Raw genomic sequence first — 54,507 nt, 5'->3', positions numbered from 1 at the left:
TGCAGAACTTTTCCTTGGCGCTCTCGTCAAGCGCCAGCGCGCGCAGGGTGGTGGCGGCCTGGTCTACCAGCGGCTGCCATTGGGCGGGGAAGGCGGGATGGTGCACGGCGTCTCCAGTAAGAATGAAAAAAAACAGCCCGGAGGCTGTTTCGATTTGACCTAGTTGCGGACCAGGTTGCCGTTGTCGTTGCGGACCCGGTCGCCGCTCATCATGCGCGGATCGTGGTCGAAGTTGAAGCTGACCTGCTTGCCGTCGTCGTATTGCACGTGCACGGTCCACTGCTTGCTGGACTTGGCTTTCTCTTCGATCTTGTTGCCGGCATAGGCGCCGCCTGCCGCGCCGGCCACGGTGGCCAGTTCGCGGCCGTGGCCGCTGCCGACCTGGTTGCCCAGCAGGGCGCCGGCCACGCCGCCGGCGATCACGCCCAGCGCGCTGCCTTCGCCGGCCTTTTCGCTGACCACCACCGAGGTGACCTTGCCGCACTCCATGCAGCTGCCTTGCTTGGCCGGGCTGGCTTTGAGCTGGGCCTTGGCCAGCGCCAGCGATTTGTCGTATTCGGATTTGGCGTCGCGCGTGCATTGCATGCGGGCGGCCGAGTTGCTTTCTTCCGCGCACAGCTTCTTGTCGTCCGCGTAGCGGGTGGCGAGGCGCTTGGATTCCGCATTGAATTGCTCTTTGGGTGTTTGGGCCTGGGTGGACGAGGCCAGGGTGGCCAGCACCAGTGCTGCCAGAATAGAACGGTTCATGCTTTTTTCTCCTTATTAACCGTAGGAGCCGCCAGTGTACAACAAGTCAAATAGGCGGGAAATGGTGGCGATCAGGCTGCCTGCGCCCAGCATCATGCTCGCCACCAGCACCACGGCCAGCGGCCAGTGGGTGTCGGACTGCTTGCCGGAGCCGGGGTTGAAGCGGGCGTCCCATTTTTCGTCGGACATCAGCCCCAGCACCAGCGCCTCGAGGAAACCGACCAGGCCGGAGACCATGATGGGCAGCAGCTTGTAGAAGCCGTCGGCGTCCGGCCAGGCGGCGGCGATGGCGGCCGACGCCGGCAGCGCGGCCAGGTGGGCCCACAGCCAGGGGTCGCGCGGGCCGCGCAGGTACAGCCGTTGCAGGCCGAGGCCGCCAACCAGGAAGGCCAGCAGGGTGGCGAAGGTCTTGTTTTTGTGCGATGTGTGGTGCGAAACAGTCATGTTTGTTCGGCAGTAGACGGAAAACATGCAGTATCGGTCATAATACGGCCCCCGGCGGACCTTTTTTATGGACAAGGCTATTGCCCCGCACGCCGGTTCGGGGGATAATCTTCGATTACCCCAATCTGCCCGATTATTTCATTAACGCTTGCTGCTTCGCGGCAAAGCGCGCTATAATTTGCGGCTTTTTCCGTCCTAGCACACTTTTTGGAAATATTATGGTCGTTATTCGTTTAGCTCGTGGAGGCGCCAAGAAGCGTCCGTTCTTCAACATCGTTGCAACCGACTCGCGCAATCGTCGCGATGGCCGTTTCATCGAGCGCATCGGTTTCTACAACCCGATGGCATCCGGTGGCGAAGTGCCACTGCGCATCACCGCTGACCGTCTGGCTCACTGGCAATCGGTTGGCGCACAATTGTCGCCTACCGTGGCTCGCCTGGTAGCTTCGAACAAAGCTGCTTAAGTCTGGTTGCTGGTTTGACCGATAAGAATGCATCCGGGGTGCAAGTCCCCGACGATCTGGCACAGGTAGGCTTTGTCTTTGGTGCCTACGGCGTCGCTGGCTGGGTAAGGGTACGCCCTTTCTCGGAAGATGCGGATGCACTCCTGTCGGTAAAAACCTGGTGGATCGACAAGCCTGGCTTGCGCGATGTCGAAGTCAAGCAGTGCAAACTGCATGGCGGCGACGTGGTCGCACAGCTGGCGGGAGTGACCGATCGGGACATGGCAGAAGCGCTCAAGGGCGCAGCTGTTTCGGTTCCGCGCAGTCGTTTCCCGGCCTTGTCCGACGATGAGTTTTACTGGACCGAGTTGATTGGTCTGGATGTAGAGAATTTGCAAGGTGAGCACCTCGGTACGGTGACTGACATGATGAGCAATGGTCCGCAGTCGATCTTGCGCATACAGCCAGCCGCTACGCCAGATGCCAATCCAGAAGTCGTGGCGCAAGAGCGCCTGATTCCATTTGTGGACGCGTTTGTCATCAAGGTAGACAAGGCCGCAAAGAAGATCACCGTCGACTGGGGACTTGATTATTAAAGAACATAAGGGCGGCCCGCCATGCAATTCGATGTCGTGACCCTGTTCCCTGAAATGTTCGCCGCACTGACGCAGTCGGGTGTGACCCGGCGCGCGTTTGAACAGAATAGATGTGGCTTGTCGTTGTGGAATCCGCGTGATTTCACGACCGACAATCACCGTACCGTGGATGACCGCCCCTATGGCGGCGGCCCCGGCATGGTGATGCTGGCCAAACCCCTGGAAGCGACGCTCAACGCGGCGAAGCAGCGCCAGACCGATGCCGGTCTGCCGACGCCCCGCGTGGTGTTCATGTCGCCCCAGGGCAAGCAGTTGACGCACGAGCGCGTGATGCAGCTGAAGCAGGAGCCCGGTCTGGTGATCCTGTGCGGCCGCTACGAAGCGGTGGACCAGCGTTTGCTGGACCGTTGCATCGACGAGGAAATCAGCCTTGGCGATTTCGTGCTGTCCGGCGGCGAGCTGCCGGCGATGGCCTTGATGGATGCCGTGATCCGCCAGATTCCCGGCGTGTTGAACACGGATGCGTCGGCGATCGAGGACAGCTTCGTCAACGGCCTGCTCGATTCGCCGCACTACACGCGGCCGGAAACGTACGAAGGGGTGGGCGTGCCGCCGGTACTGATGGGCGGCAACCACGCCGAGATCGAGAAATGGCGCCGTCAGCGCATGCTGGAGGCGACCGCGCGCAAGCGCCCGGATTTGCTGGTCAAGGCGCGTGAGGCAGGGCAGCTCACCAAGCTTGACGAAAAGTTTTTGGCAGGTTTGTAAACCTGTTGTTGTAGAAGCCGGCGGACATGTCGTCCGCATGGTTGTTTAACCCCATCCTCTACTGGGCATCGAGTTTCGACTCATAGCGCGCCAGCATGATGGTTTATGGAGTCATTAAATGAATCTGATTCAACAACTCGAGCAAGAAGAAATCGCTCGCCTGGGCAAAAGCATCCCTGACTTTGCACCTGGCGATACCGTGATCGTCAACGTTAACGTAGTCGAAGGCACCCGCAAGCGCGCCCAGGCATACGAAGGCGTGGTCATCTCCCGTCGCAACCGTGGCCTGAACTCGAACTTCATCGTTCGTAAGATCTCGTCCGGCGAAGGCGTCGAGCGTACCTTCCAGCTGTACTCCCCGCTGATCGCTTCGATCGAAGTGAAACGCCGCGGTGACGTACGTCGCGCTAAACTGTACTACCTGCGTGATCGTTCCGGTAAATCGGCACGTATCAAGGAAAAACTGCCAAACCGTCGCCCAGTGGCGAAAGCAACCGCCGCTTAATAGCTGCGTTTGTGTTTGGATAGAAGGGGCGCCATCGGTGCCCCTTTTTACATTCGTGGAGGTAGCGTTTGGCCCAGCCTTTGTTCGACCCGCAACAACTTCCCGTGGACGCCATCGCCGGCGAGCCCGCGCTCGCGCCGGAGCGCCTGACGCCCGCGTGGCTGCGCGGCCGCTTCATCGAGCAGCCGATCTGGACGCCCGAGGGCGCCGAGGAATCGTTGGGCAGCCTGTCCAAGCGGCCGACGCCGACGCCGGCCTCGGTGCTGATTCCGCTGGTGCTGCGCGAGGACGGCCTGACCATCCTGCTGACCCAGCGCACCGCCCACCTGACCGACCACGGCGGCCAGATCAGCTTTCCCGGCGGCCGCGCCGAGGACTACGACAGCGATGCGGTCGACACCGCGCTGCGCGAGTCGGAGGAGGAGATCGGCCTGGCGCGCCGCCATGTCGACGTGCTGGGCACCTTGCCCAAGTATCTGACCGGCACCGGTTATTGCGTCACGCCCGTGGTGGGCCTGATCGCGCCGCCGTTCGAGCTGACCGCCGATCCGTCCGAAGTGGCGGAAATCTTCGAAGTGCCGCTGGCCTTCCTGATGGATGGCCTGAACCACCAGCGGCTGTCGGTGCAGCTGCCGGGCGGGCGGCGCAGCTTCTACGCGATGCCGTACGGCGACTACTACATCTGGGGCGCGACGGCCGGCATGCTGCGCAATCTGTTCCATTTCTTGCGCGCATAGTCACACTACGCTATCGTAGCGGGCATCAAGGCATTGCCGACTCAAAGGATTCTTAATGACTTTTCTTTCCATTCTATGCGCGCTGTTGATCGAGCAAATGAAGCCGCTGCGCGCGGACAATCCGATCTACGCCGAAATCAAGCGCCTGGCGTTGCGGATGGAGATCTGGTTTAACGCCGGCGACTCGACCCACGGCCGCATGGGCTGGTTCCTGATGATGGCCATCCTGATGGTGCCGACGGCGCTAATCTACTGGGTGCTGAAGCACTACAACTGGTTCCTGGCGGCCTTTGCGTGGAACGTGCTGATCGTCTACCTGACCTTGGGCTTCCGCCATTACAGCCACTATTTCACCTCGATCCAGCTGGCCCTGAACGCCGGCGACGAAGCCGCGGCGCGCGCGCTGCTGGCCGAATGGACCCGGCAGGACACGGTGGGCATGGAAGCGACCGAGATCGCCCGCCTGGCCGTCGAGAAGTCGCTGATCACCACGCACCGCAATGTGTTCGGCGTGTTCTTCTGGTTCCTGATGCCGCTGGGCCCCGCCTGCGCCGTCATGTATCGCGTCTCCGAGCACCTGGCGCGCGCCTGGAACGAGCCTGAGCACATGCGCAACGAGGCCTTCGGCCAGTTCGCCGCGCGCGCCTTTTACTGGATCGACTGGATACCGGTGCGCCTGACGGCCGTAGCCTTCGCCGTGGTCGGCAACTTCGAGGACGCTATCTACGCCTGGCGCAACTTCGCCCACCGCTGGGCGGACGAGGCGATCGGCATCATCCTGTCGGCCGGCGGCGGCGCCATGGGCGTGCGCTTGGGCTCGCCGGTGGAGAACGCCGCCAAGGTGCTGCCGGCCGATGCCGCCACCGTCGATATCAGCGACGACGAGCCGGACATGCTGCCGGGCGAGGAGCCCAGCGTGCGCGCGCTGCAAAGCACGGTGGGCCTGGTGTGGCGCGCCTTGCTGCTGTGGATGATGTTGTTATTGCTGTTGTCGGGCGCAGTCTGGCTCGGAGCGACTCCGTAACGAGGTACGAACACGGGTACAATAGCGGCATTGCTGTGGTGCGGAATGATGATTATTCTGCACCAAAGTGGTTAATCGCGCAGGAATCCGGATTGAAATCAATGACTTACGTATTCAGGTCTTCTATAAGATATAATACGTAAGAATCTTACAGAATGATATCCGCCCGAGCCACCCGTCGGGATCTTCCACGCATTCTTGTTACCAACAAGTATCTACTCATAAGCAGCCGCCTATGGCAGAGTCAGTTCAAAAACCGTCAGAACAGCAGGATTCGTTCTTCATCCTCGGCCAGACCAGCAATGGCAGGCAGTTCCGTCCCAGCGACTGGGCCGAGCGCCTGTGCGGCGTGATGTCCTGCTTCAAGCCGGAAGGCTATGGCGGCGGTCGCGATTCCCATCTGCAGTTCTCGCCGTATGTCACGCCGACCGTCCTCAATGGCGTCAAGTCGGTGGTGGTCAACGGCAAGCTGCGCCAGCTCGAACCGCTGGCCTATCACTTCGTCATCTCCTTCGCCAAGGACAACGACCTGCAAATGGTCGACGCCTGCATCCTGCCTGAAAAAGCCTGACCCTGGCCTGATCCCCGTCTTTTAAAATTCGCTTAAGCGTCTACCCAGGAGGGCGGGGGAGGGCGTATGCTGCCTGTTCTTCAGTTTTTTTCGCGAGAGCTCATGAACAACAGCCGTTTGAAACACGCCGCCGCCGCCAGCCTGATGCTGTGCGGTTTGTCCTTTGTCGCCACCGGCACCGCGTGGGCGCAGGCCTTGCCGGCCGGCGTGGTCAAGGGGCCTTCGGTCGAAGGCATCAGCGAATACCGCCTGCCGAACGGCTTGAAGGTGCTGCTGTTTCCCGACGCTTCCAAGCCGACGGTGACGGTCAACGTGACCTACCTGGTCGGCTCGCGGCACGAGAACTACGGCGAGACCGGCATGGCCCACCTGCTCGAGCACATGATGTTCAAGGGCGCGCCGAAGAACCGCAGCATCCCGCAGGAATTCGCCAACCGCGGCATGGAATTCAACGGCACCACTTCCTACGACCGCACCAACTACTACGAGGTGTTCCAGGCCAGCCAGGACAACCTGAAGTGGGCGCTGGACATGGAGGCGGATCGCATGGTGCACTCCTTCATCGCGCGCAAGGATCTCGATTCCGAAATGACGGTGGTGCGCAACGAGTACGAGAGCGGCGAGAACGATCCGTTCTCGGTGCTGCTCAAGCGCATGCAGAGCGTGGCGTATGACTGGCATTCGTATGGCCGTTCCACCATCGGCAACCGCAGCGACATCGAGAATGTGCGCATCGAGAATCTGCAGGCCTTCTATCGCACCTACTACCAGCCGGACAACGCGGTGCTGCTGGTGGCCGGCAAGTTCGAGCCGTCGCAGACGCTGGCCTGGATCAGCAAATCGTTCGGCGTGATCCCGAAACCCAAGCGCAGCCTGCCGCCGTTCTGGACGGTCGAGCCGACGCAGGACGGCGAACGCAGCTTCGTGGTGCGGCGCAAGGGCGATATGCAGGTGATCGCGCTGGGTTACAAGATTCCGTCGGCCTTGCAGCAGGATAGTGATGCGCTGAGTTTCATGTCCGAGATCCTGGGCGACACGCCGACCGGCCGCCTGCACAAGGCGCTGGTGGAGAGCGGCAAGGCGGCGCAGGTGTTCAGCTTCGGCCAGACCGGCTATGCGCCGGGTTTGCAGATTATCGGCGCGGTGGTCAAGGCGGGCGAGCCGCTGGAGCCGGTGCGCGATGCGCTGATCGCGACGGTCGAGGGCTTTGCGGCGACGCCGCCGACGGCGGAAGAGATGGAACGCGCGCGGCGCAACTTCGCCAATGGTATCGAGAAGTCGCTCAACGATCCGCAGCGGGTGGGCGTGAGCTTGTCCGAGGAGATTGCGCTCGGTGATTGGCGCTTGCTGTTCGAGGGCCGCGACAAGCTGCCGAGCATCACGCCGGAGCAGGTGGCGGCGGCGGCGGGGCGCTATCTGAAGCGCGACAACCGCGTGGTCGGCAGCTTCGTGCCGGAGGATGCGCCGCTGCGCGCCGAGATCCCGCCCGCGCCCTCGGTGGCGGAGGTGATGAAGGACTTCAAGGGCAAGGACAGCGTGCTGACGTCGGAGGTGTTCGATCCGAGCCAGGCCAATATCAATGCGCGCACGGAGCTCAAGAACATCGGCGGCTTGAAGGTCGCGCTGCTGACCAAGAAGAACCGGGGCGAGTCGGTGTCGGTGGACTTGCAGCTGCATTGGGGCGATGAGAAGAACCTGTTCAACACCGCCATCGTTTCGAACGCGGCCAACGAGATGCTGATGCGCGGCACCAGCAAATACAGCCGCGAGCAGCTGGCCGACGCCTTCGCGAAGCTGAAGATTTCCGGCAGCCTGTATCGCTTCGATACCACGGGGCCGAACCTGGACGCGGCGCTGCGGCTGGTCGCGCACGTGCTGAAGGAGGCCAGCTTCCCGGCAGCGGAATTCGAGCAGCTGCGCCAGCAATGGCTGGTGGGGATCGAGGCCTCGCGCAACGAGCCGCAAGCGCTGGCGCGCACGGAGGTGGACCTGTATTTCAACCACTATCCGAAGGGCGATGTGCGTGCGCCGATGACGGTCGATGAGCAGTTGGCGGCGGTGAAGGCGCTGAAACTGGAGGACGTGATCGCCTTCCATCGCGACTACTATGGCGCCAACCACGGCGAGCTGGCGATCGTCGGCGATTTTGACAAGGCCGCGATCAGCAAGACCATCGCCGACAGCTTCGGCGGCTGGGACAGCAAGGTGGCCTATGCACCGATTACTTCGGCGAACGAGGACAAGGCGCCGCTGCACAAGACCATCAATGCGCCGGACAAGGAGAACGGCTTCTACACCGCGCGCATGAATCTCGATTTGAACGTCAACGATCCTGATTATCCGCTGCTGGACCTGGCCAACTATATCTTCGGCGAAGGCGGTTTGAAATCGCGCCTGATGGACCGCATCCGGCAGAAGGATGGCTTGTCCTACGGCGGCGGCTCGGGCCTGCAACCGGGCGAGATCGACCGCGCCGGCAGCTTCGGCATCGACGCCATCGCCGCGCCGCAAAACCTGAAGAAGCTGGAAGCGGCGATCAGGCAGGAACTGGAGCGGGCGGTGAAGGATGGCTACACGGCGGCCGAACTGGCGGGCGCCAAATCGGGCCTGTTGCAGCAGCGGGTGCAGAACCGTTCCAAGGACAGCGTGCTGGCCGCCGGCTGGACGCGCAACCTGTACATGAACCGCAGCTACAGCTGGAGCAAGGAATACGAGGACAAGCTCAAGGCGGCCACGCTGGCGCAGGTCAACGCCGCCTTCCGCAAGGCCATCGATCCGGCCAGGCTGACGGTGGTGACGGCGGGCGACGAGGCCAAGGCGAAAGGCGCGGCAGCTGCTGCGAGTGCAAAATAACCGGCTAGATGGGGTAGTTACGGCAACACGCCAAATGGCACAATGCCGGAACTGACCCCAACAGTTTTTCGACCCCAACAGCTTTTTTCAGTGGATATCATCCAGCTGGTCGTGCGTGCGGCGGTAGCGGGGCAGGCGGCGTTCCAGGGTGTTTTGCGACTGGTGGTTCGCGTGTTCGACCAGCGTCAGTGCCGTGTTCAGCGCGGCGCTCATGGCTTTGGCTGCGGCTGCCATGGCGTCGGCCGGCGTCAAGGGCGCCTTGGCGGCCAGCTGGTTCTGGCGGCTGCGCAGTTGGGCGGCTTTGGTCCAGTTCTTTTCGCCCGGGAAGCGTATCCACAGTTCGAGCCAGGCGTTGCGGGCGTCGCCGCAGGTTTGTTGTACCATCTGATTCGGCGAGACCGCCTCGCCGCGGAAGATGAGGTCGTCGCCGATTACTTCGGCGCCGTGCCAATTGTCGCCGCTGTGCACGCGCAGGCGTGTGCCTTCGGGCAGGAACAGCTGCTTCCATTGGTAGCCGCGCAACGGGGCCGCGTCTTCGCGGCTCTTCGCTATCCAGAGTTTGATCGCGCTGGCGATGGCTTCGGCGGGCGTCAACGCGCTGTCGCTCTGGCGCAGAAAATCGCAGAGCTCGTCATATGCGGCGGGAGGGACCTTGGGGGACGTTTTTTGAGACCTTGGGGTATTCATTGCTGATTCTCCTGTTTGGTTTTTTCTGGCGTCTTCTATTTCTCTCTGTTGGACCAGCGCCCAAAAAAAGAGTTCGGAAATGACGAAAATAGAGCAAAGCAGAAGGCCAAATCAGCATGGTCTGTCGAAGGGGCGCGCGGAGACAGCCCCACCCTGTATTCTGGCGGAAATTTGGGAGCGATCATGATGCGATTGACGATAGCGGGACGGGTGCAGGGTGTCGGTTACCGCGCTGCGTTTGCGGAACGGGCGCGGGCGCTGGGCCTGGCCGGCTGGGTGCGCAATCGGCGCGATGGGGCGGTGGAGGCCGAAGTGGCGGGCGAGGCGCATGCCCTTGAGGCCATCGTGGCGTGGGCCAAGCGGGGACCGCCCGCCGCCGAGGTGGCGAGTGTCGCCGTCGAAGACCTGGGAGCGCAGGCGGCCCCGGTCGGCGATTTTAAAATCCTGCCGACGCTGTAGTTCAGGATTCCAGCGGTCGCGGGCGAGCGTTGTGCAGCACGCCTTGCTTGTGCTCCGGTATATGCGCGGACGGGTCTTGCGCCGGATCGAACACATAATGCTGGAAGATCGCACCCCATGCGGCGCGCAGTTCCGGCGGCTGGTGCTTCATGCTTTGCAGCGTGGCCACCAGCGCTTCGAAGGTGGTGCCGGCGTCCGGCGCCGGCTGCTCGTTCTTCCACCAGTAGTTGACCATCATGTTCAGAATGCCGTTCGACTGCACGTGGTGCCACCACAGCGGCGGGATGAACAGCGCATCGCCCGGCAGCAGGTCGGCCACCAGCGCCGCGTCCAGCGCCTGCCGGAAGCGCGGGTGCCGCGCGTAATCCGGAGCGCGGAAATTGACCATGCTGATCGGCGTCGGCGTCGGCGCGAAATCCAGCGGACCGATATACAGATTGGCTACCTGCTCGGGCGGGAACAGCGTGAAGCGCCGCTCGCCGCTGACCACGCAGGCCAGGTTGTACGATTCGTCGAAGTGCGCCGGGGTGGTGATGGTGTTGCCCAGCCAGATGCGCGGCCGCACCGACGGCGGCAGCGCCGGCGCCACGTTGTGCTGCGCGAATTGCGGCAGGCAGTCGTCGATCAGCGCGCTCTGGATCGCCACCGACGGCGGCGCCTCGAACTGCGAGTAGCGCGCCAGCTGCTCGATCACCTTCGACACCGGCACCTTGTTGCGGACGAAGTTGAAGCCCTCCATGTCCGGCTGGTAGAACAGCCGCCCGCGCTGGTCCGGCGGCGTCATGACGGCGTCGACCTGGTGGCCGCTGTCGAACCCCATCAGGTACTGGCACAGCGCTTCCGGCGCTTGCCGCGCCTGCTGCACGGCCGGCCAGTGGCGCACGAAGCCGCGCAGCACGGCGGGCCGGTAGCTGCCGACGATCTCGCCGTCAAAGCGCGCCGGGTCGAGGTCCTGGTATTCGATGATCTGGTTCATGAATCGTATGATGGCATAAAAAAACCCGCCAGGGCCGGGAGCGGCCGTGGCGGGAACAGACTACACAATGAAGCGGTTACCGATCAGTACTTGATATGCAGGCCGGCGTAGTACTGCGCGCCGTTGGCATAGAAGCGTGCCGGTTGATCCTTGTTGAAGATGTAGTTCTTCAGGATCGGGTTGTTCAGGTTCTGGCCACTGAGCGTCAGCACGATGTTCTTGCTGATGTTGTAGTTGAACGAGGCCGACACGGTGCCCGACGCGTCCTGGTACAGCGGGGTGCCGCGGTCCTGGGCCGCCAGGAAGGCCGAGCGCCATGCGTAGCTCAGGCGGACGTTGAACTTGTCGTTCTCGTAGTAGGCGCCGGCGTTGGCCGTGGTCTTCGAAGCGCCCAGCATGTCGCATGGATCGCCGGAGGTGGCGGTCTGCATCGCCGGGCAGGCGCCGAAGTCCAGGTGCGAGTCAGCGAAGGTGGCGTTGGCGTCGAAGCCGTAGCCCATGCCGACCGGTACCTGCGCCGCCAGTTCCATGCCCTTGACCTTGGCGCCGACGTTGATCGGCGAGGTGATGCTGTAGGTCGCGAACACCGGCTTCTTCTGTTCCTGCGAAGCGCGGCTGTCGATGAAGGTGCCGGTGCTGACGCCGTAGCCGACGTAGTCATGCAGGTCCATGTAGAACACGCCGGCCGACAGCAGGGCGCGCGGTGCGAAGTACCATTGCAGGCTGGCGTCCAGGTTGTTCGACTTGACCGGCTTGAGCGCCGCGTTGCCGCCGTTGCCGGTGTGGGTCTCGTCGGTCAGCAGCACCGCGCCGCCCAGGGCGCCGTAGTCGGGACGGGTCATGGTGCGCGACAGGCCGACGCGGGCCACCAGGTCGGAGCGCAGGTCGAACTTCAGGTTCAGGCTAGGCAGCGGGATGGTGCTGTTGTTGTCGATCGCCGTCTTCTGCACGAAACCGCCCCATGGATAGGCTGGCAGCGTGCCGCCGGCCGGCTGGTTCTGCAGGATCTGGTAGCCGTTCGAGGTGCCTTCGGTGCGCACGATGCGCAGGCCGACGTTGCCGCTCCAGCCGTCGCCTTCCATCTCGGCCTGGGCGTAGATCGCCTTGGTGTTTTCCTTCAGGTCGAACATGTCCTGGTAGTAGGTGCGCGAGACATCGCGGTTCGAGTGCAGGTCGCCCCAGGCGTTGAGGACCGCCGGGTCCAGGATCCAGACGTTTTTAGGGAAGTCGCCGCCCAGGTCCTTGCCGAAGTTGCCAGGATAGGTGGTGCCGCTCCAGGCCGGGTTGGTGCTGCTGCCGCCGACGTCGGTGTTGGACCAGTTCGGGCCTTGCGCCACTTCGAAGTTGGCGCGGGTGTGGTGCGAGCCGCGCACGCCGAACTTGAGTTCGCGGAACACGCCGCTGTCGAGCGCGAAGGCGGCGTCGATCTGGCCATAGGTCTCCTTGTCGTCGGTGGTGGCCGGCGAAACGCCGAACACCCAGTCCAGCGGGGTGCCGGTGAACTTGGAGACGTCGATGTTGGGGAACTTGACGTTGGCCGGGCTGCCCAGGCCATTCAACTGGTAGCTGGCGCCGGAGTTGTTGACGTCGCCCTCGAACACGCCCTGGCTCGGGGTCACACCCTTGCCCTTGGTGGAGCCGGCCTTGGCGGTGAACACCAGCTTGTCGGTGGCGCGCCATTTGGCGTCCAGGTCGAAGAACTCGGTCTGGGCGTAGGCGCCTTCGCGGACGATGTCGTCGACGATGCCGTAGCGCAGCGGCTTGGCGGTCGTGCCCTTGTTGGCGAACGAGGCCGACACCAGGGTGCCGTTGCGGATCACGTAGCCGGCATCGGGCGCGACGCCCGAACCGAGCATGCCGGAACCGTTCATGTCGGTCATGTAGTTGGTGTTGAAGTTGGACGCGTCCATCTTCGAACGGAAGTAGGTCGCCTCCAGGCTCAGGTCGCGGCTAGGCTTGAATTGCAGGTCGATCAGGCCGCCCTTGCGCTTGCGCTCCTGCTGGAACAGCGAGGAGCCGATCAGGCGCGGGAACCAGACGTTGGCCAGGTCGGGATTGGTCTTGACGGCGGCGTTGGTCGGCGCGACCTGGGTCCACTGCAGCAGTTCCTGGCCGTCGCGGCGCAGGCTGCGTTTTTCCGAGAAGCCCTGCACCATCAGGCCCAGCGTGCCGGCGTCGTTTTTCCAGTTGAACAGCGCGCTCACCTGCGGATCGGTTTTTTCCGGCAGGGTGGCGTACACCGCCTGCACCGTCGCCTCCATCGAGATCGGCTGCTTGAAGTCCAGCGGATGACGGGTGCGGATGTCGATCGAGCCGCTCGAGCCGCCTTCGATCTGGTCGGCGGTCGGCGATTTGTAGACCACCACCTGGCCGACGATTTCCGACGGCAGCAGCGAGTACGAGGCGGAACGGCCGACGGCGCCGCCCACCTGGTCCAGCACGAACCAGTCGCCCGAGGCGACGGCGTGGCCGTTGATCAGGGTCTGGGTCAGCGACGGCGCGGTGCCGCGCATCGACACGCGGTCGTTTTCATCGAAGCCGCCCGAGCCGGCGCCCGAGGTGGAGATGTTCACGCCGGGGACGCGTTGCAGCGAGTCGGCGACGTTCTTGTCTGGCATCTTGCCGACGTCTTCGGCGGTGATCACGTCGACGTTGCTCGACGCGTTGCGCTTGACCGACAGCGATTGCTGCAGCGAGCCGCGGATGCCGCTGACGACGACCACTTCAGGCTCTTTTTCCGCCGCGGCCTGTTGTGCCTGAGCGGTCATCGAGACGCTCAGCGCCAGGATGGCAGCTGCGGTCGCGATAGGCGTCAGTTTGGACATTTTCGTGTTATTTGAATTGTGGTACATATTCCCTCCCGTTGATGAAGGCTCCGCCGAGCCCACTGATTGTTGATGCCGTTCTTTTTACTTCTTACAAACCACTTACAAAACCAATCCAACGCCAATATACCTGTCTTTTAATACCAGATCACTACCACTTTGAAATTCTTTTTCCTAATGTTGTATGCGGCATACAGAGTGTGTCTTCGGCAACTATGTAATACCGCTGCGGCGCTGGTATGGACCGCTGTTGTGATGATATGCAACAGCCTGAAACCCAGCATCCATGCGGGCTAGGTGGGTATTGCGAAAAATATTTGCGGATCCGGAAGGTGACGGCGCCTGTGCGCTGGTCTTTTTTTGGTATTATCAATTGACAACTACAAACAGAATGCCTGCAACGTTATGGACAGCGATGCTATGACCCCACTGGTACACATCCGGGCGCACCTCAATGAGACCAGTAACCTGCCGCTGTACCAGCGCCTGCAGCGGGCCTTGCGCTCGGCCATCGAGCAGCATTTGCTCAAGCCGGAGGACGCCTTGCCGGCCGAGCGCCAGCTGGCGGCGGACCTGGCGGTGTCGCGCATCACGGTGCGCAAGGCGATCGACGGCCTGGTCGCCGAGGGCGTGCTGGTGCGCCGTCCCGGCTCGGGCAATTTCATCAACACCCGCATCGAGAAGAACTTCGCCAAGCTGACCTCGTTTTCCGAGGACATGCGGGCGCGCGGGCGCACGCCGCGCAGCGTCTGGCTCAAGCGCTCGGAAGGCACGGTCACGCCGGACGAGGCGATGCGGCTGCGGCTCAGTCCCGGCGCGGCGGTCTACCGCTTCCACCGCATGCGCTACGCCGACGACGTGCCGATGTGCCTGGAGTACGCGACCATCGTGGCGTCCTGCCTGCCGTCGCTGGAGGCGGTCGACGTCTCGATGTACGACGCGCTGGAGCGGGCCGGCAACCGGCCGGTGCGCGCCTTGCAGCGGCTGTCGGCGCTGCTGCTCAACGCCGAACAGGCCGCGCTACTGCAGGCCAAAGAGGGCGACGCCGGCCTGTCGGTCGAGCGGCTCGGCTTCCTGCGCGACGGCCGCGCGGTGGAATTCTGCCGCTCCTACTTCCGCGGCGACATGTACGACTTCGTGGCGGAACTGAACGCTGGCTAACCTTGCAAGGATCTCCGCACATGCACCACCTGAAACGCTGGGCCATAGCGGCGGCGCTGGCCGCCGCGCTGCCCGCCACCGCCGCCACGCCGGAAATCGTCGGCTACTATCCCGGCTGGAAGTCGGACGCCTTCCCCGTCACCGCCGCCAACGTCGGCGCCGGCCAGCTGACGATGGCCTTGTACGCCTTCCTCGACGTCTGCTGGGACGGCCGGCACGGCAACCCCGAGCCCTCGGTCAACTACGTGGCCGCGTGCCAGGGCGCGGCCGGCGACACCGCCCCGGCCAACGGCGCGCTGGTGTTCCGCGACGCCGCCCGGGACGGCGCCAACCTGCGCGCGCTGGTGGCGCTGAAAAAACAGCATCCGCACTTCAAGGTGGTGGTGTCGGTCGGCGGGTGGGACTGGTCGAACCAGTTTTCCAACGTGGCCGACAGCGCGGCGGCGCGCGCCAGCTTCGTCGCCTCGTCGGTGAAGCTGATGCGGCGCTTCGGCCTGGACGGGGTCGACATCGACTGGGAATATCCGACCGAGGCCGGCGTGCCTTGCGTGGCGGGCGCGGTGTGCGCGCGGCCGGCCGACAAGCAGAACTTCATCCTGCTGGCGCGCGCGCTGCGCGCCGCCTTCGATGCCGCCGGCAAGGCCGACCGCAAGCATTACAGCATCACCATCGCGGCCGGCGGCAACGCCAACTACGTCAACGACGGCGCGGCCGGCGGCGGCTGGATCAAACAGCTGTCGCAGAGCCTGGACTGGATCAACATCATGGCCTACGACTACCACATGCCGTGGGAGAAGAGCAGCGGCCACCACGCGGCGCTGTCGGCCGATCCCGGCGATCCGGTGACCGCCAGCGGCTACTACGCGGCGGGCTCGGTGCAGCGCTACCTGCAGGCCGGCGTGGCGGCGGACCAACTGGTGCTGGGCGTGCCGTTCTATGGCTACGGCTGGAAGGGCTGCGCGCCGGGCGAGCATGGCGACGGCCAGTACCAGCCGTGCGACGGCGGCGCCACGGGCGGCGTGGGCGGCGGCAATTCGTATGGGTACAGCCATCTGCTCAAGCAGGGCTTCCTGACGGCGGGATATGAGGGCGCCCAGGGCTACCGGCGCTACTGGAATGAGGCGGCCAAGGCGCCGTACCTGTACCACGCGGAGGAGCGGGTCTGGATCAGCTACGAAGACCCGGCCTCGCTCAGGGAGAAAGCCCGCTACATCAAGGCCCATGGCCTGCGCGGGGCGATGTTCTGGGAGTTGAGCAACGACGGCGGACATCAGCTGCTCGACGCCTTGTCGGGCGCGATGCGGCGATAAAAACGTTGGGGGTCAGTTCCGGCATCGTGCCACGCGTGGCACGATGCCGGAACTGACCCCCAACAGGGATTACTTGGCTTCCGCCGGTGCTGCTTTTGGCGGGTTCTGGTACATGATCCAGTAGCGCGCCAGGTCGCTGCGGCCGTCGTTGCCGCTGAGGGTTTCCAGCAGCTTGACCGATTCGTCCTTCTTGCCGGCGATGGCCAGCGCGTAGGCCAGGCGCAGCTTGGCGTCCTCGGGATTCTTGGCCACGCCCTTGGCGATACCTTGCTTCATCAGCTCTATGCCCTTGTCGGCCTGGCCCAGGGTCACGAAGTTGTAGCCCAGGTTGACCATGCCGACGCCGTCCTTCGATTTGGTCGCAGATTCGATGCCCTTGTCGATGTTCTTCGCATCGTCGGCGGCGCCCTTGTTGGCGCTGTCGCGGATTTTTTGCAGCGCGGCCTTGTTCTTGTCGGCCGGGATGGCGCCTGGGTAGCCCTTGTCCATGGCGATCTTGGCTTCGGTGAAGAAGCCGCCCAGCACCGCCAGTTCGGCGATTTCTGCGTAGTCCTCAGGCTCCATCTTGCTTGGCGCGGCCAGCGCTTTCAGGCGGGCGATGTCCAGGTCCAGGCGCGGCGCGTAGGATTTCTTGCCACGGGTGCGGTTCAGCAGGTCGAACCAGTATTCTTCGCTCGGGTAGTAGCGGGTCAGCTCTTCCACCGCTTGCAGATACAGCTCGGTGTCCTTGGTCTTGATGCCGACGTTGCCCAGCAGGTTGAGCTCGTCCTTCGGCGGGATGGCGCCGGACTTCTTGGCCGCGGCCACGTCCTTCAGCGCTTCGGCCTTGGCGGTGGCGAAATCGTCCTTGAAGAAGTAGGAGCGCACGATGAACTGGCGCTGCTTGAGCGTGTCGCCCGACTCGGTGCCGTAACGGGTGAACCAGGCGATGGCCTGGTCGTAGTCCTTGATGTTGCTGTAGTAGATGCCGCCGACGGCGTCGATGAAGCGCAGCTTGTCGTCCGGCTTGAGGCGGCCCGAGTCGATCATGCCGGTCAGCGCCTTGACGGTGCCTGGATAGTCGCCGCTGGCCTGGCCCAGTTGCACGCGCATCTGGTTGAGGATGAAGTCTTCGTACGGCGTCACGTTCGGCATCGCGGCCGCGGTGTCGATGCGGTTCTTGAATTCGGCGTAGTTCTTCGCTGCCAGCAGTTCCTTGGTCTGGACCGGGTCGATCAGTTTGTAGATCTCCGGACGCACGGTGTCCTTGGGCGGCTCGGCCGGCTTGGCGGCTTCGGCGGCGTAGACAGGGGACATGCCCAGCATGGCCGGTGCGGCGTTCAGGCCGATGGCGGCCAGGATCAGGCTAATACGAGCGAGACGAATGTGGGACATGAATTATCCTTCTATCAAACAATTTAGAGAGCCGGCGGGTACGCCATGCCATCGCGACAGTGTGTAAACCCGCGTATTGTTACATAAAACCGGTTCGAATTACGAATTCAAGCGTGTGTCGGCCCGCGCACCAGCGCCCGGCCGCCGGCGTCAAACAGCAGGCAACGCGACGGCGGCAGGTGGATGCGGGTAAGGTCGCCGGCACGCAGCGGCGGCGCCTCGGCGGCCCGCTTGACGGCGATCATTTCGCCGACGCCGGCCAAGGTGGTGTAGACGATGGACAGGTCGCCCAGGTATTCCACGTGGCCGATGCCGACGTCGATGGTGTTGGCGCCATCGCCGGCGCCGTCGACGATGGACAGGTGCTCGGCGCGCACGCCCAGCGTGACGCGGTCGCCGCGCTGCGGGCCGCCATCGGAACCTTGCGCAGCCACTTCGACGATCGCGCCGCCGGGCAGCAGCACGCTGGCGTGCTCCTCGGACGTGGCGACGATCTCGCCGGCGATGAAGTTGATCTTCGGCGTGCCGAGGAAGCCGGCCACGAACAGGTTGGCCGGATGGTTGTACAGCTCATGCGGCGTGCCGACCTGCTCGATGCGGCCGGCGTTGAACACCGCGATACGCTGGCCCAGGGTCATCGCCTCGACCTGGTCGTGGGTGACGTAGATCATGGTGGTCTTCAGTTCCTGGTGCAGGCGGCTGATCTCCACCCGCATCTGCACCCGCAGGCTGGCGTCGAGGTTGGACAGCGGCTCGTCGAACAGGAACACCTCCGGCGTGCGCACGATGGCGCGGCCGATGGCCACGCGCTGGCGCTGGCCGCCGGACAGCTCCTTGGGCCGGCGCTGGAGCAGCGGGACGATCTGCAGGATGGCGGCGGCACGCTCCACCGCCGCCGCCACCTCGGCCGGCTTGCGGCCGGCCAGCTTGAGCGCGAAGGCCATGTTCTCGTACACCGTCATGTGCGGATACAGCGCGTAGGACTGGAACACCATGGCCAGCTTGCGCTGCGCCGGCGCGATGTCGTTGGCCAGCGCGCCGCCGATGTGCAGGGTGCCGCCGCTGATGTCCTCCAGGCCGGCGATCATGCGCAGCAGCGTCGACTTGCCGCAGCCAGAGGGGCCGACGAAGACCATGAATTCGCCGTCGGCGATATCGAGGTCGACGCCGTGCACCACCGGGGTTTGGTCGTAGCGCTTGACGATCTGTTTGAGGCTGACGCTGGCCATCCGCTTAACCCGCGCGCACGGCTTGCGGCGCCGGCTCTTGCTCGGCCTGCGGGCGCGCGGCCATCGGTATCAGCTGCGACAGGATCGCCACCGGGATCGCGCACAGCATCACCCAGACGAAGAAGTGCTGGTAGCCCAGCGACAGCTGGACGTCGCCGCTGAACAGCTTGAACAGCACAAAGCCGAGCTGCATGATGCCGGTCGAGAAGGCGTAGTGCGCGGTCTGGTATTTGCCCGGCGCGACCACCTGCATCATGTACAAAATCAGGCCGACGAAGCCGAAGCCGTAGCCGAACATCTCGACGCTGAGCGCCACGCCGATCACCGACAGCTCGGTGGGCTGGAACACGGACAGCAGGTAGAACGCGAGGTTGGGCAGGTTGACCGCCAGGATCAGCCACAGGATGGCGCGCTTGAGGCTGAGCCACGAGGTGAAGTAGCCGCCGGCGATGCTGCCGACCACGAAGGCCACGGTGCCGACGGTGCCATACACGGCGCCCACTTCGGCGGTGGTCAGTCCCAGGCCGCCGAGGTTGCGCGCCTCGCGCAGGAACAAGGGGCCGATCGACTGCACCTGCGCCTCGCCGGCGCGGAACAGGATGATGAACAGGATCGAGACCCAGATGCCGGGCTTTTTGAAGAATTCGACGATCACTTCCCACAAGGTGCGGGCGATGGCGCCGGCGTTGGTGTCGGCCGTGACTTCGTTCTTCGCGGTCGGCAGCGCCCAGCTGTTGTACAGGCCCAGCGCCAGCATGATCACGGCCAGGATGCAGAAGCTGATGGTCCATGCCTGCACCACGCCCAGCGTCTTCTCGAAGTGGCCGGCCAGCAGTAGCAGGCCGCCGGTGGTGAAGAACTTGCCGGCGTTGAAGAAGGTGCCGGTCCAGCCGGCGTATTTGGCCTGACCTTTTTCATCGAGGCTGGAGATGTACAGGCCGTCGCACGAGATGTCGTGCGTGGCCGACGAGATGCCGACCAGCGCGAGCATGGCCATGCAGGCCGCGAACCAGAACGGCGCGTGCAGCGCCAGCGCCACGCCGCCCAGGCACAAGCCGCCGAAGATCTGGAAGCCGACCACCACCAGCTTCTTGCTGCTGGCCAGTTCCAGGAAGGGACTCCACAGGGGCTTGAAGACCCAGGCGAAGCCGATCAAGCCGGTCCAGTGATTGAGCTCGTCGTTGGGTACGCCCATGCTCTTCAACATCTGGTTGGCGACGATCGCCACCGCGAAGAACGGCAGGCCCTGCGCCAGGTACAGGCTGGGGACCCAGAACTTCGGGTCGCGTATTTTTTTGTTGTCCATATTGCCTCCTCCCCTGATTGATTGTTTATGCGAAGCCGGGCACCGGTGCGTTGCCGGTGGCTTCCAGTTCGCCGCACAGCCAGCCGTTGACCGCGTCCAGCGCCGGCTGGGCGAAGCCGTAGGTCATCAGCGCCGGCGACTGGATGTCGAGCGCCTGATACGGATTCCACAAGGCCAGGTGCAGGTCCGGCTTCCAGGTGGCGCGCGCGTGCTCGCCGTAGCGCAGGCGCGAGGTCGAGGCCAGGATCGTGTAGCGGCCGTCCTGCGGCAGCGCGCTCCAGTCGAAGGTGTCGGCGTCGGCGAAGGTGGTCAGTTCGACGTCGTACAGGCGGCGCAGCGAGGCGGCCACGCCTTCGGCCGGCACGCCGGCTTCGGACACGCCGTCGCTCACCACGTCCTGGCGCACCACCAGGCGTACCCGCGCGTCCACTGGCGGGCGGGTGGGGGCGCCGTAGGCGGTCAGGCTGCGGCGCCAGCCTTCGGCCATCAGCTCGCGGTCGGCGGCGTCTTCCTTGTAGGAGCGCGGCTTGCAGGGATAGGCCAGCGCCAGCGCCGCCAGGCGGTCCAGCCGCAGCTTGATCTCGTCCATCGGCAGCTGGCCCGAGGCGATGGCGGCGGCGATGGCGTCCAGCGTTTCGTTCTGGGTTTCGGTGGTGCCCAGCGCCATCACCATGTCGGCGCCGGCGGCCAGCGCGCGCACGGCGGCGTTGCCCACGCCGTAGCGACCGGCGATGGCGTGCATGTCCATGCCGTCGGTGATCAGCACACCCTTGTACTGCCACTCATCGCGCAGCAGGTCGTGCAGGATGCGGCGCGACAGCGAGGCCGGGTTGTCGGCGTCCAGCGTTGGGTAGACGATATGGGCCGTCATCATGGCGGGCGCCTGGCCGGAAGCCATGCGGAACGGCGCGAACTCGAACTGCGCCAGTTCTTCCAGCGATTTGTTCACGGTCGGCAGGGCGCGGTGCGAATCGACGTTGGTGTCGCCGTGGCCGGGGAAGTGCTTGACGCAGCAGGCCACGCCTTCGGCATGGCTGCCGGCCATCCACGCCATCGCCAGTTCGGTGGCGCGTTTCGGCTCGGCGCCGAAGGAGCGCTCGGCGATCACCGGGTTGTGCGGGTTGTTGTTCAGGTCCAGCACCGGTGCGAAGTTCCAGTTGAAGCCCAGCGCCTTGACCGCGCGCGCCACGGCGGCGCCGGTGCGTTGGGACAGGTCGGTGTCGTCGGCCGCGCCCAGGCCCATCGCGGCCGGCGGCGCCGGCACCCAGGTCGAGCGCACCACGGCGCCGCCTTCCTGGTCGATGCCGATCAGCGACTCCGGGCCCATGATGGCGCGCAGGTCGGCGGTCAGCTTGGCCAGCTGTTCGGAGTCGGTCATGTTGCCGCGGAACAGACAGACGGCGCGGATGCCGTTGGCCTGGATGAATTCCGCGGTGGCGGCATCGAGGGCGGTGCCGGGGAAGCGGATCATGATCAGCTGGCCGGCGAGTTTTCTAAGGTCGTTTTGGGTAGGGGTCACGAGTTGGTTCATTTAACAGCTCCGTCCATGCCACGCATGAAGAATCGTTGAGTAAAGAGGAAGGCTGCCAGCGTGGGCAGGATGGTCAAGATGGTGCCGGCGGCGATCACGCGCGTGCTGCTGCCGAAGGTGCCGCGCAAATACAGCACGCCCACCGACAGCGGGAATTCGTCCGGCTTGCTCATCACGATGGAGGGCCAGATGTATTCGTTCCATGCTTCGACCGCCGTCAGGATGCCGACCGTGGCCAGCCACGGTGCGATCAGCGGTAGCATGATTTTACTGAAGATGGTCCATTCGGAGGCGCCGTCGACGCGCGCGGCGTCGATCAGGTCCTGCGGCACTTCCTCGAAGGCTTGCTTGAGCAGCAGGATGGCGACCGCCGTGACGACGTTGGGCAGGATCACGCCGGTGTAGGTGTCGACCAGGCTCAGTTTCGTCACGGTGATGAAGTTGACCAGGAAGTTCACCTCCGACGGCAGCACCAGCGTGGCGAGGATCAGGCCGAACACCAGCTTGCGGCCCTTGAAGTGCATGCGCGCCAGCGGGTAGGCGGCGGCGGAGCACAGCGCCAGCTTCCAGAACACGGTGCAGGCGGCGATCAAGACCGAGTTGCGGAAGAAGGACCAGATCGGAATTGCCTTGAACACTTCGATGAAGTTCTCGAACGACGGCGCGTTCGGCCAGAAGGTCGGCGGGAAGGCGAAGATATTGCCCTCGGTGGAGATGGCCGTCACCAGCGTCCACCAGAACGGGAACACGCAGACCACCGCGATCGCGCACAGCAGCAGATAGTGGAGAAAATGACGAGCGAGCGTTTTCATCATCGGTGTTTGGGCTTGATGTAGCGGAGGCAGAGCAGGGCGATGCCTATGCAGAAGATCGACATGACGAAGCTGGCGGCGAGCGCGCGCGGCAGCTTCAGGTGCTTGAGGCCCTGGTCGTAGGCGTAGTACAAGCCGGTGAAGGTGGAGTTCATCGGGCCGCCCTGGGTCAGCACGTCCACTTCCTGGTAGGCCTTCAAGGCGGCCAGCACGGACAGGATGGTGCAGACCATGATGGTGGGACGCAGCATCGGCACGGTGATGCGCCAGAAACGCTGCCAGCGGTTGGCGCCGTCGAGGATGGCCGCTTCCTGCATGTCGGCGGGGACGGCTTGCAATGCAGCGAGGTACATCACCATGTACCAGCCCAGGCCGCGCCACAAGGTGACGAACATGATGGCGAACAGCGCCAGGCTGTCGTTGGAGAGCCAGCCGACCGGCGCGCCGACCAGCCGCATCGTCATCAGCACGTAATTGAGCGCGCCCTGTTCGTGGAACATGAAGCCCCACATGATGCCGACCACCGATACCGTGGTCACCACCGGCACGTAAAAGGCGGCGCGGAAGTAGCGGATGCCGGGCAGCTGGTTGTTGACCAGTACCGCGAGCGTGAGCGCGCCGATCTGCACGAAGGGCACCATCAGCAGGAAGACCAGCGAGTTTTTCAGGCCGGTGACGAACATCTCGTTGTCGAAGATGTAGCGGAAGTTGTCCAGGCCGACCCAGTGGGTGTCGCGTATCAGGCTGTAGTCGGTGAAGGCCAGCAGGGAGCCGAAGGCCACCGGCCAGAACGAGAACACGGCCAGCAGCGCCAGCGCGGGGGCGAGGAACAGCCAGGCGGTCAGGGTTGTGCGGCTCATCTCAACGGCTCCGCTGCGCAGTGAGTTTTTTGTTCCAGATCGCCACCGCCTGGTCCAGCGCTTCCTTCACATCCTGTTTGCCGGTGACGCCGGCTTCGACGGCCTTGACCAGGTAGCGGCGAAGTTCGTCGTAGTCGGTGATGCCGGCCACGTACAGCGTGTGCGAATGCGGCATCGACACGGCGCCCGCCGATACGGCCTTCTCGGCCGCGCCGGCGCCCGGCGGCACCGTCATGAAGAAGGGATCGTTGGCCGCCTGCGCCATCGCCGGATACACGCTGGCCTGCTTGGCGAAGGCCAGCTGGTTGGCGTCGTTGGTCAGGTAGCGGGCGAACTTGCCGACCGCCGGCAGCAGTTTGGCGGCGACGTTTTTCGGCACGGCGAAGTGGATCAGCCAGCCGCCGTCGGCGATGCCGGTGGGGCCCAGCGGCGCGGGGGCGACGTCGGTGATGGCGTAGATGTCCTTGGCGTCGCTCTGGATGCGCTTGACGGCAGTCGGTGGCGCCAGCAGCATGCCGAGGCGCCCGCCCTTGTAGGCGTCAATCGCGGCGGGGAAGTTATCCTCGGCGAACAGCGCGTCCTTCAGCAGGCCGCCGGCCTTGTAGGTCTCGGCCAGTTTTTTGATCAGCGCGATGTGGGCGGGCGAGTTGAACACCGCCTTGCCGTCCTGGATCACGGCCAGGCCCTGCTGCATCATCAGGCCGTCGATCTTGGACAGCGCGGGACACAGGCCGGCCTTGCCGGTGCGGGCGGCGATCTGGCGCGCGAACAGCAGCTGCTCGTCGAGATCGCGCGGCGCGCTGTGGATGCCGGCGGCTTTAAAAATTTGGGTGTTGTAGGCGATGACGGCGACGTTGCTGTACATCGGGAAGCCGTAGATGTGGCGACTGAGCTTACCGCCGAAGGTCAGGTCTTCCAGTGTGCTGGGCAGGTAGCGCTGGCGGGCGTCGCCGAGCAGGGCGTCGACCGGCGTGAGCAAACCGTCGCGGGCGAATTCGTCGGCCCAGGGCACGTTCAGGTTGACCAGTGCGGGCGGGGTGCCGGCGACGATGCGCGTCACCAGCTTGGTCTGGATCACGTCCCACGGGAAGTCGACCCATTCCACTTTCACTCCCGGATTGCCGGCTTCGTAGTTCTTCACCAGCGTCTCGAAATAGGGCGTGAACTTGGGCTTCATGCTGAAGGTCCAGAATTCGATTTTGTCTGGCGCCGCGAGGGCGGCAGACATGGCCAGCGCCGCCGTCATTCCCGCGAAGGCGGGAATCCATGCTGAGCGTGAACGCCGCTTCAGTATGGATCCCCGCGTGCGCGGGGATGACGGTTTCGCGTGCGACATTACTTAGTTGGTCTTGGTGACTTTGCTCAGATGGCGCGGGGCATCCGGGTCCATACCGCGTGCCGCCGACAGCTGGGCCGCCATCACGTAGAAGGCCTGGATCGCCACGATAGGATCCAGATCCGGCGTCGCCGCCACTGGCAACGTCAGGTCGCGTTCGGCCACGTCGGCCGGCGCGGCCAGCAGCACGCGCGCGCCACGGCGGCGCATCTCGGTCGCCAGTTGCAGCAGGCCCGCTTGCGTCGGGCCACGGGTGGCGAAGATCACCAGCGGGTAGCCTTCTTCGATCAGCGCCATCGGGCCGTGCTTGATCTCCGCGCCGCTGAAGGCTTCCGCCTGCAGCGCCGAGGTTTCCTTGAATTTCAGCGAAGCTTCCAGCGCCACCGGGAAGCTGATGCCGCGGCCGACCACCATGATGTTGCGGGCAGGCGCCAGCACTTCGATGGCCGAGCTCCAGTCTTCCTTGGTCGCCGCGCGCAGCGAGTCGGGCAGGGCTTCCAGGCCGGCCAGCAGCTCCGGATCGTTTTGCCAGGCGGCGACCAGGCGCGCGCCGGCCACCATGCTGGTGATGAAGCTCTTGGTGGCGGCCACGCTCTGCTCTTTGCCGGCGCGCAGCGGGATCGCCCATTCGGCGGCGTGCGCCAGCGGCGAATCGATGTCGTTGACCAGCGCGATGGTGGTGGCGCCGCCGTCGCGGAAGTAGCGGATCGGCTCGACCACGTCCGGGCTCTGGCCCGATTGCGAGATCGAGATCGCCAGCGTGTCGCGGGTGATCAGCGGCGATTTGTTCAGGGTCACCAGCGACATCGGCAGCGACGCCACCACGCGGCCCAGGCGGGCCATGATCAGGTAGGCGGCGTAGGCGCAGGCGTGGTCGGAGCTGCCGCGCGCGATGGTCAGCGCGGTCGAGAAGGACGTGCTCCTCAATTTGCGGCCCAGCTCCGCGTAACGGTCGCCATCGCTGGCCAGCTGGAGGGCTACGCAATCGGCTGCGGACAGGGCTTCTTTCAACATCATTGAGGTCACAACAATTCTCCTTCGATATAGACGGCTTTGAGATTCAGGTCACGGTCGAGCACCACAAAGTCGGCGTAGGCGCCGGGGGCCAGGCGGCCCCGCTCTTGCAGGCCGAGATAATCGGCCGCATACGTTGAGACCCGTGCCGAGGCGTCCGCCAGATCGAGGCCGAGTCCGACCAGGTTGCGCAGCGCCTGGTCCATGGTGAGGGTGCTGCCGGCCAGCGTGCCGTCGGGCAGGCGCACGCCGCCCATGCATTTCATGACGGTGTGGCGGCCCAGCATGTACTCGCCGTCCGGCATGCCGGTGGCGGCGGTCGAATCGGTCACGCAGTACAGGTGCGGGATGCAGCGCAGCGCGGTGCGGATGGCGCCGGGGTGCACGTGCAGCAGGTCGGGGATGAATTCGGCGTACTGCGCATGGGCCAGCGCGGCGCCGACCATGCCCGGTTCGCGGTGGTGCAGGCCGGTCATGGCGTTGAACAGGTGGGTGAAGCCGTGCGCGCCGTGCTCCAGCGCGGCCACGCCGTCCTCGTAGGTGCCGAGGGTGTGGCCGATCTGCACGCGCATGCCGGCGTCCGACAGTTCGCGCACCAGCTCCAGGTGGCCGCCGATTTCCGGCGCCACGGTGATCAGTTTGATCGGCGCCATGGTCTCCAGGCGCTCGACGTCGGCCAGCTTGGCGGTGCGCGCGAACGGCGGCTGCGCCCCCAGCTTGCCGGAGTTGATGTATGGGCCTTCCAGGTGCACGCCGAGCACGCGCGCTTCGCCCTTGCCGCGCTGGGCGGAGGCTTTGCCTATGCCTTGCAGCGCCAGTTCGATGTCTTCCGGCGGCGCCGTCATCGTGGTGGCCAGCATGCTGGTGGTGCCGTGCTGCGCGTGGATGGCGGCGATGGTGTGGACGGCGTCGCCGCCCTCCATCACATCCTTGCCGCCGCCGCCGTGTACGTGCAGGTCGATAAAGCCAGGCAGGATATAGACGTCTTGGTTTTTCGACGGGTCGGTGCTGCTGCCGTGGATGGCGGCGATGCGGTCGCTGAAGGTGATCTCACCGCGGACCCAGCCCGCCGAGGTCAGGATATTGCCTTGGATTGCACTGCTCATCTGCGCGACTCCGCTACGAATTCATAATAATCACTGCGGCAATACGAGTGGGTCAGTTCCACCGCTGCGCCGTTGTCGAGATAGCTGACGCGGGTGATGTGCAGCATCGCGGCACCCGCAGGTATATTGGCCAGGCGCGCTTGCTCCACGCTGGCGTTGACGGCGCGGATGTGCTGCAGCGCGCGCATCGGGATGGTGCCGTTGGCTTCCAGGTAGCCGTACAGGGAATCGGTCACGCTGTGCGGGTTCGGCATGTACTGGGCCGGGATGGTGGTGGTCTCGATCGCCATCACCACGTCGTCGGCGGTGCGCAGCCGTTTCAGGCGCGCCACCGGCATGTTCGGCGACAGGCCGAGCGACAGCAGCTCGACCGGCGAGGCGATGCCGATGTCGCGCTGCAGCCAGCGCGAGCCGGCGGTGAAGCCGCGTTCGCGCAGCTCCTCGGAAAAGCTGGTCAGGCGGGATAAGGGCTGCTCCAGTTTCGGCGTGATGTAGGTGCCGGAGCCGCGCTTGCGGGTCAGCATGCCGCGCTCGCACAGCATGTCGATCGCCTTGCGCGCCGTCACGCGCGAGATGTTGAGCATGTCCGACAGCACGCGCTCGGACGGCAGGGCCTCGTTGGCGCGCCACTCGCCGGCCGCGATCCCGTCGGACAGCTTGTTCGCAAGCTGCATGTAGAGGGGGGTGTCGCTCTCGGCATCGGGCTTGAAATCGCTCAACTGGGCTAGCACGGGCTTACTCCTTCAGACGTTGTTGGATCAGCCGCAAGGCACCTGCAGCGGAATCGCCTTGCGGCGCGACGATCCGTTTCAACATCGAGACCGGCAGGTAGGGGCGCAGCGGCGCGGCCAGGCCGCCGCACAGCGCGATCGGCAGCTTGCCGCCGGCGTCGAGCGCGTTGCCCATCAACTCCACCTGGCGTCCCGCTTCGAGCAGGATGGCGCGCGCGGTGTCGCTGGATTCGCCGTGCTGCAGCACGATGCGCGCCAGTTGCGCGTATTGCGTTTGCGTGGCTTTGGCCAGCCAGTTCTGCAAGGCGTCGCGGCCGCCGCCGCAGGCTTGCGCCAGGTCGGCGCTGAAGGGGGAGGCCGGCATGCGGCCGTCCAGCACCTGCTGCATGTGGTTGACGGCGCGCAGGCCGATCCAGGCGCCGCCGGCTTCGTCGCCGGCCGGGAAGCCCCAGCCGCCGACTTCGACGTGGACGCCGTCCGTGCGCTTGATCTCGCCGACGCTGCCGGTGCCCAGCGCGATGATGGAACCGGGCTGGCCGCGGTGGGCGCCCAGCACGGTGGTGTGGCCGTCGGTTTCCAGCGCGACGCGGGCGTAGCCCGGATTGGCGGCGACGAATTCGGCCGCCCAGGCGCGGTTGTGCACGCCGGCCAGGCCGAGGCCGATGGCCACTTGTTCCTTGGCGGGGATGGGCAGTTCGGCGGCGCGGAAGGCCATGCCGGCCGCGTCTTCGACGGCGGCCCAGGCGTTGGCGATGCCGTGCATCAGGCCGGATGGGCCGCTGACGCCTTCGGCCAGTTCAATGCCGTCGACGCGCGCCAGTCGCACCCTGGTGCCGGTGCCGCCGCCGTCTACGCCGATTAAAAATTCAATCATGATTATCCGAGAATGCTGTGCCGGGATCCCCCGTGTGAGGGCACTATATGTTTGGCAAACCAGCTTGTCAACAGGTATTTAACTGGTATTAGAAAATATTGAAGTGGACTGGCATTGTCTACTTGGAACGTATTTGTAAGTGTTTGTTTTTAATGGTTATTGCTGGATTTTACGGCAAGTGGTTCGGTGTCGTATTTGCATGCCACTTTGGTCTGCTTTTGGTAGGGGGAGGGGCGAGGGAGTACACTATGGCTTTAGTGCACTTTGAAAGCAAGATGATGAACGACTACTGGGATGACTGGCAGAAGGAAGCGTTGGCCGCCGGCGTGAAGGCGCCGCTGGCCAAGCTGGGGATGGAAGTGATGAAGGCGAACCGCAAGAATCGCTGGCCCAAGCATTTCCTGGGGCGCATGGAAGATGGTCCGATGATGCTGGCGATGTGCCTGGAAGAGCCGGACGAGACCGAGTTGTTGTTTGTCGAGAACCTCTATCCCTACGACGACAAGCTGATCGCCGCCACCAAGAAGCGCCTCTGCTTCGACTAAACCGCCGGGTTTTTTTTAGTGGCTCATGCCTTTGCGGTCGTAGGTGACGGCTTTGTCGGCGACGTTGACGACGGCGTTGCCGGGGCCGCTCACCTTGACGTCGGCCTGGCTGGTCCACAGCTGGCGGGCGTGCAGGCTGCCCGAGCCGCTCAGCTGCGCGACCAGGGTGTCGGTCTTGCCTTCGAGCTTGACCTCGCCCGGGCCGTGCATGTTGAGCTTGACGTTCTTGCAGGCGGTCGTGGCGCTCAGGTCGCCCGAGCCGCTCAACTCGGCGTCCAATGCGTCGCTCACCTTGCTCAGGATGATGTTGCCGGGGCCGCGGCTGCGCGTGACCGCGCGCGCCACCTGCAAGGCTTGCCCCTCCAGATCGCCCGATCCGCTCACTTCCGCGCTGAGCACGCCCACGCTGCCCGACAGGTTCATATTGCCCGGCCCGCTGAGCAGGGCGCGCGCGCTCGGCGCTTGCAGGCCGCGCACCGTCAGGTCCCCCGAGCCGTGCACTTCCGCTTCGAATTTCTTGATGGCGCCGGCCAGGCAGGCTTCGCCGGGACCGTGCAGCATGGCGCTGGCCGCTTCGGTGTTCAGCGAGCACGCTTCCAGGTCGCCCGAGCCGGCGATCTCGGCGCGGATTTCCTTGCTCGTGCCGTGCAGCGACACCGAGCCCGGCCCGTGCATCGACGCATTGATCTTGCCCGCGTGCAGGTCGCTGAGGTCGAGGTCGCCCGAGCCGCTGACGGTCAGGTTGACGTCCTGCGTCATGCCGCCGGCGGTGACGTCGCCGGGGCCGCTCATCATCAGGTTCAGGCTGGCCGCCTTCAGCGTGCGCAGGTCGACGTCGCCGCTGCCGGAGGCGGTGACGGTGAGGTCGCGCACGCTGCCGCTGGCGTGCACGTCGCCCGGGCCTTCCGAGGTCAGGCTCAGTTGCTGGCCCTGGAATTGTTGCAAATCAACATCACCGCTGCCGGAATTGCGTAGGCTCTTCAGGCCGGCCGCGCTGATGCGGATGGTCATCGGCGGCTTGCTGTCCTTCTTGCCCCAGCCGAAGTTGAAGACCCAGCCCTTGTTCTTGCGCGGCTGGCGCACGGTGAGGGTGTCGCCGCTGACCGAGGTTTCGATCTCGGCGAACTGGCGGCGCAGGCCGGACAGTTCGATGGCGTTGCCCGGCTGCGCGGTGACGATCACCCGGAACGGGCCGCTGATGGCGATGTTGCTGAAGGCCGCCACGGTGCGGGTTTCGGTGCCGATAGTATCGTCCTGTTTGGTGTCGGCCTGGGCGGCGAAACTGGCCAAGGATGCCACCATCAGGGCCGAGACCAGCGCGGTGTGTTTGATCGTCTGCTTCATTTTTATCTCGATATTGGGAAGTGGCGAGGATTGAACGATAGGGCAAACGCCGCCGGCCGGCGCGTGGAATGGGACGGACGCGCGGAATGGGGGGATCAGCTGCAAAAAAACGGTGATGAACTGTCATTCAACTTCAGTGCGGCACGACCGTTAATGTCATAATGGATGCAAGGATGTATTGCCGGGGAACACCTGCGCAGATCAAAGGAGCGCACATGATCAGGTACATGGGAACCAAAAATACGGACGACGGCTCGGTGCTGTATATTTTTTTGATTAACGGCTTGCAGAAGGAAGTTCGGGAAAGCGCCTTGAAACAATATCCTGGCTGTTACGAAGCCCTTCCTGCCACCGCCAAGGCGCGCATCAGCGCCAACCGGTCCTGGTTGCAGAAATTATAATGCCGCCGTTCATGCGCATGCTGCGCGGCGCCCTGTCCGCCGCGCTGGTGGCGTTTTGCTGCGCCGCCGGCGCGCAATCGGTGCCGACCACCTTCGGCACCATCGTCGGCAACGGCCTGCTGTGCCGCGACCAGACCGACAATTTCTACTACTACGACTACCTGTTCAAGGCGTTCGGCCCGGCGTACAAGCACGACGGCGGCGCCTACTGGTTCAAGACCGACGGCGCCAATCTGTGGGGCAAGCCGATCACCGAGGTCATGGTCAGCGACGACACCAGCACCTATATCTTCGTCGGCGCCGTGGCCGAGGCCACGCCGGAGGAGCTGGAGCAGGCCATCATCACCCAGGTCGGCTTGCATTATGCGAGAATCGACAGCTCGGCCTACCCGGTGCGCGAGGCCAAGCCGGCCAGCCGCATCGTGTATTTCGATACCAAATCCAAGATTTACTGCGCCAAGTTCAAGCCCTTGCCGCCGGTGCAGCCGCCGCCGGTGCGCCAGCGCTTGAAGTAGCGCATCGCCAGGGTCTTCATGTACACGCATTTTTTTAATCTGAAGCAATCGCCGTTTTCCATCGCGCCCGATCCCCGCTACCTGTTCATGAGCGAACGCCATCGCGAGGCGCTGGCGCATCTGCTGTACGGCGTCGGCAGCGGCGGCGGCTTCGTGCTGCTGACCGGCGAGATCGGCGCCGGCAAGACCACCGTGTGCCGCTGCTTCATGGAGCAGATCCCCGAGAACTGCAAGCTGGCCTATATCTTCAATCCCAAGCTGTCGGTGGAGGAGCTGCTGTTGTCGATCTGCGACGAGTTAGGCATCGCGCCGGCGCCGCCGGGCGCGGGGGCGGTCAGCGTCAAGGCTTATGTGGATGCGATCAATGCCTACTTGCTGGCCAGCCATGCGCAGGGCCGCAACAACGTGCTGATCATCGACGAGGCGCAAAACCTGTCGGCCGAGGTGCTGGAGCAGCTGCGCCTGCTGACCAATCTGGAAACCAGCGAGCGCAAGCTGTTGCAAATCATCCTGATCGGCCAGCCGGAGCTGCGCGCGATGGTGGCGCGGCCGGAGCTGGAGCAGCTGGCGCAGCGGGTGATCGCGCGCTACCACCTGGGCTCGCTGAGCGAGGCGGAGACCGGGGCGTATATCGAGCACCGGCTGGCGGTGGCGGGCGCTGCGGCGATCGCGCCGTTTCCGCGTGGTCTGATGGGGCTGGTGCACAAGCTGGCCAAGGGCGTGCCGCGCCGTATCAATCTGCTGTGCGACCGGGCGTTGCTGGGGGCGTACGTCGAGAACCAGCCGCAGGTGACGCGCACCATCTTGCGCAAGGCGGCGGCCGAGGTGTTCGCCCGGCCGGACGCGGCGAGCGCCGGCGAGGGCGCGCGCGCGGGCGCGGCGCGCTGGCCTCTGGTGGCGGCCGGGGTGCTGGGCGGTGTGGTGTTGAGCGTGGCGGCGTGGCAGCTGGCCGCGCACGATGCGAAGCCGGTTTTGCAGGGCGCGCAGGCGGCTTCGGCGGCGGCGCGGGCGACGCTTCCCAAGGTAGCGCCGGCGTCGGTGCCGGCGTCAGTCGCAGGGGCTGCGCCGCTGATGCAGGCAGCGGCGATGCCGCTGCCTGCATCAGCGGCGGCAGGCGGCAGCGCGGCGGCTTTGCGCCAGCTGGCGGCGATCTGGGGACTGGCGCTGCCGGACGGCGAGCCTTGTCCGACGGCGGCGCGCTTGAACCTGCGCTGCTTGCAGGTCAAGGGCGGCGTCGCGGAACTGCGTCTGCTGGACCGCCCGGCGATGCTGACCTTGCACGACGATCCCACCGCGCCCAACTATGTGCTGCTGACGGCGATGGACGAGCATGGCGCGATCATCGCCGCGCCCGGCGGCAAGCCGCAAGGCATCAGCCTGGACGCGCTGGAGGCGCGCTTCGACGGCGAGTTCACGACCTTCTGGCGCGCGCCGCGCAGCTGGCGCGACGAGGTCCATGGCGGCGATCATGGTCCGGATGTGGATTGGCTGGCGCGGCGGCTGGCGCAGATCTATGGCCTGAAAAAGCCGCAGGAGGATCTGCCGCTGAGTGCCGGCCTGCGCACGCGCCTGACCGAATTCCAGACCGAGCAACATCTCAAGGCGGACGGCGTGGCCGGACCGAAAACTTTCATCCGGCTGTATCAGCTGGGCGGCGTGCAGGAGCCGCGTTTGCTGGCCAGCGCGGGCGCCGGCAGCGGGGCAGGGAAATAATATGTCTTATATTTTGGAAGCACTGAAGAAGGCGCAGGCGGAACGTCAACTGGGCAGCGCGCCGACGCTGCACGCGCCCACGCTGCACGGCGCCAACGCCAAATCGGCCGGCGGCGCCTTGAAAAAGCCTGTCGTGCTGGCGCTGCTGGCGATGGGCGTGGCGATCGCGGTGTTGCTGGCGTTGGTGCTGCGCCCCGCGCAGCGGGCGGTCGCGCCAAGACCGGCCGTGGCCGCGCCAGCTGGCGTGGTCGGCGTTGCGCCAGTCGCGGCAGCCGCGCCAGCAGCCGCCGCGCCGGTCGCGGCTCCAGTCCCGTCGGCGGACATCCCGCCGCTGGCGGCTGCCTTGCCGCCGCCGGTGGCGACGGTGACGCCGGCGCCGGCGCCGCGCCCGCATCCGGAGCCGGCGCCGGTGGCAGCGGCGCTTGTGGCGGAAAATGCCGCCAAGCCGGCGGTCGCGCAGGAAGAGCAGGCCCAGAACCTGCGCGATTTGCCGGAGCCGATACAGCGTTCGATCCCGCATATCACCGTTGGCGGCTATATCTATTCCAAGAATCCCGCCGACCGGTTGTTGTTGATCGACAAGATACTGCGCCACGAAGGCGAGGAGGTCGCCCCTGGCCTGATCCTCGATAAACTGCAGCCGCGCGAGGCGGTGTTCAACTTCAAGGGCTACCGCTACCGCGTTCCGTATTGAAAGCTGTCATCCGCCCGTCATGTGGGAATGATATTTTCTTATCATTGATATTCATGCACGGGAAACCCGATGAAACACTTGAAACTGCTGCCGCTGCTGATCGCCGCGGTCTTCGCTGTGCCGCGCGCCCACGCCGCGGAGCCGGCGCCGCAAGCGCAACAGGATACCGGCTCCTATGTCGCCGGCTTCGTCAGCATTGCATTGCTGCTGCTGGGCACGCGCAGTACCCGCAGCGAACGCTTCAAGGCCTTGAACGAAGAGTAAGCCGCCAGCCCCGCGCCGATGTTGCTGCGTATAATGGCGGCAACATGATGCAGCGGAGATGTAGGTAATGCAGAGAGAAATCGAGCGCACCGTGCTGGCGGTCACCGGGACCTCGGGCAGCGGCAAGACCACGTTGCTGGAGTTGTTGATCGCCGGGCTGGCCGGGCAGGGCTTGACCGTCAACGTCATCAAGCACAGCCATCACGACCTGGAGCTGGAGCCGCCGCACAAGGACAGTTCGCGCCTGCGGCGGGCCGGCGCGGCCGAGGTGATGGTGGCGTCGCCGTACCGGGTGGCGATCGTGCGCGAGTTGCGCGGCGCGCCCGAGCCCTCGCTGGACGAGCAGCTGGATCGCCTCGCGCCCGCCGACCTGACCTTGCTGGAGGGCTTCAAGTCCTATCCGGTGGCCAAGCTGGAGGTGTATCGCGCCGCGACCGGCAAGCCGCCGCTATACCCCGACGACGCGCGCGTGATCGCGGTCGCCTCCGACCAGCCGGCGCCGGCGGACCTGCGGCCGGGCGTGGCGTGGCTGGACCTGAACCAGCCGCAGGCCGTGCTGGCCTGGTTGGGCGCCTATCTGAAAAAAGTTTCGGCAAACGGCTAAAGTTACGCCCGGAACGTCCGTAAAGTAGTGATAGGCCTTACTGGAGAATCACATGGACGTTTCAGGCATTGCTCAAACGGCAACCACGATTGCAGATACCGGCACCAAGCAGGCAGTCGGCATCGCGGTATTGAAAAAAGCCCAGGATATCCAGGCGTCGAGCGCGGCTGCCCTGATCGAGGCGATTCCTCCGGTGCCATCGGCGCCGAATCTGCCTTCGCATCTCGGCAACACCATCAACACGACTGCCTGAACGGCATCGCCGCGGCCCGCCTGGCGCCGCGTGACCGCTCTGCGCGCCGGCCGGTGCGCGGCGTGCCGGCGTGTGCTTGCGCCCGGCGTCCCTTCCCGATGTGAATCCACTCAACAGAATGATGCGTACAAGCGTGAATGCTGGTACGCTGCGTTTGCTTGCCGGTCCGGGAAAAAGTTTTTAAAAAGTGTGTAAGGCCGGACCGCCGCCAGCCGACTACCGTACAGTTGCAGACGATTTGCGTTGCACTTTGAACTTAACTTCTACCACTGAGGAGACTTACCATGAACAAACGTCAAGCCCTGATCGCCGCCGCCCTGGCCACCGTATGCGCCGCTTCGGTCGGCACCGCTTCCGCCGCCGCCGCGTCGGCCTCCGCTGAAAAAGAGAAATGCTTCGGCATCGCCAAGGCTGGCCAGAACGATTGCGCTGCCGCCAACGGTGCGCACTCCTGCGCCGGCCAGTCGAAGACCGACAACGGCGCCGCCGAGTGGAAATATGTGGCCAAGGGCACTTGCGAAAAAGCCGGCGGCAAAACCGCAGCGCCAGCCAAGTAATCGCAACCAGCGGTCGCGGAGCCATGTCCTTGTCTAGTCCAGCGCAGCCTTTGCCGGGCGTGGGCGTGGGCTTGAGGGCTCCGCATTACCGCCAGTTCATCGAGCAGCGGCCGCGCGCCGCCTGGCTCGAAGTTCATACCGAAAATTATCTCGATCAAGCCGGCTGGGACTGGCACGTGTTGCAGCAACTGCGACGCGATTATCCGATCAGCCTGCATGGCGTCGGGCTCGGATTGGGCTCGGCGCGCGGCTATTCCGAGCTTCACCTGGAACGCGTGCGCGGCCTGGTGGAGCGGGTGGAGCCCATGCTGGTGTCCGAACATCTGTGCTGGGGCGCCGTCGGCGACCGGCAACTCAACGACCTGTTACCGCTGACGCTGGACCAGGCTGCGCTCGACTTGATGTGCGCGCGCGTGAGCCGCGTGCAGGACACGCTCCAGCGCCAACTGTTGCTGGAAAACGTGTCGACCTATGTGCGCTTCCACCGCGACGCCATGAGCGAGGCGGAATTCATGGCGGCGCTGGCGGCGCGCACCGGCTGTGCTCTGCTGCTGGACATTAACAATCTGTACGTCAATCAATGCAACCACGGCGAGGACGCGCTGGCCGCGCTGGCCGCGATCCGGCCCGGCATGGTGGGCGAGATGCACCTGGCCGGCCATCTGGTGACGCCGCAGGCGGTGATCGACCATCACGGCGACACCGTGGCCGAGCCGGTCTGGCGCCTGTACGAGGCGGCTTTGCGGCGCTTCGGCGCGGTGCCGACCCTGATCGAGTGGGATACCGATATTCCGGAACTAAGCGTGCTGCTGGGCGAGGCGGACAAGGCCGAGCTGCTGCATCGCCGCCATGCGGCGCTTGCCATGGCCGCTGCGCCGCGCCCTGCCGTGCTGGCGGACGAGCCGGCGGACGCGCAGGCGCTGGCCGCCAGCCAGCAGGTGTTCGCCGGCGCGCTGTTCGACGCGCGCCAGACGCCGGCGGCGCTGGCGCTGTTCAAGGGCGAGCACAAGGAACACCGCTACGCGCTGTATCGCGGCAACCTCGGCGCCACCTGGAGCAAGACCCTGGGCGCGGCCTATCCGGTGATCCGGCTGCTGGTGGGCGAGGAATTCTTCGGCGGCCTGGCGCAGGCCTATGGCCATGCGCAGCCGTCCGACAGCGGCGATCTGAACCGCTTCGGCGCGCACTTCGGCGCCTTCCTGCGCGGCTTCCCGCATGTGGCCGATTTGCCCTATCTGCCGGACATGGCGACGCTGGAGTGGACCCTGCACCGCGCCCACTACGCGCCCTCGGCCGAGGGCGTGACGGCGCAGCAGATGGCGGCGCTGGCGCCGGAGCAGATCGAAACGGCACGGCTGCAACTGCATCCGGCCAGCACGCTGCTGGCGTCGGACTGGGCGACGGTGGCGCTGTGGCAGGCGCACCAGCCCGGCAGCGGCGTGGCGTTTCCGGCCGAGCTGGCGGCGCCGTCCTGGGGGCTGGTCACGCGGCCGCAGTGGAAAACCCAGGTCCTGCCGCTGAGCGCGGCCAGCCACGCGGCGCTGTCGGTGCTGGCCGCTGGTGGCGAGCTGGGCGCGGCGCTGGATGCGGCCTTCGAACTCGACGACGACTACGACTTCGCCGCCAATCTGCGGCAATGGATAGATTTCGCCTTGATTGTCAGGATAGACGCCTAGCGGCGACTAACTAATTTTGAAAGGACAATGATGAAAACTATCCTCGGACTACACCAACAATTATCCCGCTACGATGCGGCACTGACCGCGTGGGGCGGATCACTGATGAGTCTGGCGCTGCGCTGGTATGTGGGCTGGCAATTCTTCAAGGCCGGCCTGGTCAAGGTCGGCGACTGGAGCGCGACCTTGGCGCTGTTCCACGACGAATACATGGTGCCGCTGCTGCCGCCCGAGCTGGCGGCCTACGTCGGCGCGGCCGGCGAGCTGGCGCTGCCGCTGCTGCTGTGCGTGGGCCTGGTGTCGCGGCCGGCGGCGCTGGCGCTGTTCCTGGTGAATGCGATGGCGGTGATTTCCTACCCGCAGCTGTTGAGCTTTGAATGCCCGGCCGCGATCAACGACCATTTCTATTGGGGCGCGATGCTGCTGGCGCTGGTGGCCTTCGGCCCGGGTAAATTTTCGCTCGATGCGTGGCTGGCCGGCCGCCGGGCGGCCTAGGTCGGGCGGAAGGCGCGCAGGATTTTCGCTTCGCCGGTCAGGTCCCGGTGCAGGCGGTTGGCGGCGGCGGTCAGCTCGATCATGCGGTTGAGCTGGGTGTCTTCGAAGCGCGCCAGTTCTTCGGTGGCGGTCACCAGCGCCTGCGCCAGCTTGGCGCGGGCCGCCTGGTACAGCGCGCCGTTGTACTGGTCTGTGTTCTTCAGCAACTCCTCGGCGTTTTCTATCACTTGCCGCAGGTCGTCGAGCAGGCGTTCCTGCGTTTGTAAATTGTGTGCAGGATCGTCCATGACGTTCCCCTGGTCGTAAGAAAACTGGTTGAACAAGCCGGGTAGCAGGCCATCCCAATATATCGGCGGTCAGGGCCGCCGGTTTGCGCTGGGTCAAACGCGCCCACCCGTCCTGACCTTCAGCTTAGGTCGTTATTGCCCAAATGCAAGATCAATTCACGCCGCTTCGACGCTGATGCGGATGTCGCCCACGCTCACTTGCTGGCCGGCGCGGATCTTGGCGGTCTTGCGCAATTCCTGCTTGCCGTCGACCTTGACGCCGCCGTCGGCGACCATCATCTTGCCGGCGCCGCCGCTGTCGCACAGGCCAACCAGCTTGAGTAGCTGATTCAGCTCAACAAACTCTCCGCTCAATTCAAAACTTACTTTCTGCATTTTATCCTCTGTTGCTATGATGTGAAATCGGCGCCGCCGCTTACTTTCAGTAGTGTAGCGGCATTCCGACAGGGCCGCAGTTTACTCCACGAATACCGCACGGTTGAGATTGCCGTCGAGAAAAAAAGTTGCTATCCTGAGTTAACTGCTGAATTTTTGTGCAGCATGGTTTGCCCTCAGCGAGTTGCATCATGAACAAGCTTTTCTGGCCAGTCGCAGTCCTGATTTGTCCGCTTTCCGGCTTGGCGGGCGCCGCCGCATCCGATCCCTTTACGCTGCAAAAACCGCCGCCCGCGTTTGAAAAACGGGCCAATTCGTCCTTGCTGTTCGAGGCGGCGGACCGGCAGTTGGCGCTCAGCGAGCAATTGCAGAACGATGCCGCGCCGCGCTATGGCGCCGCCTACCAGAGCGGTCCGCGCCTGCATTTCGGCGCCTTGCCGGACAACCTGGCGCTGCTCGATCCGCTGGGCCCCATGCTCAACGAATATAGCAAGCGCTTCCTCACCAGCGCGGATTTTGAAAAGAAAATGGGGCGCGCGGTCGGCATCCTGACCATCGGTGTTTTGCGCGAGACCGGGTCGGCGCTGGGCTCGCAGCAGACGCCGGCGCTGGCGATGAACACCCGGCCGACCACCACCTTCACCTCGCTGTCGCTGGGCTATGCGCTCAGTTCGCGCAGCGCGCTGATGTTGATGGCGTCCTATGGCAAGACCGAGGGTATCGGCAATCCCGACAGCCTGATCGCGCAAGTATCGTCGGTGCGCACGATGGCGTTCAGTGTGGGCCTGTCGACCCGCCAGGTGTTCAACAGCCATGACCGCCTGGCGGTGACCTTGTCGGTGCCGGCCAAGGTGCGTTCCGGCACGCTGCAATACAGCGGTTCGGCGCCGCTGTCCGGCGATCCGGGCGCGCCGGCCTTTGGCGCGCCGACCCTGAACCTGCGGCCGACCGCCACCGAGCGCGACCTGGAATTCGGCTACACCACCTCGTTCGGCCGCGATGGCCGCGGGGGCAAGCTGACCGGCGCGGTGATGTGGCGGGTCAATCCCGGCCACGACGCCAGCGCCCGGCCGGACTGGCTGACCGGGGTGCGCTATTCGTATGGATTCTAGTGCGACCTAGCCCTTGGCGCCGGGACGGGTCATGTCCAGCGGCACGATCCACTGCTCGAACTGCTCGGCGCTGACGTAGCCGAGCGCCAGCGCGGCTTCCTTCAACGTGGTTCCTTCATGCTGGGCCTGTTTGGCGATGGTGGCGGCCTGGTCGTAGCCGATGTGCGGCGCCAGCGCGGTGACCAGCATCAGCGAACGTTCCATCAGCTCGGCGATGCGGCCGCGGTTGGGCTCTATGCCGTGCACGCAATGTTGCTCGAAGCTGCGCATGCCGTCGGCCAGCAGGCGCGCGCTTTGCAGGAAGTTGTGGGCGATCAGCGGCTTGTAGACGTTCAACTCGAAGTTGCCGGAGGCGCCGCCGATGGTGATGGCGACGTCGTTGCCGAACACCTGGCAGCACAACATGGTCAGCGCCTCGCATTGGGTCGGGTTGACCTTGCCCGGCATGATGGAGCTGCCCGGTTCGTTTTCCGGAATGCTGAGCTCGCCCAGGCCGGAGCGCGGGCCGGACGCCATCCAGCGCACGTCGTTGGCGATCTTCATCAGCGCGGCGGCCAGGGTCTTGAGCGCGCCGTGGGCCGACAGCAGGGCGTCGTGGCCGGCCAGCGCGGCGAATTTGTTGTCGGCGCTGCGGAAGGGCAGGGCCAGCGTGTGCTCCAGCTCGGCGGCGATGCGGTGCGCGTATTCGGGATGCGCGTTGAGGCCGGTGCCGACCGCCGTGCCGCCGGCCGCCAATTGCAGCACGCCGGGCAGGGCGGTGCTGATGGCGCGCTCGGCGAAGTCGAGGTGGGCCACGTAGCCGGAAAACTCCTGGCCCAGGGTCAGCGGCGTGGCGTCCTGCAAGTGGGTGCGGCCGATCTTGACGATGTCGGCGAAGGCCTCGGCCTTGGCGTGCAGGCTGTCGCGCAGCGCGCGCAGCGCCGGCAGCACCTGGCCGGCCAGCGCCTGGGCGGCCGCCACGTGGATGGCGGTGGGGAAGATGTCGTTCGACGATTGTCCCTTGTTGACGTCGTCGTTGGGGTGCAGCTTGCGGCCTTCGCCGCGCACGCCGCCCATCAGCTCGGAGCCGCGGTTGGCCAGCACCTCGTTCATGTTCATGTTCGACTGGGTGCCGGAGCCGGTCTGCCACACGGCCAGCGGGAACTCGCTCGGGTGGCGGTCGGCCAGCACTTCGTCGGCGGCCTGGGTGATGGCGATGGCCTTGGCGACTTCGAGCAGGCCCAGGTCCAGGTTGACGCGCGCGGCGGCGCGCTTGACGCTGGCCAGCGCGTGGATCAGCTCCAGCGGCATGCGTTCGGTGGAGATGTGGAAGTGCTCCAGCGAGCGCTGGGTTTGCGCGCCCCACAACTGGTGGTCGGGGACGTCGATCGGACCAAAACTGTCACGTTCACTTCTGGTGTTCATGGTGTTTCCTTTGGGCGGGGAGGCAATCATGTGTGTTTGCTAAGTGCCTTCCAGTGTAGCGCAGTCCTGAAAAATTAACCTAGGGCTACAAAACCGGGAAAATCAGCCGTTATAGCTGATACACTTTAAGAATTCGCTCCAAGCGACCCCGACATGCAGCGCACACCATTCCTGACCACGATCTTTGCTTGCGCCGGCGCGCTGCTGCTGGCGGCCGCCGCGCCGGCGGCGGAACTGGGCGATATCGCCGTGCGCTCCTATATCGGCCAGCCGCTGGCGGCCGATATCGAGCTGGTGCAGCTGGCGCCGGACGAGGTGTCGGCCTTGCAGGTGCGGCTGGCGCAGCAGGATGTGTTCCGGGGCGCGAACATCGGCATGAATCCGGCGCTGGCCTCGGTGCACCTGTCGGTGGTGCGGCGCGACGGCCGGCAGTTCCTGCATATCACCACCACCCGCAATATCGATGCCGACTATGTGCATTTGTTCCTGGAGCTGAGCGCCGCCGGGCGCCAGGACGTGCGCGCGGCAACCGTGTGGCTGCAAGCGGATCCGAATCCGGCGCCGCCGCCACCGCCGGCCATGTCGGCGGCGCAGGCTGCGGCGTTGGTCAAGGCGGAACGGGCGGCCAAGGAGGCGGTATTGGCGGCGGCGCCGCCCGCCCCGGTCGCGGTGGCGCCCGCGCCCGCCGCGGCGCCAGTGCGGGACCGGACGCGGCCGGCGCCGATGCCGGCTGCGCATGAATCCGAAGTGGGCGAGCCGGTGGGCTTGCGGGCGGCGCCGACGCGGCGGCCGTCGCCGGCGCTGCGCAATTTGCCGGAGCGCATAGCCGATGCGATGGGCTCGACGCCGCGCTTGGCGCCACGTCCCGCGCCGGCCAAACCGTCGGCCAGCGGCGAGGCGGCGCGCGACGACGGCGTGCCGCAGGGCGTGGCGCAGGCTTTGCTGCCTTTGGCGCCGTTGCCGCTGCCTAAGGGCGTGAAGCGGCCGGCGGCTCCGGCCGCTTGCACGCCGTCCGGCATGAGCGCGAAAGAATGCGCGGCGCTGGATACGCACAGTGTGGAGTTGTCCAGCAAGTTGGTCGAGCTGGAGGGTAAGGTGAAGTTGCTGCAAGGGGCGCTGGCGGCGAAGGGCGGGGCGGCCAATGCGGCGGCGCACACGGCGTCGGTTCAGGCCGCGACACCGACACCGACGCAGACGCAGACGCAGACGCAGACGCAGACGCCGGCCGCTGCGCGCGGTGCGCCGGCAGCGGCGCCGGCATCAGTATCGGCATCGGCGTCCGCGCCGGCATCTGCGGCGAGCTCGGCGGCGTCCGAGGAGGCCTCGGCGCCGGTCAAGAAGGTGCGTGTGTTGCCCAAGCTGAAGTACAAAAAGGAAAAACCGCCGGAACCGGCCGCCAGCAATATGCCGCTGATCGCCGCCGGCGCCGGCGTGCTGGCCTTGCTGCTGGGCGCCGGCGGCTATCTCTACCTGCGCAAGAAACGCGGCAGCGGGCCGCTGAAAATCTGGCAGGGTTTCCGCAGGAAGAAGCCGGCCGGTGAGGGCGAGCAGCCGGTGGAGGCGCCGCCGCTGCACGAAGTGACGCCGGAATCAATGATGCAGCAGTAATAAGTATATAACTGCACGCTCTTATCGAGGCCAGACAATCTGGGGTATAGTATTCGACCCCCTCCGTCTTCCCCATACTGAAAGAGCGCTATGACCGCAGTAGAGCAATATCAAGCTTTCAAACAACTCGGCCTGAAGTTGGACATGTCCCGCGGCAAGCCTGCCCCCGAGCAATTGGATTTGTCGAATGGCCTGATGGCCGCACTGGACGGCTACAAGGCCGCCGACGGCACCGACGGCCGCAACTACGGCGGCACCATCGGCCTGCCGGAAGCGCGCGAACTGTTCGGCAAGCTGCTGGACGTGCCGGCCGCGCAGGTCGTGGTCGACAGCAGCGCCAGCCTGTCGCTGATGCATGACGTCATCATCTACAGCCTGCTCAACGGCACGCCCGGCAACGCCCCGTGGGTGCGCGAGCCGGTGACCTTCCTGTGCCCGGTGCCGGGCTACGACCGCCACTTCGCCATCTGCGAAGCGCGCGGCATCAAGATGATCAACATCCCGATGAGTGTAGCCGGTCCGGACATGGACCTGGTGGAGAAACTGGTGGCCGAGGACGCCAGCATCAAGGGCATGTGGTGCGTGCCGAAGTACAGCAATCCGGGCGGCGTGGTGTTTTCGGACGCCGTGGTGGCGCGCCTGGCGGCGATGAAGACGGCGGCGCCGGACTTCCGCCTGATGTGGGACGACGCCTACCGCTTCCACCATCTGGGCGAGCAAAAGTTGGAAGTGGCCAATATCCTGGACGCCTGCGCCAAGGCCGGCAACCCGGACCGCGCGATCGTGTTCGCGTCGTCGTCGAAGGTGAGCTGGGCCGGTTCGGGCATCGCCGCGCTGGCCGCGTCGCCGGCCAATATCGCCTGGTGGACCAAGCATGCCGGCATCCGCAGCATCGGCCCGGACAAGATCAACCAGCTGCGCCATGTGCGCCTGCTGAAGGACCTGCCGACCGTGGAAGCGCTGATGGAACAGCATCGTCTGCTGCTGAAGCCGAAGTTCGACGCGGTGCTGGCGCAGTTCGAGCGCTATCTGGCCGACGTGCCGGGCGTGTCGTGGACGCGTCCGCAGGGCGGCTACTTCATCGATCTGGTGACGCCGGACGGTTCGGCCAAGCGCACCGTGGCGCTGGCCAAGGAGGCGGGCATCACGCTGACGCCGGCCGGTGCGGCTTTCCCTTACGGTAATGATCCTAAGGATAGCCATATCCGCATCGCGCCGAGCTTCCCGTCGCTGGACGAGATCACCCAGGCGGCGCAGGGCATCGCCTTGTCGCTGAAGCTGGCGCTGGCGGGCTGATCGCCCCAGACGTAAAAAAAGCGCCCGCGGGCGCTTTTTTCATTGGAGCAGGGCGTTTTACTGACGCGACATGCCGGGCACGTTGTTGGCCCAGGGTTCGGTGACGTCGCGGATGGCGCGGTCGTTGGCCAGGATTTGTTTCAGCAGGTCGATCTTGCGCAGGCGCGGGGCGCCGCTCAGGGCCGGTGCGCCGGCGCCCACTGCGCGGGCTTCGCTGGCGCATTGCGCTTCCAGGCGGCTCAGGCCGTCGAAATCACCCAGACGTGCGGCGGCGGCCATCTGATTGGTCAAACCGGCAATATTTTCGTACATCGAGAGGACTTCGGTGGAGGTCATGTTCTCACCCTGGCTAGTTATAACGGATTACCGCATGTCCAGATTAACGTCGCCTTAAACGGGAACTTTAGGGTGTTTTGAAAAAATATTTGAAAAAGATCGAAAAAAAGCCCCGTGCGGGGCTTTTCGTGGTGTTAAGAGCAAGCTGGCTTATTTGACCAGCTCTTCCAGCCCGGCGCTCAGCTCGTCCGGCGACGGCATTTCGTCGATCAGGGCGTTGTCGTCCAGGCCCAGTTCCTCGGCCAGGTCGGCCGGGTAGCAGGCGGCGATTTCGTCTTCGCTCAGTCCGGCCTGCTCGACACGGGCGCGCCAGGCGGCCAGCGAGACCACGGCGGCCAGGCGGTTCAGCTCGCCGTTGTGGTGCGGCTCGGGGAAGGCCAGGATGGTTTCCGAGAAGGTCAGCGGAAACTTCCAGCGCTTGGCCAGTTCGGCGCCGACGTCGGCGAAGGTGAAGCCGAACGAGGTTTGCTCGGCGTCCAGGCGGCGCGAGTCCAGCGGGCCGGCCACCTTGTCGAGCGCCATCGCCTGCTCGGCCATCGCCGAGTGGATCACCAGCTGGCCGATGGCGTGCATCATGCCGATGGTGAAGGCGAGGTCGGTGTTTTCCTTGGTCTTCTTGGCGATCCACTTGGCCGACACCGCGGTGTGCAGGCTGTAGCGCCAGAATTGCTTGAGGTCGAGACCGGGCACGGTCTTGAAGCCGCTGACCAGGCCGGAGCTGATGACCAGCGTGCGCACGGTCACGAAGCCGAGCATCAGCACCGCGTCTTCCACCGTGCCGATGCTGCGCGAGACGTGGTAGTAGGCCGAGTTGGCCAGGCGCAGCAGCTTGGCGCTCAGCACCGGATCCGTCGACAGTTTCTTCGCGATCTCCTCGGTCGAAACGCTGGCTTTGTCGAAACTGCTGATCAGCTCTTCCACGACCTTGGGCGCGGTGGGCAACGCAGTTGGATTCTGGAACAGGGCATCAAGTTTCATATTTATCTCCTGGGTAATTAGCGCGTTGCTATGGGCTAACTATATAGCGATTCCCCGAATGAATGAAGCAATTTTGCTGGGCGGGCGTCTCTTTTCTGCCGTGTTGTGACCATCTATTCCGTCAAATCCACCGTTCGTCGCAAAGCCGCATCGCCGCGCGCGCCGCGGCGCTACAGTGCACGCTGGCGTATCACGCCCGACATTCAACCAGATCCACGACCAAGGGACTCCCATGCACCCATCCGCAAGCAAGTTAAGCCTGGCCATCTGCGCCGCCCTGATGCTGGCCGCGCCGTTGCGCGCCGAGCCGACCTCCGCCGCCCCATCGACCGCCGCCGCCAAAAGCGCCGTGCTGCCGGGCGACGATTTTTTTGATTACGTCAACGCCGACTGGCTCAACAGCGTCGAGATTCCGGCCGACCGCAGCGGCTGGGGCGTGGGCAACGCGCTGGTCGAGGACACCAACCAGCGCATTGTGAAATTGATCGAAGCGATGGCGGCGCAGCCGGCCGACGCCGAGGCGAAGAAGATCGCCGACTACTACGCCGCCTTCATGGACGAGTCCGGCATCGAGGCCAAGGGCCTGGCGCCGCTACAGCCGCTGCTGCAAAAAATCGCCGCCATCGGCGACAAGCGCGCGCTGGCCGAGGCGCTGGGCGGCACGCTGCAAGCCGATGTCGATCCGCTCAACGCCACCAACTTCTTCACCGAAAACCTGTTCGGCCTGTGGATCGCCCAGGGCCTGAAGGACTCGGCGCACTACACGCCTTACCTGCTGCAGGGCGGGCTGGGCATGCCTGACCGCGCCTACTACCTGGACGCCACGCCGGCCATGCAAAAGCTGCGCGGCCAGTACCAGGCGCACATCGCCGCCACCTTCAAGCTGGCCGGCATCGCCGACGCCGACGCCCGCGCCGCGCGCGTGTTCGAACTGGAGCGCAAGATCGCGCTGGCGCACGCCAGCCGCGAGGATTCGTCCGACGTGCTGAAGGCCAACAACAACTGGAGCGCCGCCGATTTCGCGCGCAAGGCGCCGGGGCTGGATTGGCAGGCTTTCTTCGCCAGCGCCGGCCTGGGCGGGCAGAAAAAATTCATCGTCTGGCATCCGACCGCCATCGTCGGCGCGGCCAGGCTGGTGCAGTCGGCGCCGCTGGAAACGTGGAAGGATTTCCTCGCCTTCCACCGCATCAACCAGGTGAGCAGCGCGCTGCCCAAGGCGCTGGCCGACCAGCACTTCGATTTTTACGGCCGCACGCTGAACGGCACGCCGGAGCAATCGCTGCGCTGGAAACGCAGCCTGGCCGCCGTCAACGCGGCCATGCCCGACGCGCTGGGCAAGGTCTATGTCGCCAAGTATTTCCCGCCGGAGTCCAAGCAGCGCTTGCAGCAAATGGTGGGCAAGATCGTCGACGCCTTCCATAGCCGCATCGACCAGCTGGCGTGGATGGCCCCGGCCACCAAGAAAGAAGCGCACGCCAAGCTGAAGACCTTGTACGTGGGCATAGGCTATCCCGAGAAGTGGGCCAGCTACGAGCAGCTGGAGGTGACGCCGGGCGATGCGCTGGGCAACCTGCTGCGCGCGCGTAGCGTGCATACGCAACAGCAACTGGCCAAGCTGCATCAGCCGGTGGACCGCGCCGAGTGGTGCATGCCGGCACAGCTGGTCAACGCGGTCAACATGCCGATGCAGAACGCGATCAACTTCCCGGCCGCGATCCTGCAGCCGCCTTACTTCGATCCGAGCGCCAGCGACGCGATGAACTACGGCGGCATCGGCGCCACCATCGGCCACGAGATCAGCCACAGCTTCGACGACCAGGGCGCGCAGTTCGATGCGCAAGGCCGCCTGCGCGACTGGTGGACGGCGTCCGACGGCAAGCATTTCAAGCAGGCCTCGGCGGCGTTGGCGGCGCAGTATTCGGCGTACAAGCCGTTCCCGGACCTGGCCATCAACGGCCAGCAGACCTTGAGCGAGAACCTGGCCGACCTGGCCGGGCTGGCGGCCTCGTATGACGCTTACCACACCACGCTGGACCAGCAGCGCGTGACGGTGGAAGCGGACCAGCAATTCTTCACCGGCTATGCGATGAGCTGGCGCGAGAAGGAGCGCGAAGCAGCGCTGCGCCGCGCCATCCTGACCGACGGCCATGCGCCGGACAAATGGCGCACCGCCACCGTCCGCAACATGGACGCGTGGTACCAGGCCTTCAACGTGCAGCCTGGACAGACCTTGTACCTGGCGCCGAAGGACCGCGTGCGCGTCTGGTAAGCTGAACCGGAAGGATGTGCGATGGGGGCCCCGACGCGCATCCTTCGCCGGACCATCCTAATTCGGACCTCGGAAACTCTCTATTTTTGTTTGGTCTTATCTGGGCTTGGGTGGTGCGCCGCACAAGGTACGGTTCCGCGAAAAATAGAGAGATCCCGAGAGCCGAAATAGTACGATCTGTCGAAGGGTTGAATTTCGCACCCGCCGTATATACTGGCGGCATGGAACCCGACCCTATCGAGCAGATCACTCAAACCACGCTGCAGCACTACGAGCGCAACGCCGAGCAATTTTTTGCCGGCACCATCGACCACGACGTCAGCCAAAACATCGCCGCCTTGCTGGGCGCGATACAAGGCCCCGCGCCCTACCGCCTGCTGGACCTGGGCTGCGGCCCCGGCCGCGACCTGAAGACCTTCAAGAGCATGGGCCACGAAGCGATCGGCGTCGACGGCTCGGCGCGATTCGTCGAGATGGCGCGCGCCTACAGCGGCTGCGCGGCGTGGCAGCAGGACTTCGTCAAACTTGATCTGCCCGCCGGTTTCTTCGACGGCATCTACGCCAACGCCTCGCTGTTCCACGTGCCCAGCGCCGCGCTGCCGCAAGTGCTGCGGGACCTGCACGCGGCGCTGAACACCGGCGGCGTGCTGTTCAGCTCCAATCCGCGCGGCGACAACCGCGAAGGCTGGAACGGCCCGCGTTACGGCAGCTACTACGATTACGACACCTGGGAGCGTTACCTGCTGGCAGCAGGATTTATCGCAGTCCAACATTACTATCGGCCCGAAGGCTTGCCGCGCGATCAGCAGCCGTGGCTCGCCAGCGTTTGGCGCAAACACTGATTGCCGCCGTGGGTGCGCGATCGCACAGAGTGGCAGCCGGCGTCTGCCTATAGTGGGGACCTTGCACGCAGCACAGCGCTGTGTGTCCTGTAGCTTCATCACCCACCAAGGAGTTCACCATGAACAAGGATCAAGTTAAAGGTACGGCGAAAGACATCGGCGGCAAAATCCAGGAAGAGGCCGGCAAGCTGGTCGGCAGTTCGGAGCAACAAGCCAAGGGCCTGAACAAGCAAGCTGAAGGCAAGCTGCAAAAAGGCCTGGGCGATGCCAAGGAAGCGGTGAAAGACATCTCCAAAGGCAACCGCAACTAATCGTCCGTTAAACCAAAACAGCCGCTCAAAGCGGCTGTTCTCATTTGGGCGGGGCTCAAGCCGCGATGCGGTTGGTGCTCAGGTCCCAGCCGCCGGCGGTATTGCCGCCCGCGCCGCCGCCGATCTTTTGCTGGGTGTAGCGCCACTTCACTTTCGAGAACTTCAGCGCCACGTGCTCGCTCAGGATATCGCCTTCCTCCACGCTGGGCGACACCGCGCCGACCAGCACATTTTCCAGCTCGATCTCGAAATACTTGACGCGCTCGCCCTGGCCGTCCGCGCGCATGAATTCAAACCTGGCCTTGGGGATGGTCTTGCCCGACGAGCAGGTTTGCAGCAACACCGGCGAGGCCAGGTCGGCCAGCTTCATCAGGGTGATGTCCTGATGCTCGCAGCGCTCGGCGGTGTGGCCGCCGCCGGTCGACGCGGTGGCCGACTTGGGCTGGCTGACCGCCCAGCTGACCGACTTGCATTCGATCCAGTCCTTGTGTTTGTCGTCGGCCGATTCGCCGCGGATACCGTCAATTTGCAGGTAGACATCGATAGCCATATTTCCTCCTGGGATATAAGTGAGGCGGTGCGGAATGCACCGCAGCGGGCATTATCGAATGGCTAACAAATCGGCGCTTGTGACCGCTCAAGCGCCCATAAAAAAAGGATCCGAAGATCCTTTTATTTCGTTTATTTCGTTTCCGGCATCAAATTCTTCTTGAAGAAAGCCTCGATGTTGCCGAACACATGGCGCTGCGGACCGCGCCCCGAGATGCCGTGCTTGGCGCCCGGATAGGTCATCAGCTCGAAGTGCACATTGCGCTTGACCAGCGCGTCGATCATGCGCGTGGTGTTGGTGAACAGCACGTTGTCGTCGGCCATGCCGTGCATCAGCAGCAGCGGCGATTTCAGGCCGTCCAGGTGCGAGTACACGCCGCCCGCTTCATAGCCGGCCGCGTTCTCTTTCGGCGTGCCCATGAACTGCTCGGTGTAGTGGGTGTCGTACAGCGACCAGTCGGTCACCGGCGCCACCGACACGCCCATCGCGATCTTGTCCGACGCTTCGGCCAGCAGGCGCAAGGTCATGAAGCCGCCGTAGCTCCAGCCGAACACGCCCACGCGCTTGGCGTCGACGAAGCTCTGCTTGCCCAGCCACTCGATGCCGGTGATCTGGTCCTCGACCTCGACCTTGCCCAGCTTGTGGTAGTTGGCGTCGGTGAACACGCGCTCGCGGCGCGACGAGCCGCGGTTGTCCAGGCGCCACACCACGAAGCCCTGCTGCGCCATGTACTGGTCGAAGAAGTTGCCCCAGCGGCGAGCCACGTGCTGCGAGTGCGGGCCGCCGTAGGTCGACAGGTAGACCGGGTATTTCTTGGCCGCGTCGAAGCCGCTCGGCTTGATCATCGAGTAGTACAGGGTCTGGCCGTCCTTGGCCTTCAGGCTGCCGTACTCGGTGTGCAGGTGGGCGTCCAGGTATTTGCCGTACGGGTGAGACGCGTTCAGCTCGTTGTGCTCCAGCCAGCTGATCATCGCGCCGTCCGGACGGCGGATGCTGACCTGCGGCGGGGTGTCCGGATCGGAGTAGGTGTCGACGAACACTTCGCCGTTGCGGGCGAACGAGGAGTCGTGCCAGCCGTCGCCCTGGGTGATGCGCAGCGGCTTGGTGGCGCTGCTGCCGTCGAGCTTGAGCGCGTAGGTCTGGCTGTCGACCACGGCGTCGCGGTTCGACTGCACGAACACGCGGCCGCCTTTTTCATCGACCGCCAGCACGCGGTCTATGCCCCATTCGCCGCTGGAGATGGCGTGCTGCAGCTTGCCGCGCATATCGTACTGGTACAGGTGCTTGCGGCCGCTGCGCTCGGACGACCAGATGAAGCCCTTGTCGTCGCCGAGGAAGCGCAGGTCGTCGAAGATGCTGACCCAGGTCGGCGAGGTTTCGGTGATCAGCACCTGCTGCGCCAAGGTGGCGGCGTCGACCGACACCAGCTCCAGTTTCTTCTGGTCGCGGCTCTGGCGCTGGAACAGCAAGGCCTTGGCGCTGCCGCTCCAGTCGGCGCGCACCAGGTAGATGTCGGCGTTGGCGCCCAGCTCCACGTTGCGGATCTCGCCGCTGGTCGGCGAGACGATCTTCAGCTGCACCAGCACGTTGGCGTCGCCGGCGGCCGGGTAGCGCTGCTCGACCACGTCGGTGCGGTCGGCGAAGATTTCAAAGCGGCGCACCACCGGCACCGGCGCCTCGTCGTAGCGCTTGTAGGCGATGGCGGAATCGTCCGGCGCCCAGAAGTAGCCGCTGGTCTGGCCCATTTCTTCCTGCGCCACGAACTCGGCCTCGGCGTTGTGGATGGTGCCCGCGCCGTCGCTGGTCAGCTGCTTCTCCTTGCCGCTGCTCAGGTCGATCACATACAGGTTCTGGTCGCGCACGAAGGAGACGTAGCGGCCTTTCGGCGAGATCTTGGGATCGAGCACATTGCCCGAGGCCACCATGCGCGCGGCGTCCGGCTTGCTGGCGTCGATCAGGTACAGATTGCCGGCGATCGGCACCAGCAGCTGCTTGCCATCCGGCGACCAGCTGTAGCTGAGGATGCCCTTCAGGCTGGCGGTGCGCTCGCGCTCGCGGCGGGCCTTCTCGGCGTCCGACAGGTTTTCTTCCGGCACCAGGATCTTGGAGTCGACCAGGCGGTGCGTGCTCTTGTCCTTCAGGTTGTATTCCCACAGGTCGAGCTGGAACTGGTTGTCGTCGCGGCCGCGCAGGAAGGTCACGCGGGCGCCGTCCGGCGACACCTTCAGGCTGCGCACGCCGGGGCCGCTCAGCGACGGGTCGGCATGCAGACGGTCCAGTGTCAGTTTTTCGGCGGAGGCGTGGGCGCCCGCCAGCAGGGCGAGGAAGCAGAGGATGAAGCGCATGGGGTGAGTGTCTCTTGGTTATCGGAACCCAAGACGATACCAGACCGGCCCGCTTGTGGCGAGATGGCAATGTTCTGTATCCACGGGGGAAAACCGTTTTTCCTTCGGCGTCGGTAACGCACTGTATGGCCTCGGCCGGCGCACCTGGCCGGTCCGCCCTTCAGCCGCGCTGCGCCACGGCCACCCGCGCCAGCGACAGCCGCTGCAGCGCCCAGCTCAGCAACACCGCCGCCACCGTCAGCCCCAGCACCAGCCCGATCCAGAAGCCGGCCGCCGCCATCGGCTGCGCCGGCGCCCACGGCAGCCATTGCGGCGCCAGCCCCAGCACGCAGCCCAGCGGCAGCGCGAAGCCCCAGAACGCCAGCAGCTGGATCTGCATCGGCTGGCGCGTGACCTTGTAGCCGCGGATCGCGCACGAGGTCGCCACCTGGGTGGCGTCCGACAGCTGGAACAGCGCGGCAAACAGCAGCAGCTGCACGCACAGCGCCTGCACCGCCGGGTCGGAGGTGTAGGCCTCGGCGATCTGCTGGCGGCACACTACGATGAACAGCGCCGACAGCACCGCGAACGCCAGCGACATCCACACCCCGGTCCAGGCCACGAAGCGGGCCCGCACCGGATTGCCTTCGCCCACCGCCTGGCCGACGCGGGTGATCAGGGCGATGCCAAAGCTGAGCGGCACCATGAACACCAGCGAGGAAAAATTCAGCGCGATCTGGTGCGCCGACATCTGCACCACGCCGTAGCGCGCGATCAAGAGGCTGATGGCGCCGAACGCGCTGACCTCGGCGAAATAGGTGACGCCGATCGGCAGCCCCAGCCGCAGCATCGAGCGGATCTCCGGCCAGTGCGGCCCCTCCCAGTGGCTGAACGGATAGGTGGCGCGGTAGGCCGGCGCCACGCGCATCCAGCCCAGCATGGCGGCCAGCATCAGCCACATGCACAGCCCGGTGGCCACCGCGCAGCCGACCCCGCCCAGCTTGGGCAAGCCCCAGTGGCCGAAGATCAGCAGCCAGTTGACCAGCACATTGAAGCCCAGGCCGAGCAGGGCGATCAGCATCACCGGCTTGGTCTGGTTGATGCTGGTGCTGTAGCCGTACAGCGCGCGGTAGGCGGCGAACGGCGGCAGGCCGATGCTGATCACGTGCACGAACAACTCGGCCTGCCGCTGCACATGCGGCGTCAGGTACAGATGCTCGAACAGCAGGGTCGCCAGGTTGGCCAGCAGCATCGCCGCCACGCCCACGCCCAGCGCCTTCCACAACGCTTGCCGCACCGCGTGCGGAATGCGCCCCAGCTCGCCGGCGCCGACGTCGTGCGCCACCACGCTGTTGATCGCCATCATGGTGCCGCTGACGGTGACCAGGATGATCGACCAGATCGACGCCCCCAGCGACACCGCGCCCAGCTCGTCCGCGCTGGCGTGGCCGGTCATCGCCACGTCGGCCACGCCCATGCCGACCGTGGCCAGCTGGCCGATCAGCATCGGCCAGGCCAGGCGCCACAGGGCGGCGGTTTCACGGCGGAGATTGGGCAGGGTGAAGGCGTGGGGCATGCGCGGCGGTCGGGAAATGGGCGGGCGACAATTCTACCCCGGTCCGGCCGGGGCCGCCGCGCTGTATCATTACACTTTCTTGCAAATTAGCCATATTGTCTTGTCGGCCGACACGCTAGCATAGGCGTTGTCGGTGCATGGCACTGGCTGATCAACTTTTTACTGAGCGTACTCCATCATGAAACCATTCCTGCACCGTCTGACCCGCGCCGCCCTTCTGCTGGCCTTGCCCTTGCTGGCCGCCACCGCCCACGCGGGCGAGCTGACGCTGTACACCCACTCCAACTTCGCCGGCCCGCCGCTGACCCTGCGCGGCAGCACGCCCGACCTCGAGCCGCTCGGCTTCAACGACCGCGCCTCGTCGGTGATCGTGCGTTCCGGCACCTGGCAGCTGTGCGAGCACGCCAACTTCCAGGGCCGCTGCATGCTGGTCGAACGCGGCGAATATCCGGCGCTGGACGGCTTCAACGACGTCATCTCCTCGGTGCGCGAAGTCAATGGCGGCGGCCGCGACGACCGCGGTGGCCGTGACGAGCGCGACGATCGCGGCGGCCGCCGTGGCGACCGCGACCGCGACGACGACCGCGGCTACGGCCAGCGCCGCGAAGCCATCGTGCTGTTTTCCAAGTCGCGCTTCGGCGGCGCTCGCCTGGAGCTGCACAACGACGAAGTGCGCACCCTGGACCGCTATGACTTCAACGACCAGGCCAGCTCCGTCATCGTCAACGAAGGCCGCTGGGAACTGTGCGAGCACGCCGACTTCGGCGGCCGCTGCATCGTGCTCGAGCCGGGCCGCTACGAATTCCTCGACGATATGAACAACCGCATTTCCTCGCTGCGCCGGGTGCGCTGAGCGGCATGCGCTATCATGCAGGCCACCGCCCCGAACTGGAGACCAGGCCATGAACCGACTTCTCTGCGCCACCCTGCTGGGCGCCGCCGCGGCGGCGCAGGCGGGCGACATCACGCTCTACACGCGTGAGCATTTCGGCGGCCCGGCCTTGCAGCTGCACGGCTCGGAGCCGGACCTGGACAAGCTGGGTTTCAACGACAAGACTTCCAGCGTGATCGTGCAGAACGGCACCTGGGAGGTCTGCGAGAACAAGCACTACAAGGGGCGCTGCCTGGTGCTGGAAAAGGGCGAGTACGCCGAATTGAAAAATTTCAACGACATGATGTCGTCGGTGCGCGAAGTCGACGCCAGGCCGGCCGCCAAGGACCGGCGCGAGCATAAATGACAACGCGGACGGCGCCGGCGCCCGATAGGCGCTAGACTGTGGCACATGCATGACGGGAGCGCGCAACGTGGAATACAAGGATTACTACCAGACCCTGGGCGTGGCCAAGACGGCCAGCGAGGATGACATCAAGAAGGCCTACCGCAAGCTGGTCCGGAAATACCATCCGGACGTCAGCAAGGAGGCCGACGCCCAGCACAAGACCCAGGAACTGAACGAGGCCTACGGCGTGCTGGGCGACGCCGAGAAGCGCGCCGCCTACGACGAACTGGGACGCGGCCACCAATACCGCGCCGGCCAGGAATTCCGTCCGCCGCCGGACTGGGGCCGCGGCTTCGGCAACGGCGGCGCCGGCGCCGGCGGTTTCGGCGGCGACGCCATGGGCAGCGACTTCTTTGCCGACCTGTTCGCCAATCTGGGCGGCGCCGGCCGCCGGCGCCAGGCGCCGCCGCGGCGCGGCGAGGACAGCCACGCCAGCATCACCATCGACCTGGCCGACAGCTACCATGGCGCCACCCGCAATATCAGCCTGACGGTGGCCGAGCGCGACGCCCAGGACCGCATCGTCACGCGCGAGCGCAACCTCAGCGTCAACATTCCGAAGGGCGTGACGGCCGGCCAGCAACTGCGGCTGTCGGGCCAGGGCCAGCCGGGCGCGGCC

General features: G+C 65.1%; 57 protein-coding genes (2 of these 57 running past the window's edge). 31 read left to right on the top strand and 26 right to left on the bottom strand.

Annotated features, from left to right (window positions below; translation table 11 throughout):
* The 3 genes in view from AC07OK_RS24700 to AC07OK_RS24690 are tightly spaced (at most 53 nt apart) and all read right to left on the bottom strand, a layout consistent with a single transcriptional unit that may run on beyond the window.
* Positions 1–106 carry the beginning of a proline dehydrogenase family protein gene (locus AC07OK_RS24700; RefSeq protein WP_494692767.1) on the bottom strand. The gene continues 872 nt to the left of window position 1, outside the view, so 106 of the gene's 978 nt are visible here — the first part of the coding sequence; its start codon is at positions 104–106; its stop codon lies beyond the left edge, outside the window.
* A 53-nt stretch (positions 107–159) separates the two neighbouring features.
* On the bottom strand, positions 160–747 hold the full coding sequence (locus AC07OK_RS24695; protein WP_494692766.1) for an outer membrane lipoprotein: 588 nt from the start codon (positions 745–747) through the stop codon (positions 160–162).
* Positions 748–762: 15 nt separating this feature from the next.
* Positions 763–1,191 (bottom strand): TM2 domain-containing protein, encoded by a 429-nt coding sequence (locus AC07OK_RS24690; RefSeq protein ID WP_494692765.1) that lies wholly within the window; start codon positions 1,189–1,191, stop codon positions 763–765.
* A gap of 218 nt (positions 1,192–1,409) precedes the next feature.
* On the opposite strand from AC07OK_RS24690, the gene rpsP reads away from it, so the two are divergent.
* The 8 genes from rpsP (at position 1,410) to AC07OK_RS24650 (ending at position 8,688) form a co-directional block, all read left to right on the top strand.
* A complete protein-coding gene (gene rpsP, locus AC07OK_RS24685) occupies positions 1,410–1,655 on the top strand; it encodes a 30S ribosomal protein S16 (protein ID WP_008446017.1) in 246 nt (81 codons plus the stop codon).
* 14 nt (positions 1,656–1,669) lie between these two features.
* On the top strand, positions 1,670–2,230 hold the full coding sequence (gene rimM / locus AC07OK_RS24680) for a ribosome maturation factor RimM (RefSeq protein WP_494692764.1): 561 nt from the start codon (positions 1,670–1,672) through the stop codon (positions 2,228–2,230).
* Positions 2,231–2,251: 21 nt separating this feature from the next.
* Positions 2,252–2,998, top strand: coding sequence for a tRNA (guanosine(37)-N1)-methyltransferase TrmD (gene trmD, locus AC07OK_RS24675; protein WP_494692763.1), 747 nt, complete (start codon positions 2,252–2,254; stop codon positions 2,996–2,998).
* Between the two features lie 118 nt (positions 2,999–3,116).
* Positions 3,117–3,503, top strand: a complete 387-nt coding sequence (gene rplS, locus AC07OK_RS24670; RefSeq protein ID WP_008446022.1) for a 50S ribosomal protein L19 — start codon at positions 3,117–3,119, stop codon at positions 3,501–3,503.
* 68 nt (positions 3,504–3,571) lie between these two features.
* A complete protein-coding gene (locus AC07OK_RS24665) occupies positions 3,572–4,240 on the top strand; it encodes a CoA pyrophosphatase (protein ID WP_494692762.1) in 669 nt (222 codons plus the stop codon).
* 55 nt (positions 4,241–4,295) lie between these two features.
* Positions 4,296–5,264 carry a CobD/CbiB family protein gene (locus AC07OK_RS24660; RefSeq protein WP_494692761.1) on the top strand — a complete coding sequence of 323 codons (969 nt, stop codon included), beginning with the start codon at positions 4,296–4,298 and terminating at the stop codon, positions 5,262–5,264.
* A 235-nt stretch (positions 5,265–5,499) separates the two neighbouring features.
* On the top strand, positions 5,500–5,835 hold the full coding sequence (locus tag AC07OK_RS24655) for a DUF3579 domain-containing protein (RefSeq protein WP_494692760.1): 336 nt from the start codon (positions 5,500–5,502) through the stop codon (positions 5,833–5,835).
* Between the two features lie 102 nt (positions 5,836–5,937).
* Positions 5,938–8,688: a M16 family metallopeptidase gene (locus AC07OK_RS24650; protein WP_494692759.1), complete on the top strand. Its 2,751-nt coding sequence runs from the start codon at positions 5,938–5,940 to the stop codon at positions 8,686–8,688.
* 87 nt (positions 8,689–8,775) lie between these two features.
* On the opposite strand, the gene AC07OK_RS24645 is transcribed toward AC07OK_RS24650, so the two are convergent.
* On the bottom strand, positions 8,776–9,375 hold the full coding sequence (locus AC07OK_RS24645; protein ID WP_494692758.1) for a hypothetical protein: 600 nt from the start codon (positions 9,373–9,375) through the stop codon (positions 8,776–8,778).
* A 183-nt stretch (positions 9,376–9,558) separates the two neighbouring features.
* On the opposite strand from AC07OK_RS24645, the gene AC07OK_RS24640 reads away from it, so the two are divergent.
* A complete protein-coding gene (locus AC07OK_RS24640; protein ID WP_494692757.1) occupies positions 9,559–9,834 on the top strand; it encodes an acylphosphatase in 276 nt (91 codons plus the stop codon).
* Between the two features lies 1 nt (position 9,835).
* On the opposite strand, the gene AC07OK_RS24635 is transcribed toward AC07OK_RS24640, so the two are convergent.
* Complete coding sequence (locus tag AC07OK_RS24635) at positions 9,836–10,810, bottom strand: cupin-like domain-containing protein (RefSeq protein ID WP_494692756.1); 975 nt, start codon at positions 10,808–10,810, stop codon at positions 9,836–9,838.
* An 83-nt stretch (positions 10,811–10,893) separates the two neighbouring features.
* A complete protein-coding gene (locus AC07OK_RS24630) occupies positions 10,894–13,635 on the bottom strand; it encodes a TonB-dependent receptor (RefSeq protein ID WP_494692755.1) in 2,742 nt (913 codons plus the stop codon).
* Positions 13,636–14,055: 420 nt separating this feature from the next.
* Between AC07OK_RS24630 and AC07OK_RS24625 the strand changes: the two genes are divergently transcribed.
* Positions 14,056–14,796, top strand: a complete 741-nt coding sequence (locus tag AC07OK_RS24625) for a GntR family transcriptional regulator (RefSeq protein WP_494692754.1) — start codon at positions 14,056–14,058, stop codon at positions 14,794–14,796.
* A 20-nt stretch (positions 14,797–14,816) separates the two neighbouring features.
* Positions 14,817–16,106: a glycoside hydrolase family 18 protein gene (locus AC07OK_RS24620; RefSeq protein ID WP_494692753.1), complete on the top strand. Its 1,290-nt coding sequence runs from the start codon at positions 14,817–14,819 to the stop codon at positions 16,104–16,106.
* Positions 16,107–16,175: 69 nt separating this feature from the next.
* Here the strand turns inward: AC07OK_RS24620 and AC07OK_RS24615 are convergent, their stop codons facing one another.
* The 11 genes from AC07OK_RS24615 to AC07OK_RS24565 all read right to left on the bottom strand — a co-directional run bounded on the left by AC07OK_RS24615 (position 16,176) and on the right by AC07OK_RS24565 (position 28,279).
* The gene (locus tag AC07OK_RS24615; protein ID WP_494692752.1) at positions 16,176–17,480 is read right to left on the bottom strand and encodes a hypothetical protein; all 1,305 of its coding nucleotides are present in this window, start codon (positions 17,478–17,480) and stop codon (positions 16,176–16,178) included.
* A 107-nt stretch (positions 17,481–17,587) separates the two neighbouring features.
* The gene (locus AC07OK_RS24610) at positions 17,588–18,709 is read right to left on the bottom strand and encodes an ABC transporter ATP-binding protein (RefSeq protein WP_494692751.1); all 1,122 of its coding nucleotides are present in this window, start codon (positions 18,707–18,709) and stop codon (positions 17,588–17,590) included.
* A gap of 4 nt (positions 18,710–18,713) precedes the next feature.
* Positions 18,714–20,015 (bottom strand): MFS transporter, encoded by a 1,302-nt coding sequence (locus tag AC07OK_RS24605; RefSeq protein ID WP_494692750.1) that lies wholly within the window; start codon positions 20,013–20,015, stop codon positions 18,714–18,716.
* Between the two features lie 25 nt (positions 20,016–20,040).
* Positions 20,041–21,546 (bottom strand): beta-N-acetylhexosaminidase, encoded by a 1,506-nt coding sequence (nagZ, locus tag AC07OK_RS24600; protein WP_494692749.1) that lies wholly within the window; start codon positions 21,544–21,546, stop codon positions 20,041–20,043.
* The gene (locus AC07OK_RS24595) at positions 21,543–22,361 is read right to left on the bottom strand and encodes a carbohydrate ABC transporter permease (protein WP_494692748.1); all 819 of its coding nucleotides are present in this window, start codon (positions 22,359–22,361) and stop codon (positions 21,543–21,545) included. Before AC07OK_RS24595 ends, nagZ begins: the two co-directional genes overlap by 4 nt.
* Positions 22,358–23,218, bottom strand: a complete 861-nt coding sequence (locus tag AC07OK_RS24590) for a carbohydrate ABC transporter permease (RefSeq protein WP_494692747.1) — start codon at positions 23,216–23,218, stop codon at positions 22,358–22,360. Before AC07OK_RS24590 ends, AC07OK_RS24595 begins: the two co-directional genes overlap by 4 nt.
* A 1-nt stretch (position 23,219) precedes the next feature.
* Positions 23,220–24,446, bottom strand: a complete 1,227-nt coding sequence (locus tag AC07OK_RS24585; RefSeq protein WP_494692746.1) for an ABC transporter substrate-binding protein — start codon at positions 24,444–24,446, stop codon at positions 23,220–23,222.
* A gap of 111 nt (positions 24,447–24,557) precedes the next feature.
* Positions 24,558–25,571, bottom strand: a complete 1,014-nt coding sequence (locus tag AC07OK_RS24580) for an SIS domain-containing protein (protein WP_494692771.1) — start codon at positions 25,569–25,571, stop codon at positions 24,558–24,560.
* A 5-nt stretch (positions 25,572–25,576) separates the two neighbouring features.
* Positions 25,577–26,674, bottom strand: a complete 1,098-nt coding sequence (gene nagA / locus AC07OK_RS24575) for an N-acetylglucosamine-6-phosphate deacetylase (RefSeq protein WP_494692745.1) — start codon at positions 26,672–26,674, stop codon at positions 25,577–25,579.
* The gene (locus AC07OK_RS24570; protein WP_494692744.1) at positions 26,671–27,405 is read right to left on the bottom strand and encodes a GntR family transcriptional regulator; all 735 of its coding nucleotides are present in this window, start codon (positions 27,403–27,405) and stop codon (positions 26,671–26,673) included. Before AC07OK_RS24570 ends, nagA begins: the two co-directional genes overlap by 4 nt.
* A 4-nt stretch (positions 27,406–27,409) precedes the next feature.
* Positions 27,410–28,279, bottom strand: a complete 870-nt coding sequence (locus tag AC07OK_RS24565; protein ID WP_494692743.1) for a glucosamine kinase nucleotide-binding domain-containing protein — start codon at positions 28,277–28,279, stop codon at positions 27,410–27,412.
* Positions 28,280–28,527: 248 nt separating this feature from the next.
* Here AC07OK_RS24565 and AC07OK_RS24560 point away from each other — a divergent pair, with 248 nt between their 5' ends.
* Positions 28,528–28,824: a hypothetical protein gene (locus AC07OK_RS24560; protein ID WP_494692742.1), complete on the top strand. Its 297-nt coding sequence runs from the start codon at positions 28,528–28,530 to the stop codon at positions 28,822–28,824.
* A gap of 15 nt (positions 28,825–28,839) precedes the next feature.
* Here AC07OK_RS24560 and AC07OK_RS24555 read toward each other — a convergent pair whose 3' ends face one another.
* On the bottom strand, positions 28,840–30,168 hold the full coding sequence (locus tag AC07OK_RS24555; protein WP_494692741.1) for a GIN domain-containing protein: 1,329 nt from the start codon (positions 30,166–30,168) through the stop codon (positions 28,840–28,842).
* Positions 30,169–30,383: 215 nt separating this feature from the next.
* Here AC07OK_RS24555 and AC07OK_RS24550 point away from each other — a divergent pair, with 215 nt between their 5' ends.
* From AC07OK_RS24550 to AC07OK_RS24505, 10 genes are all read left to right on the top strand, one after another.
* Positions 30,384–30,569, top strand: coding sequence for a hypothetical protein (locus AC07OK_RS24550; RefSeq protein WP_492928044.1), 186 nt, complete (start codon positions 30,384–30,386; stop codon positions 30,567–30,569).
* Positions 30,569–31,084: a hypothetical protein gene (locus AC07OK_RS24545; RefSeq protein ID WP_494692740.1), complete on the top strand. Its 516-nt coding sequence runs from the start codon at positions 30,569–30,571 to the stop codon at positions 31,082–31,084. The genes AC07OK_RS24550 and AC07OK_RS24545 overlap by 1 nt, the downstream gene beginning before the upstream one ends.
* Before the next feature lie 18 nt (positions 31,085–31,102).
* Positions 31,103–32,797: an AAA family ATPase gene (locus AC07OK_RS24540; protein WP_494692739.1), complete on the top strand. Its 1,695-nt coding sequence runs from the start codon at positions 31,103–31,105 to the stop codon at positions 32,795–32,797.
* Between the two features lies 1 nt (position 32,798).
* Positions 32,799–33,491, top strand: coding sequence for a general secretion pathway protein GspB (locus AC07OK_RS24535; protein ID WP_494692738.1), 693 nt, complete (start codon positions 32,799–32,801; stop codon positions 33,489–33,491).
* A 69-nt stretch (positions 33,492–33,560) separates the two neighbouring features.
* Positions 33,561–33,755, top strand: coding sequence for a hypothetical protein (locus AC07OK_RS24530; protein WP_494692737.1), 195 nt, complete (start codon positions 33,561–33,563; stop codon positions 33,753–33,755).
* Between the two features lie 67 nt (positions 33,756–33,822).
* The gene (mobB, locus tag AC07OK_RS24525) at positions 33,823–34,359 is read left to right on the top strand and encodes a molybdopterin-guanine dinucleotide biosynthesis protein B (protein WP_494692736.1); all 537 of its coding nucleotides are present in this window, start codon (positions 33,823–33,825) and stop codon (positions 34,357–34,359) included.
* A gap of 52 nt (positions 34,360–34,411) precedes the next feature.
* Positions 34,412–34,612, top strand: a complete 201-nt coding sequence (locus tag AC07OK_RS24520) for a YjfB family protein (protein WP_020705444.1) — start codon at positions 34,412–34,414, stop codon at positions 34,610–34,612.
* A 284-nt stretch (positions 34,613–34,896) separates the two neighbouring features.
* A complete protein-coding gene (locus AC07OK_RS24515; RefSeq protein ID WP_020705445.1) occupies positions 34,897–35,169 on the top strand; it encodes a BufA1 family periplasmic bufferin-type metallophore in 273 nt (90 codons plus the stop codon).
* A 23-nt stretch (positions 35,170–35,192) separates the two neighbouring features.
* Positions 35,193–36,845, top strand: coding sequence for an MNIO family bufferin maturase (gene bufB, locus AC07OK_RS24510; RefSeq protein WP_494692735.1), 1,653 nt, complete (start codon positions 35,193–35,195; stop codon positions 36,843–36,845).
* A gap of 30 nt (positions 36,846–36,875) precedes the next feature.
* The gene (locus AC07OK_RS24505; protein WP_494692770.1) at positions 36,876–37,340 is read left to right on the top strand and encodes a DoxX family protein; all 465 of its coding nucleotides are present in this window, start codon (positions 36,876–36,878) and stop codon (positions 37,338–37,340) included.
* Here AC07OK_RS24505 and AC07OK_RS24500 read toward each other — a convergent pair.
* Together AC07OK_RS24500 and AC07OK_RS24495 are read right to left on the bottom strand one after the other, a co-directional pair.
* Positions 37,337–37,627, bottom strand: coding sequence for a hypothetical protein (locus tag AC07OK_RS24500; protein WP_494692734.1), 291 nt, complete (start codon positions 37,625–37,627; stop codon positions 37,337–37,339). The two genes, AC07OK_RS24505 and AC07OK_RS24500, sit on opposite strands and share 4 nt — an antisense overlap.
* Before the next feature lie 156 nt (positions 37,628–37,783).
* Positions 37,784–38,002, bottom strand: coding sequence for an RNA-binding S4 domain-containing protein (locus AC07OK_RS24495; RefSeq protein WP_494692733.1), 219 nt, complete (start codon positions 38,000–38,002; stop codon positions 37,784–37,786).
* Positions 38,003–38,193: 191 nt separating this feature from the next.
* Between AC07OK_RS24495 and AC07OK_RS24490 the strand changes: the two genes are divergently transcribed.
* Complete coding sequence (locus tag AC07OK_RS24490; protein ID WP_494692732.1) at positions 38,194–39,114, top strand: hypothetical protein; 921 nt, start codon at positions 38,194–38,196, stop codon at positions 39,112–39,114.
* 6 nt (positions 39,115–39,120) lie between these two features.
* Here the strand turns inward: AC07OK_RS24490 and fumC are convergent, their stop codons facing one another.
* Positions 39,121–40,518 carry a class II fumarate hydratase gene (gene fumC / locus AC07OK_RS24485; protein ID WP_494692731.1) on the bottom strand — a complete coding sequence of 466 codons (1,398 nt, stop codon included), beginning with the start codon at positions 40,516–40,518 and terminating at the stop codon, positions 39,121–39,123.
* A gap of 153 nt (positions 40,519–40,671) precedes the next feature.
* Here fumC and AC07OK_RS24480 point away from each other — a divergent pair, with 153 nt between their 5' ends.
* Together AC07OK_RS24480 and AC07OK_RS24475 are read left to right on the top strand one after the other, a co-directional pair.
* Positions 40,672–42,126: a type IV pilus assembly protein FimV gene (locus tag AC07OK_RS24480; protein ID WP_494692730.1), complete on the top strand. Its 1,455-nt coding sequence runs from the start codon at positions 40,672–40,674 to the stop codon at positions 42,124–42,126.
* Between the two features lie 90 nt (positions 42,127–42,216).
* On the top strand, positions 42,217–43,422 hold the full coding sequence (locus AC07OK_RS24475; protein WP_494692729.1) for an aspartate aminotransferase type Ic: 1,206 nt from the start codon (positions 42,217–42,219) through the stop codon (positions 43,420–43,422).
* A 57-nt stretch (positions 43,423–43,479) separates the two neighbouring features.
* On the opposite strand, the gene AC07OK_RS24470 is transcribed toward AC07OK_RS24475, so the two are convergent.
* Positions 43,480–43,758 (bottom strand): flagellar protein FliT, encoded by a 279-nt coding sequence (locus AC07OK_RS24470; protein WP_494692728.1) that lies wholly within the window; start codon positions 43,756–43,758, stop codon positions 43,480–43,482.
* A gap of 150 nt (positions 43,759–43,908) precedes the next feature.
* Entirely contained in the window at positions 43,909–44,736 is an 828-nt protein-coding gene (locus AC07OK_RS24465; protein WP_494692727.1) for an HDOD domain-containing protein, read from the bottom strand.
* Between the two features lie 232 nt (positions 44,737–44,968).
* On the opposite strand from AC07OK_RS24465, the gene AC07OK_RS24460 reads away from it, so the two are divergent.
* The 3 genes from AC07OK_RS24460 to AC07OK_RS24450 all read left to right on the top strand — a co-directional run bounded on the left by AC07OK_RS24460 (position 44,969) and on the right by AC07OK_RS24450 (position 48,158).
* On the top strand, positions 44,969–47,005 hold the full coding sequence (locus AC07OK_RS24460) for a M13 family metallopeptidase (RefSeq protein WP_494692726.1): 2,037 nt from the start codon (positions 44,969–44,971) through the stop codon (positions 47,003–47,005).
* Between the two features lie 221 nt (positions 47,006–47,226).
* On the top strand, positions 47,227–47,847 hold the full coding sequence (locus AC07OK_RS24455) for a class I SAM-dependent methyltransferase (RefSeq protein ID WP_494692725.1): 621 nt from the start codon (positions 47,227–47,229) through the stop codon (positions 47,845–47,847).
* Positions 47,848–47,966: 119 nt separating this feature from the next.
* A complete protein-coding gene (locus AC07OK_RS24450) occupies positions 47,967–48,158 on the top strand; it encodes a CsbD family protein (RefSeq protein ID WP_494692724.1) in 192 nt (63 codons plus the stop codon).
* 55 nt (positions 48,159–48,213) lie between these two features.
* On the opposite strand, the gene AC07OK_RS24445 is transcribed toward AC07OK_RS24450, so the two are convergent.
* The 3 genes from AC07OK_RS24445 to AC07OK_RS24435 all read right to left on the bottom strand — a co-directional run bounded on the left by AC07OK_RS24445 (position 48,214) and on the right by AC07OK_RS24435 (position 52,608).
* Complete coding sequence (locus AC07OK_RS24445) at positions 48,214–48,708, bottom strand: Hcp family type VI secretion system effector (protein ID WP_494692723.1); 495 nt, start codon at positions 48,706–48,708, stop codon at positions 48,214–48,216.
* A 131-nt stretch (positions 48,709–48,839) separates the two neighbouring features.
* On the bottom strand, positions 48,840–51,053 hold the full coding sequence (locus AC07OK_RS24440; RefSeq protein WP_494692722.1) for a S9 family peptidase: 2,214 nt from the start codon (positions 51,051–51,053) through the stop codon (positions 48,840–48,842).
* Between the two features lie 160 nt (positions 51,054–51,213).
* A complete protein-coding gene (locus AC07OK_RS24435) occupies positions 51,214–52,608 on the bottom strand; it encodes an MATE family efflux transporter (protein ID WP_494692721.1) in 1,395 nt (464 codons plus the stop codon).
* A 178-nt stretch (positions 52,609–52,786) separates the two neighbouring features.
* On the opposite strand from AC07OK_RS24435, the gene AC07OK_RS24430 reads away from it, so the two are divergent.
* From AC07OK_RS24430 to AC07OK_RS24420, 3 genes are all read left to right on the top strand, one after another.
* On the top strand, positions 52,787–53,461 hold the full coding sequence (locus tag AC07OK_RS24430) for a beta/gamma-crystallin (RefSeq protein WP_494692720.1): 675 nt from the start codon (positions 52,787–52,789) through the stop codon (positions 53,459–53,461).
* 49 nt (positions 53,462–53,510) lie between these two features.
* On the top strand, positions 53,511–53,846 hold the full coding sequence (locus AC07OK_RS24425) for a beta/gamma crystallin-related protein (RefSeq protein WP_494692719.1): 336 nt from the start codon (positions 53,511–53,513) through the stop codon (positions 53,844–53,846).
* Positions 53,847–53,913: 67 nt separating this feature from the next.
* Positions 53,914–54,507: the 5' portion of a DnaJ C-terminal domain-containing protein gene (locus tag AC07OK_RS24420; protein WP_494692769.1), read on the top strand. Its footprint extends 345 nt past the window's final position; the window shows 594 of its 939 coding nt (coding positions 1–594); it begins with the start codon at positions 53,914–53,916; its stop codon lies beyond the right edge, outside the window.

Source organism: Duganella sp. GW821-FHT07G03 (assembly GCF_059418605.1).
Note: the sequence above shows the minus strand (reverse complement) of the source record. Positions and strands in the feature narration are given on the sequence as shown.

What these genes read in the sequence shown, in the direction of transcription:
- AC07OK_RS24695 (WP_494692766.1), bottom strand. Translation starts at nt 747, where the DNA reads ATGAACCGTTCTATTCTGGCAGCACTGGTGCTGGCCACCCTGGCCTCG.
- AC07OK_RS24690 (WP_494692765.1), bottom strand. Translation starts at nt 1,191, where the DNA reads ATGACTGTTTCGCACCACACATCGCACAAAAACAAGACCTTCGCCACC.
- rpsP (WP_008446017.1), top strand. Translation starts at nt 1,410, where the DNA reads ATGGTCGTTATTCGTTTAGCTCGTGGAGGCGCCAAGAAGCGTCCGTTC.
- trmD (WP_494692763.1), top strand. Translation starts at nt 2,252, where the DNA reads ATGCAATTCGATGTCGTGACCCTGTTCCCTGAAATGTTCGCCGCACTG.
- rplS (WP_008446022.1), top strand. Translation starts at nt 3,117, where the DNA reads ATGAATCTGATTCAACAACTCGAGCAAGAAGAAATCGCTCGCCTGGGC.
- AC07OK_RS24660 (WP_494692761.1), top strand. Translation starts at nt 4,296, where the DNA reads ATGACTTTTCTTTCCATTCTATGCGCGCTGTTGATCGAGCAAATGAAG.
- AC07OK_RS24655 (WP_494692760.1), top strand. Translation starts at nt 5,500, where the DNA reads ATGGCAGAGTCAGTTCAAAAACCGTCAGAACAGCAGGATTCGTTCTTC.
- AC07OK_RS24650 (WP_494692759.1), top strand. Translation starts at nt 5,938, where the DNA reads ATGAACAACAGCCGTTTGAAACACGCCGCCGCCGCCAGCCTGATGCTG.
- AC07OK_RS24645 (WP_494692758.1), bottom strand. Translation starts at nt 9,375, where the DNA reads ATGAATACCCCAAGGTCTCAAAAAACGTCCCCCAAGGTCCCTCCCGCC.
- AC07OK_RS24640 (WP_494692757.1), top strand. Translation starts at nt 9,559, where the DNA reads ATGATGCGATTGACGATAGCGGGACGGGTGCAGGGTGTCGGTTACCGC.
- AC07OK_RS24635 (WP_494692756.1), bottom strand. Translation starts at nt 10,810, where the DNA reads ATGAACCAGATCATCGAATACCAGGACCTCGACCCGGCGCGCTTTGAC.
- AC07OK_RS24630 (WP_494692755.1), bottom strand. Translation starts at nt 13,635, where the DNA reads ATGTCCAAACTGACGCCTATCGCGACCGCAGCTGCCATCCTGGCGCTG.
- AC07OK_RS24625 (WP_494692754.1), top strand. Translation starts at nt 14,056, where the DNA reads ATGACCCCACTGGTACACATCCGGGCGCACCTCAATGAGACCAGTAAC.
- AC07OK_RS24620 (WP_494692753.1), top strand. Translation starts at nt 14,817, where the DNA reads ATGCACCACCTGAAACGCTGGGCCATAGCGGCGGCGCTGGCCGCCGCG.
- AC07OK_RS24615 (WP_494692752.1), bottom strand. Translation starts at nt 17,480, where the DNA reads ATGTCCCACATTCGTCTCGCTCGTATTAGCCTGATCCTGGCCGCCATC.
- AC07OK_RS24610 (WP_494692751.1), bottom strand. Translation starts at nt 18,709, where the DNA reads ATGGCCAGCGTCAGCCTCAAACAGATCGTCAAGCGCTACGACCAAACC.
- AC07OK_RS24605 (WP_494692750.1), bottom strand. Translation starts at nt 20,015, where the DNA reads ATGGACAACAAAAAAATACGCGACCCGAAGTTCTGGGTCCCCAGCCTG.
- nagZ (WP_494692749.1), bottom strand. Translation starts at nt 21,546, where the DNA reads ATGAACCAACTCGTGACCCCTACCCAAAACGACCTTAGAAAACTCGCC.
- AC07OK_RS24595 (WP_494692748.1), bottom strand. Translation starts at nt 22,361, where the DNA reads ATGATGAAAACGCTCGCTCGTCATTTTCTCCACTATCTGCTGCTGTGC.
- AC07OK_RS24590 (WP_494692747.1), bottom strand. Translation starts at nt 23,218, where the DNA reads ATGAGCCGCACAACCCTGACCGCCTGGCTGTTCCTCGCCCCCGCGCTG.
- AC07OK_RS24585 (WP_494692746.1), bottom strand. Translation starts at nt 24,446, where the DNA reads ATGTCTGCCGCCCTCGCGGCGCCAGACAAAATCGAATTCTGGACCTTC.
- AC07OK_RS24580 (WP_494692771.1), bottom strand. Translation starts at nt 25,571, where the DNA reads ATGATGTTGAAAGAAGCCCTGTCCGCAGCCGATTGCGTAGCCCTCCAG.
- nagA (WP_494692745.1), bottom strand. Translation starts at nt 26,674, where the DNA reads ATGAGCAGTGCAATCCAAGGCAATATCCTGACCTCGGCGGGCTGGGTC.
- AC07OK_RS24565 (WP_494692743.1), bottom strand. Translation starts at nt 28,279, where the DNA reads ATGATTGAATTTTTAATCGGCGTAGACGGCGGCGGCACCGGCACCAGG.
- AC07OK_RS24560 (WP_494692742.1), top strand. Translation starts at nt 28,528, where the DNA reads ATGGCTTTAGTGCACTTTGAAAGCAAGATGATGAACGACTACTGGGAT.
- AC07OK_RS24555 (WP_494692741.1), bottom strand. Translation starts at nt 30,168, where the DNA reads ATGAAGCAGACGATCAAACACACCGCGCTGGTCTCGGCCCTGATGGTG.
- AC07OK_RS24550 (WP_492928044.1), top strand. Translation starts at nt 30,384, where the DNA reads ATGATCAGGTACATGGGAACCAAAAATACGGACGACGGCTCGGTGCTG.
- AC07OK_RS24545 (WP_494692740.1), top strand. Translation starts at nt 30,569, where the DNA reads ATGCCGCCGTTCATGCGCATGCTGCGCGGCGCCCTGTCCGCCGCGCTG.
- AC07OK_RS24540 (WP_494692739.1), top strand. Translation starts at nt 31,103, where the DNA reads ATGTACACGCATTTTTTTAATCTGAAGCAATCGCCGTTTTCCATCGCG.
- AC07OK_RS24535 (WP_494692738.1), top strand. Translation starts at nt 32,799, where the DNA reads ATGTCTTATATTTTGGAAGCACTGAAGAAGGCGCAGGCGGAACGTCAA.
- AC07OK_RS24530 (WP_494692737.1), top strand. Translation starts at nt 33,561, where the DNA reads ATGAAACACTTGAAACTGCTGCCGCTGCTGATCGCCGCGGTCTTCGCT.
- mobB (WP_494692736.1), top strand. Translation starts at nt 33,823, where the DNA reads ATGCAGAGAGAAATCGAGCGCACCGTGCTGGCGGTCACCGGGACCTCG.
- AC07OK_RS24520 (WP_020705444.1), top strand. Translation starts at nt 34,412, where the DNA reads ATGGACGTTTCAGGCATTGCTCAAACGGCAACCACGATTGCAGATACC.
- AC07OK_RS24515 (WP_020705445.1), top strand. Translation starts at nt 34,897, where the DNA reads ATGAACAAACGTCAAGCCCTGATCGCCGCCGCCCTGGCCACCGTATGC.
- bufB (WP_494692735.1), top strand. Translation starts at nt 35,193, where the DNA reads ATGTCCTTGTCTAGTCCAGCGCAGCCTTTGCCGGGCGTGGGCGTGGGC.
- AC07OK_RS24505 (WP_494692770.1), top strand. Translation starts at nt 36,876, where the DNA reads ATGAAAACTATCCTCGGACTACACCAACAATTATCCCGCTACGATGCG.
- AC07OK_RS24500 (WP_494692734.1), bottom strand. Translation starts at nt 37,627, where the DNA reads ATGGACGATCCTGCACACAATTTACAAACGCAGGAACGCCTGCTCGAC.
- AC07OK_RS24495 (WP_494692733.1), bottom strand. Translation starts at nt 38,002, where the DNA reads ATGCAGAAAGTAAGTTTTGAATTGAGCGGAGAGTTTGTTGAGCTGAAT.
- AC07OK_RS24490 (WP_494692732.1), top strand. Translation starts at nt 38,194, where the DNA reads ATGAACAAGCTTTTCTGGCCAGTCGCAGTCCTGATTTGTCCGCTTTCC.
- fumC (WP_494692731.1), bottom strand. Translation starts at nt 40,518, where the DNA reads ATGAACACCAGAAGTGAACGTGACAGTTTTGGTCCGATCGACGTCCCC.
- AC07OK_RS24480 (WP_494692730.1), top strand. Translation starts at nt 40,672, where the DNA reads ATGCAGCGCACACCATTCCTGACCACGATCTTTGCTTGCGCCGGCGCG.
- AC07OK_RS24475 (WP_494692729.1), top strand. Translation starts at nt 42,217, where the DNA reads ATGACCGCAGTAGAGCAATATCAAGCTTTCAAACAACTCGGCCTGAAG.
- AC07OK_RS24470 (WP_494692728.1), bottom strand. Translation starts at nt 43,758, where the DNA reads ATGACCTCCACCGAAGTCCTCTCGATGTACGAAAATATTGCCGGTTTG.
- AC07OK_RS24465 (WP_494692727.1), bottom strand. Translation starts at nt 44,736, where the DNA reads ATGAAACTTGATGCCCTGTTCCAGAATCCAACTGCGTTGCCCACCGCG.
- AC07OK_RS24460 (WP_494692726.1), top strand. Translation starts at nt 44,969, where the DNA reads ATGCACCCATCCGCAAGCAAGTTAAGCCTGGCCATCTGCGCCGCCCTG.
- AC07OK_RS24455 (WP_494692725.1), top strand. Translation starts at nt 47,227, where the DNA reads ATGGAACCCGACCCTATCGAGCAGATCACTCAAACCACGCTGCAGCAC.
- AC07OK_RS24450 (WP_494692724.1), top strand. Translation starts at nt 47,967, where the DNA reads ATGAACAAGGATCAAGTTAAAGGTACGGCGAAAGACATCGGCGGCAAA.
- AC07OK_RS24445 (WP_494692723.1), bottom strand. Translation starts at nt 48,708, where the DNA reads ATGGCTATCGATGTCTACCTGCAAATTGACGGTATCCGCGGCGAATCG.
- AC07OK_RS24440 (WP_494692722.1), bottom strand. Translation starts at nt 51,053, where the DNA reads ATGCGCTTCATCCTCTGCTTCCTCGCCCTGCTGGCGGGCGCCCACGCC.
- AC07OK_RS24435 (WP_494692721.1), bottom strand. Translation starts at nt 52,608, where the DNA reads ATGCCCCACGCCTTCACCCTGCCCAATCTCCGCCGTGAAACCGCCGCC.
- AC07OK_RS24430 (WP_494692720.1), top strand. Translation starts at nt 52,787, where the DNA reads ATGAAACCATTCCTGCACCGTCTGACCCGCGCCGCCCTTCTGCTGGCC.
- AC07OK_RS24425 (WP_494692719.1), top strand. Translation starts at nt 53,511, where the DNA reads ATGAACCGACTTCTCTGCGCCACCCTGCTGGGCGCCGCCGCGGCGGCG.